Origin of the sequence: Glaciihabitans sp. UYNi722, assembly GCF_040549465.1 — a bacterium.
GTDB lineage: Bacteria > Actinomycetota > Actinomycetes > Actinomycetales > Microbacteriaceae > Lacisediminihabitans.
This window is the reverse complement of the sequence record NZ_JBEPTL010000015.1, coordinates 1-57,108: the sequence shown is the minus strand read 5'-3', so window position 1 is coordinate 57,108 and position 57,108 is coordinate 1. Positions and strand designations below refer to the sequence as shown.

Here is a 57,108-nt window from a genome sequence, read left to right as displayed (position 1 = left end):
ACCGTCGAGGCCAAGTCGGTCGCCTGCTCGGGGGTGAGCACCTGCGATGTGAGGTCGGTGCCGATGTTGTTCAAGCCATCCGTCAGCACATACAGGTGCAGCTCGTACCCGTCGCCAAGCTGAGCGGCGTACTCGCCAGCCAGCCGATAGACAGAGGTGATGTCCGAGCCTCCGCCGGGCAACGCCGCAATAGCATCGCTGTACTTGGCGGTGATCTCGGCCATGACCTTCTCCACGAGAGCGTCAACGCGGCGCAGCCGCGCATTGTCTGTCGCACCGGGGAGGGCCAGCTCGCCGTCGTAGATGGTGACCGTCGCACCGCTAGAGGCGGAGAAGGCGCGAACCAGCAGGTGGCCACCACAGACGGCTGTGCGGCGCACCACGTCTGCAGTGATTGCCAGCCGCTTGGTCGCGATGGTGTCGCCTGCGCTTGAGCCGCTGCCATCGATCTCGACATCGGCAGCGACTTGCTTGTCGGCCGTGCAGGCAGCGAGGATCGTCTGGTCCGTGGACGAGCTGGCGTTCAGGGATGAGCACGCGGTGAGCGCGAGTGCGGCGCTGAGGGCGCAGACAGCCGCGCTGGTGCGCAGTACGGTGAGGGTGGTCAATGGGTTCTCTCTTTTCTTCTTTCACAGGGACAGGGATGGGGATTGATTCGGCCAGGGAGCGATGCAATTGACGTTGCATCGCTCCCGCTCCGCTGTATGAAGTTGTTGACTCCAGTCTGATTCGCGTCGCAGTCTGCGTCACTGACACGAAACTGACACGATGTTGGCGTGGAGATACTCGACCCGCTGCAACGCGACATCCGTGATGAACTGCGTCAGCTCAGGAGATCTCCTACCCCGTTCGATGTAGCCGAAGTCAGCACATGCGTGACGTTGGTCACATACCTCGGAATGGGGAGTGCCGCTCAGGCCTTCTCCACGCTGCTCGCAATTGGCCAAAAGTACGGGAAGGAAGTCGAAGGAGACGTACGGGCGTTCTTCGAAACCAGCGGCCACGAGATGGCAGGCGACACGCTGGATAGCCGACTGGCCAATTATGCTCAGGCGCACTCAGTTGATCCACGCACTGGCCTTCGAAGGAGTAACCGTGGGATCGATCAACTCGGAGCACTCATTCGCGACGGTCTGCCATTCGAGCGGCCATGGGGAAACGTCATCGTCACTCAGGCGGGCTCACTCGTTGAAGGCCAGATTCGAATCAACGTTGAACGCGGGACAACTGTCAGCCGACCTCGCGTTTGGGTGAACGACCTCGAGATAGAGAGCCTGTCATTCTCATTTCGAGAGGCTGCCTACAGCGAGAAAATGCTGTTCGCGACTGAACTCATTCCACCCACTTATCTCGATGCCGACGTTCGAGGAGATGCCGCACTGTTCGCGCTTCGGGTCGTTTGGAACATGCCAGTCTGGCCCCAGTGGTACGTTGGCGCGCAACTCGCAGACCCGCGCCTAATGTCAGTCCTTTCTACAAATCGGAACTTTGAGACCGACATCCGGATCAACTGGGCATATCCCGCCGACGACTATCGCCGCGTCGACTCACGGTTTGCATTGGCCCCAGGTATCGAAAGTCCCACGTTTGACAAAAAGACGAACGTGAAATCAGACATCGCTTGATTCTCCGACCTGGCTGGCAACGTTGCAGGTAGTAAGTATGCGGAGATTTGAAGAGCATTGGGTCGCGGTTTTGAGGGGCATCGAGTCGGCGGCCGAGAAAGCGAGCCGCCCAGTAGTCGAATATGATTCGCAGCGTGACATCACATGAGCCGACCCATGGCGCTCCAAGGAGCGTGGAACGCGAACGCAGATTCCTAATTCCCGACGTTGAGATAGTCAACGGCTTGGCCGTCTATCTCGTGACGCAAGCGTATTTCACCTACATTGACGGTTACGCCTATCGATTGCGTGTGACTGCGCGCACGAATGAGGAGAATGTCACTACTGAAAGTGTTGACGTGGCGATGAAGGGCCCACGCCGTAACGGTGAGCGCCTCGAAGACGAGAAGCCGCTGAGCGATGTCGCACTCGCAAAAGAAATCATCGATCGCTGGCCCTACGTCGTCATCAAACATCGTTACTGGGGGGCCATAGACGGCGAAGCATGGGTCATCGATGTTTTCCACGGAGACAATGAAGGGCTCGTCATCGCGGAACTCGAGGGCACCGACATCTGGGGCATGGGGAGGCCAGCATGGGCGGGTCGCGAAATTACCCGCGATCCGCAGTACAACAATGAAATTCTGGCCCGTTTTCCAATGAGGAAGCGCTATCGGGACGCTGAGTTCGCGAACTGGAGCGCAACTGTCGCCGCTGAAATCGAAGATCCGACCGAGCGCGATGATCCCGACTACTAGTCAGATGCTTGCGACGCGCGCATTGGGCGGTTGTCCGCCGTTTCGGATTTGATTGCGCATGTTGAGTGCCTGGCCATCGGTAAGTGAGCAAATAAAATCTACGGTCGCGCGTGCGAGGCGCTGAGGGGAGCTGTCATAGCCGTCCACGCTCGAGGATCGCAGCGCAAGATCGCAGTAGTCCGCGAATCGTGCTGGGAGAGGTACCGACTTACGTCCCAGTTTAGAAGCCTGCGCCATATCCCAAAGGTCCCAGAACAGTTCGCGCACAACTGCCCTCTGCCCCTTCTGGGAAAAATACAAGTCAGGCTGCTCGATCACAAAGTAGCGTGTGAGTTTTTTGAGTAACTCGACGCGAGTTCTCTGTTCAATTGATATCTCGAGATCACCGTTGCTGTTGATAGCGATGCCCCGCAACAACGCTCGGATCGAGTCGCTGCCAAACAGATGCAGATCCTCTCGGGATTCGAAGTCTCCCAAGTAGGGGCGGCGGGGGAGACGGTCTCGGACAGCCACGGAAACCGCATCAAAGATCGTCTTGTTGAATGCCCAGTCCTGAACCCGTCGCGCCCGTATTGAGTCGCTTGCGTAGGTCAGGAAGCCATCCCAGAGCGTGTCGTTCGTGCGCAACGCGTCAAGTGGGATGAGGCCGGCACGGAAGAAGTCCTCTGTATCGTGGACAGCGTAGGAGACGTCGTCGGCCCAGTCCATGATGTCCGCCTCGACTGAGCGGTGAGTTCCCATTACACCGGTGGCTGCCGCAATTTCGAGGGCCAACTTCAATTCGACGGACTCGGAGTGGTAAGCCCCCCATTTTCGATTCTCGAGCCCCGAGTATTCTGCCGGTTGTTGGCCTCGCTGCCAGGGATACTTCAAGATCGCGGCGAGTGTTCGGTATCTCAGATTCAGGCCGTGGTCGCGTTCTTCCCACTTTCGCGCCGCCGTCCGAGCCACAATTCGAAACGACTGAGCGTTACCCTCGAATGAATCGGGAAGTATCGCCGATATCTTCTCAGCTGAAATCGGTGCACCGAAGCGATCAATGCGGCCGTCGAGTATGCCCATGAGCTCATCCTCCGCCGCATGACCGAACGGTGGATGGCCGATGTCATGAGCGAGCGCCGCCGCGTGAACTACATCCACGTCAACGCGCTCCCCCAACGACTTCGCGAGGGCTTGCGATACCTGCGCAACTTTCAGGCTGTGTGTAAGTCGGTCATGGTGGACGTAAGCATCAGTCGGACTGATGACTTGGGTCACTCCACTTAGTCGCCGAAGAGCCGAGGTATAAAGCAGCCGATCGGCGTCTCGCTCATATTCTGAACGGAGATCATCGTCCGCGTCCCGGTCCGACTCTTTTGGTCTCGAGTCGACTGGTGTCACTCTTGAGGGCGGAGCGCGACGGCACCAAGATTGGTGACACGTACCTGGCGACCGCGCATCGAATCGATGGCCTGGGACGCGAGGTGGTCGGGGATTCCAAGATCGCTGAGGCGGTCAACGAGTACACCAAAAGTCAGCCCGTCGGGGTTACCGGCCCCGGCTTCTGTCTCGAGCTGAGTGATCACTGCCTTCTTGGCTCGCTCGTAATTGTCTAGATCAACCTGAAATCGTGCGGATGCTTCAGCCTCGGGGGTTAAACGGGGCAGTTCCGCTGTATCTGATGCTGACATGTGATCTTCAATCTCGTTAGGTGGCGGCAGATTCTGTCGCTCGTTATCCTCGTGTGAGTGGTGGTCTTCATTCTCCATGCTGTGACATTGTGAGCCAACATCATTTTCTTGTCAAGGAGTATCGCCAGCATAGCGAGATGGTCAGACATCCGACGCCTGAGCGCGCGAAGTTCGATGAAAGCCGTGCACAAAATGCCAATAGAAGTTGAACGCAAGTTCCTCACCAAAAGTGCGTCGTGGCGCCTTGAGGTGGTCAGCGAGTCGCGAATCGTTCAGGGGTATCTGCGGGCAGATGCACAGGGCTCGGTGCGGACACGCGTGGCGGACGAGGGCGCGTGGCTGACGATAAAAGGCCCCTCGAGTGGGATGGCCCGTCTCGAATTTGAGTACGCCATACCGCCAGATGAGGCGTCGCAGATGATCGAGTTACTCGCGTCGGGAATTGTTGAAAAGGTACGTTACAGATTGTCAAATGCTCCCGGCATTTGGACGGTAGACGTGTTCGGTGGCGCCAACCAGGGCTTAGTGCTGCTAGAGATCGAAGGCGAGTTGGTCGGCAACATAGCGAACCTTCCTGATTGGGTGGGTGAAGAGGTGACGACCGATCCTCGTTACTACAACTCGGAATTGAGCAACCGACCGTTTAGCACGTGGGTGGCTTGACGCCGTCGCGCCTTCTGATCGCGACTGGGTAGCGTTCAGGCGTGCCCTGGGTGCTTGCGGCGGTTCGTGACGGGCGTGGTCGTTTTGGAAGTTAGAGGTCATCTCAACCGCATCGCGCCTTGATCCTGGTTTAGACAAAAGATGTGCTTTTGGCTTGTGTGGCCGCAGTTGAAGCCCCACCTCTTTCGAGATGGGGCATGAGTTCAGGTAGCCGGGACCACCCTCACGTCGCTGGGTGGGCTCCAAGCTTCCATCAGCCGGAGTGCACGGATGGTGGCTTCGAAGAAGTCATCGACTGGATCACCGATCGGCACCCAGCTATTGAACTTCTTGCTCAGTCGCACCTGGACTTGGTAGAGAGTCGATTCAAGCAGCAGGCTGACGAGCCGCGCGGGTGCGTCGGACATTTCGCCTTGCTCAGACGGGCCGACTATCGCAACGTCGCCAACGAGCGTGTCGCCGCCAAGTCCGCTCGGGTTCAGCAGCCACCAGAGGCAGGTCGCTCGCCGATTGGCTGGCAGCCGCATCACCTTGCCTTCCTCGTTCGCGACGATCACTAGCGGGTGACCATCGAGATGGATCGTCTCGATGTAGCCGCCGACGGCGGCCTGGTAACTGGCGAGATCGCTGAACACGTGGGTAAAGATCTTTAGCCGAGTTTCGTGCGGGATGACAATGCCTATGACCATGATGATCACGTTCCTTTCGTGGGGGATGACTCCAGCCGGATGGCTGGAGATTGCTCCCCGCGAAAGAAATGGCAAGTCTGTGGGTTCGACGAGAGCCCTGGTGGCGAAGCTGTGAAAGCCTCCAGCCGACCAGGGTCTCGTCCTTCGCTCAGCTGCCCGGAGCCTTGTCCTTGGCAGCCTCGCGGCTCGGGGGAGTCGCCTTCTTGGCGGGCTCCTTAGCGAAGATCGCCTCGATAGCGTTGCGCTTGGTTTGGGCCTCGCGCTCAATGTCCGCCCGGACCGTCTCGGCACGCTTGAGCACTTGCGGATCGGACTTGCTGCGTTCGCAGGTCATCCGTGATGCGAACCGCAAGTGTTCGCATCTGACTTGTGGCTCCCGCGTACTGCGGGAATCCGGATGTCTCACTCATGTGAGCCACCTCCTCATTCTTGATGCGGCCGACGAACCGGGTGGTTCCTCTGCAAGCCGCACGGCAATGAGGAGCGGACCTCGAATTATGTTCCGATGCCTAGGGAGTTCAATCTTCCGATCGGTGTCAAGTGATGTGAAATCGACATCATGCCCGATGGGCTTGCGTCGAAACGAAAGCGAATCGTCGTTGGGGAAGTCTTCGGTTGAAGGCCGAATCGACCTCTAGTCGAACGTCGCTTTGGCGGCAATCAGTGCGCTCGCCAGCAGCATCATCTCTACGATCGAGGGAGCGTAGATGCAGAGCAAGTCGCTCCGGGCACTGTCGCCTTCTAGCCCGCAACCGCTGGCCTCGATGAAGGGTTGCAGTTTTTGGGTATGCATCTCATCGGCAGCGAACATGACGACGGGATACTCGGACCAAGAACTCATGCCGTCGTAATGAGAACGACAGCTTGCGGCAGGGAAGAATCCACAAGCGGCCAAGGCGTAAACAAGCCCGGCCACGCCGAGTTCGAGACTCTCCAACCCACCCCAGCCCGAGTCCGCCATGAACGCCTGTGCATCGTCGCCTAGCGAGTCCGGGTACTCGTCTTCGATGGCCTTTGCAAGGTCCTCAAACTCTCGCTCATCAGTTGAACCAGAATCGGCGAAGGCGACCGCGACGCGCTCTGCATCAATGACCTCGGACGCCTCGTTCTCGCTAACGTCGAGAATCGGCCACACGTCCTGAAAGAAGCCAAACCCCTCATCACCGATGTCGTCCGGCACTGGCGTCCAGAAGGTCGCTCCTGCGGGGATATCGCTTTCGATCTCAATGTCGACGCGAGGGATCATGTGTCAACTGTGGACCGCTGATGCCTGTGACAGCTGCCGGTCTACGGCGTGTTAGCGACTGACCAGGGACAGGTGTGCTGCCGCAGCCGCTCGGGATAGTCCAATCAGGCCATGAGCTTGGGCTGCAAAGATGCCATGCTCGCTGTCTTTAGTGCTTCGATGACTTCTTGCACGTGTCGTCGAGAGTCTTCTGGGTCTTCGTGTTCCCAGAATTCGACGACCTCATATCCCTCGGCTTTCCATGCTGCGCGAGAAGCGTCATCACGCGCTCTATTTAGCTTGATCTTGTCTGCCCACCATTTGGTGCTGGACTTGGTCAGGCGAGAGTGCTTCTCGCAACCATGCAGGAAGCATCCACTGACCATCACGACAATCCGCGAATCGACGATGACGATCTCTTTGTTCGGTCGAGCGCTCTTTTCAGGGCGCTCCTTTAGGACGTAGTTGATGCCTGCAGCGTTCAGAGCGTCACGCACGCCTCGCTCTGACGCTGTGTCTTGGTTCGCCTCACGCTTTGCTTTCGCCTTTGCTACATTATCAATAGCTTCGGCAGTTCGAGATGCCGCGCCGCGTTTCATGATCGCTGGTCGCGGGTGCACCTCTTCTGCTCGAGTTCCCCACACTTGAGTCGCGACTTCGTGCGCCAAGACGGAAGCGAGAAGAGGCGGAACGGCGTTGCCAATCTGACGGCAGCGAGAAGCAACCGACCCAACGAACTCGTACTTGTCAGGGAACGTCTGCAGCCTGGCACCCTCACGCACTGACAGTGAGCGATTCTCTGTGGGGTGTGTAAAGCACCCAGTCGTCACGTTGTTGAACTGAGTGGTAATTGTGTAAGACGGTAGGTTCCAATCGAGCCGGCCAAGCAGGTTAGTGCTGTCGGTACGACGCATGCCCCGGTACCGGTCTGGGAGGAGGTGCGGCGGGACGTCTCGCCATGTGCCCCCACTCGGAACGTGAGCGATGAGCGCTGCGGTATCCGTTGCAAGTGCCTGAACATCATGGTCGCGGATCACGCGGCCACTACCCCGCATCAGTTGTGCGAACGGGGTCGCCTTGTCCTTCGGTACCAGGTAACGGGTGGACGAAATCATGTGAGATTCCAACGGAGGGAGGTCGCCAAGAGCGTCCTCAACCGTCAGGTGCGGTAAGAGTCCTTTCTCCTGCCGCTTCTTCTCCCACATCTCCAAAGAGTCGCGACGCCAGCCGCCCATGTGGGTTGGCTCGGGAAAGGTGAACTCCCGGTCGCCGAGAATGCCAACGATGAAGAGTCGGCGTCGTCTCTGCGGTACGCCCCAGTCCGCAGCGAGAAGAATCTCTTTACGCACGGTGTATCCGATGTCAGTGAAGCGCTTGAGGATCATGTCCCCAAATGCTCCCTCTTTCCAGTAGACCATTCCGGGGACGTTCTCCATGACAAAGGCCTTGGGCTTGATGTGCTCCACGACCTTAAACATGTGTTCCCAGAGGTCGTTACGTTCGTCTCCGTCGGCGACCCATCCCGATCTCCTGCCAGCCGTGCTAAAGGACTGGCAACTCGGTCCGCCGAGTACTACGTCGATCCGTCCGCCCGCGAGCTTCTTGATCTGAGCAGGAGAGAAGTCTGTGATGGACGCGCACTCGACGTGGGTCTCGGGATGATTCTTCTCGTAGGTCGCGCACGAATCGGCGTCGAAGTCGAGCGCGAACGGCACCTCGTAACCAGCGTCACGGAAACCTTGGCTAAGTCCGCCTGCTCCAGAGAACAAGTCGATGGCTCGAAGCGGGAACCTGGGGCGCTTTGGGGAGCGGCCGGACGACGGGGTTTTTACCTCGACGATCGCTGATTCTGGGGATATCGAGGGGCGAGTCACACCCCAACTTTAGATGAGATTACCCCGTTCGTCGAGTGCTGCCGTCGGCTCGTCGAAAGAGTGACGACGGCGAGGTTGGGGTGGAGAGGTGCAATGTGAACTGGGCCGTTAACGAGCCCGCCGACCGCCCAGGCGCGACGTAGTTCGTCCCCCCACTGGGTACTTTCGTGCGGGTTAACGGCGAGGCTCATAATCACGGTCCAGCCCGCATCATGCCAGGTTCTGGCCGCCCGGACGTAGCCTACGAGCCGCCTCAATGTGGCTTGGTTTCCTGGTGATTCGGTCGACTTCGCGTCCCCTAAGCCAAGTGTCCGACTCGCGGGCGAGGCCCGAGCGACGTCGGGCCGGAGCCACCACTGCAGATGAGCCTCATGCGATAACCCGGCAAGGGTAAAGACCTCCTCAAGCTCAACGACCCGAGCTTCGTGAAGCGGGCTCGGTGCGCCCCCGCTCATTTCGAGCTATCAAGTGCATCAAGACTGGCGAGCAGTTCATCGAGCATCATGCCGCGTGTAAGTGCCTGCGGACTCGGATCTCCGAGGAGGTCCGCCTGCATCGCGGCCTTGTGGTGGAGTCGTTCGTACTCGTCCCACTCGATCGTTCCCGCTGAGAGCAACGCGACATATTCCACTGCACGGTCTTGTCCTCGTCGGTGCGTTCGATCCAGCGATTGAAGGTAGTGAGCAGCTTGGTTTGACATTGACTCGTAGACCGAGACTGCGGCAGAGTGCAGGGTGATGCCCGCTCCTGCGGCCGCGGGATTGCCCAGAAAAATGCGTGTATCCGGCGAGGTCTGGAACGCTTTGACTGCTGCTCGTCGGTCGCTCACGTCCGTGACGGATCCGTCAATGCGCACGAGTCCATAGTGCGAGTACCTGCCCTCAAGGGCTTCCAGCGTTGCACGGTAAAAGGACCAAATGACAACCTTCTCGCCCTGCGCTATCCATCGGTCGAGAAGCCCATCCAGTGCCAACAGCTTCGCCGATGGGGACGTGATCTGTGGATTGACCGCACCGGGGTCCGAGCAAAGACGGAGGAGTGCTGCCCGTCGAGCAAGGTAGTTCGCATAGGACTCCGCAAACTCCTTATCAGTGACACCTTCGAGGTCCGAAACGAGCTCGCCCGCGATGGTCTCGTATAAGGCCTTCTGGTCGGCAGACAGTTCGACGCTGACTTCGGTAAACGTTCGACCGGGGAGATCAGGCAATACAACCAGCTTGAGGTTGCGGCTGTAGACCACGCTCGACTCGATGACATCGCGGATCTCGTCACGCTGACGATCAGGATCAATTGAGAGATGGATACCTTGGAACGCTCGACCCATGTCTACGAGGGATACCTGCGCAATGATGTCTGCTGCATCGTTCGGAGCTGGCGTCCCACACAACGCGAACGCTCGGACACACCATTCCCGAGCGCTTGAGAGTGCTGCCGTCCGACTTGCATTCGGGTTCTTCACGTTGAACGACTCGTCGGCAGCCAGCACCACTCGCGTCCGTTGACACAGAAGACGAATGTCATCGGGGATGGCGATAAGGGTTTCGTAGTTGCAGACGAACACGTCGGCTCCGGAGCGGAGCGACGCGGCCCGTTGCGCTTTTGACCCATCCAACGTCTCGACCTTGTAACCGTCATTGGTGAAGCGCGCAATTTCGGCGCCCCACTCACCGACCATGGACTTCGGCGCGACAACGAGCAAGACGTCCGCATCGTTGCGCTCAACGAGGAGGTCAAAGGCTGCCACGACTGAGATGGTCTTTCCAGTCCCTTGTTCATCGAAGATGCAGGCCCCTGGCGAGTTGGGGATAGTCATGAGCGCGACATTTCGAATCTGGTGCTCATCGAGCATTGGCAGCAATCGACAACCGAGAATGCGGTCCGCTATCTCGTCTGCCGAAGCAGCCTTGATCTCCTTGCTCGTAGCGACGTCCTCCCCAGCAACAGAGGACGTCCGATTGCTGATGTAGCGATGTACGTCATGTCCCCAGTTGACGTCGACGAAACCAGTCCTGATCAGCTCTGCTGCCTGCTCGAAATCGATGCGGACCGTCCCGTTCACAAGGCGGACGCCCTGAGACGAAGACAGGGCGGCACGCACGGTGTTCGCCAGCGACTGGAGCGAAACCGTGTTCGGTACGAGATCCACGCTCTGCGCTGAACCCGCCGACCGAGCAGTGGCGATCGACATGAGTTAGTCGCTCTCCAAGCTACCGGCGCGGACGGAGAGCTCGCCTTCGACTGCACCTAGCGTTGCGATCAGGGTGCGGCGCAGGTTCTTGAGCAAATCGACATCCAGCGTCGCCCACGCGTTCGCGGGAGTATCGCCAAGCCGCTTGATGATGCCGAGAGCGTACTGGTCGAGCGCGACGGCTTTACCCGCCCGAACCCGCTCGCGGGCGCCATTAATCGCGTCAACGATCAGTTCCTTCGCTTCGGCCTTCTGCGTCTCACGAATCTGGTGAGCACGCACGACCTGCTGATATGCCTCGTCATCGTTCGCGACCTGATACATCGCCCGAACCTGGGCCCCGCTCTCGAATGTGGAGTCGAACATAAGGTCGTAGATCATTGCGCGCAGGTCGGGGTCCTTCTCAAACCGCTCGGTGACCTTTGAGCCAGTGGGACCGGCGTCCAGCTCATAGAACCATTGGAAGCCCTTGTTCGTCCGGTAGGACACTTCCGCCTCGGTTTTGCCAGATTCGACGTGGTAGTCAGTGAAGTCTTCCGCCCACTGCACCATGCGCAAGTAACGGGTTACGTCCTGCGGCTTGATAGCAAACTTGGCAGCGACCTCGCTGCGAATGACGCGCTCGCGGGCTGCCGTGGGGAGCTTCAACTCCGTCTCCAGACGGGTCCGGAACTCTTCGGCCACGAGTTTCGCCTTGACATACTCGGGCCACTCGACCTTGTGGTCTTCCTCGAAGTTGAGTGCAAGGACCATAGCGTTCAACTGATCGTCGGTCACGCCGGGGCGGGTCTGCCACACGCGGATCCACCGGGCACGTTCCTTCTGCTCAGCGGTGAACTCATCGCTCTGAAGGACGAAGCGTGACGCGGCGATCCGTCGATTGCCGTCGTGCGGGGTGCCAGTGTGCGTAATGATGGGCGGTCGTTCGACTCCCTTCCGGGCGATGCTAGAGGCAAGGGGGCGAAGCTTGAACGGATCTTCCTCGCCTGCCTGAAGGCGAATGGAGCCTTGAAGAATTCCCACCAATTCAGCGCTATCTGGCTGCCGACCATACTGGGCGACAAAGTCTTCGACGTGCAGAATCACGCGATGGTTCTGGTCCCACGGGTCGAGGGTCAGGACGTCTACATAGCCCTCCATCATCGGAACGATGACACCGTTGAACTGGGGCGTGGGAGCGACCTCTCGCACCTCGAGTCCGTTGCGGTCAACCAACGTGACCTGTGCTTTCGAGCCAGGCGTTGGACGGTCAATCGAAGTCGCGAGCGCGGCAGCCTCACGACGGATGTTCTCGACCGCCTCCGCGCGCTGCTCGGCATTGGTTTCGTTGGTTCCGAGATTCGAGACGATCGTCAGAACACGGGCATAGAGCCGTTCGGCGCTCTCCCTGTCAAGGGGCAGTTTGGCCGCTTCGCGAACCTCGTTTTCGATTTCGGATCCATAGGCGGCGGCGACGCCGATGGCCCGGTCCAGGATCGCTCGGATGGCGTCTACCGTCTGGGGGGTGGTGCTGATGGTCATTTGGTCCCACTCTCTATTGCTTTTGGTCACACGAACAGTTCACGAAGTCGCGCAAGTCCGCGGCTTTTCCACATGGAGGCACTTGCCGCCGATACTTCTTCGCCGAGGATGGCGCTCGCCTCGTCGGCGAGATCCTCTGCGGTCATCCAGTCGTAGTCATCAAGGAAGGTGTGATCCAGAACGAGATTTGTGACGACTCGAATGTTGTCGTTCCAGCCGACCGTGGCCTTCTTTAGAAGACGGAGGAGATCAGCCCCCTCCAAGGCGTCGGGAACTTCGTAGTCCTTCGGGTCGTATTCATCGATATCGAGCTCAGGTATGACGCCGCGCAGCGTCTTTCGAACGTGGTTGTCGGCCACTTGATATAGGTACGCACCGACGCTTCTGATTTCAGTAGTGGCGATCTGCTCGAGAATTTTCACCACTGCGTGGCATGCCGCATCCTCGGCGAGCTGCTGGTGGCCCGGGTACTTTGCGTTGAGGCGGCGGATGAGTCCATCGAAACGTCGATCAGCCAGCATGGAGCTGATCTCTCCCTCGACGGTCAGCCGTCGCGATGCTTCGGTGGTTTCTGCGGTCACGGTATATAGAGTGCCGTGCGGAGCACTTCATATCACTACTGGCCCGTTTTCTTTCGCGAGATCAAGTGGGAATCGGTCCAGGGGGAAATGGGGCGATAGAGATGTGCGCGATTTGCACCGCCTTCGGAACGACAGTGATGAGGCGTACGACACCGACCGCTGAGTTCAAGTCTTCATAACTCGGGCAACATCGCGTCCCGTGGCCCTTGGGGGATATCAGGAAGACGGGCAATCTCGTCCGGCTACCGGTCGATGCTTGCTAGCTCGATCGCGAGTCGGTGATCAAGTGTCGCTAGCGGCACAGGCTGCGACTGGAGGCTGTCACCTACCGTGCAGCAGACAACGATGATGTCACGGGCTTCTGTCGCCCTCGCAAGTTGCGCGAGAAGAGCCAGACCAATCAGAGGGATCGCGGGCGCCGCCGCGAGCAGAAGCAGGCTTGCGCCAGACTGGAGCCGAGCGTCATGTTTTTCAGGGACTTCGCGCTGCTGATTGGAGGACACATTGCCAAATGCACGCAGCCTGAGTCAGCTGCTCGCAGATACTAAGTCGCCGCTTCGGACATATATCTCAACGATCTCCCCTCGGCTCGAATCCACGCGAGGCGGAACACTCGGAGCACGTGGAGGCGCTCAGGTTATGGGATTCGCGGAGATCGCCGCCTCACAACTAGTAGCCCCGCGCGCGCACGAATTCGATCCAAAACTCGCCGGCACCTCAGGGACCGCATTCGACTACTTGACCCGAATGTTGCTCCCTGGCTTTGACATCGACTCGACGGTGGCAACGCTCGGCCTGGACTGGCTCAGACTCCACGCAGCCGAAGTTCAGGAGGGTGCCGATTGGGCCGGACTCGCCGAGAGATGGTTCGACGAAGCAAGAAGAATCATCGATACGAGCGGCGACTTCGACAGGGCATCCGTTCTGCTTGCCTGGTGCGAACAGCCCTACCGAGCCGGATGGAAAGCGATGCGCGGCGCGATCGGCCAAGGTGAGCGACAACTGTTGGCCGACATCGCCGGGATGCGAATCGCGGCTATGCGACAGATTGAGCGCTGGACGCGGGAGATCGAATCTGGGAAGCGCTACGTGCCGAACCCCGAAATGGCCGGAATCCCCGACGTCGTAGTCGGCGACGGCGACTGGATCATCGGAGACACGCTGATCGACTGCAAGACCGGGGTCGGGCTGGGCGTCTCCAAGTTGAGGGACTATCTCTACCAACTCATCGGCTACGTGCTCATGGACGGGGACGACGAGCTGAAGATTCGGAGCGTCGCGATTTGGCTGCCCCGCTACGGGCTTCTTCCAACGTGGCGCCTCACCGATCTGTTCAGCGCCGACGCCGAGACGGAACTGCCAAAGCTGCGCGCCGGATTCCGCGATGCAATGCACGGGACATCGGTCTCTGTCTACGAGCCGCTCACGCCCAAACGTTCGGGTGAAGTGTTAGCGGACAACTTGCTCACGCCGGTCGGCGGTCTCGACGTGCTGGCGGATCACGAAGAAGTGTCCGTCCGTCGCAAGACGGCGAGGAATCCGAACACCGATCCGACAACGCTCGCGTCCCTCGCCACCGATCCGACTTGGTCCGTGAGGGCGATTGTTGCCGCGAATGTGAGGACGCCCCCGTGGATGCTGACGGAGCTGGCATGGGATCGAAGTGCCGTGGTCCGCGCCGCAGCGGCCGGAAACCCAAATACACCTGGTCTGGCGCTCGGCACGCTCCAGGGCGATCCGAATAGGCAGGTGCAGTGGGCGCTCTCCGAGCGGGATCAGGAACTCGAGAGCGGTGCCGGCGCCGCAGAGGCGCGCGCAGCGCTTACTGACCACGAGTCGCGAGCAATTGAAACCCGTGAGCCGGATCTGCCCCGAGGACGTTTTCACTCCGTCATCCACTCCACAAAGGGGCGCAGCGATGATGAGTTCCGGCTGCGTTCCCTGCTTCGGATCGTGCTCTTGCCGGACGCGACTCGTGGGGACTTCCTTCTGAATCTGCGACCCAGTTACGCGGCGAGATGGGAGACATGGCCTGAGGGTTTGGCCGCGGGGAGGCATCTTTTTCGGCATGAGTGGCAAAACCCCCAGATGGTAGAAGATGCAAAGGCCCTCCAACGCATTCGCAACGATCTTGCGGTCCTTGCCATCGACCCAGAACCTTGGGTGAGAGCCCATGTGGCCGAGTTCTACGAACCGGATCCAGACACGCTTGCGCGCCTCGCGGCGGATCCCGACGACAACGTGCGTTACCTCGCGGTGCGGCGGGTGATTCTGTCTGGCGACGTATTGGCGTTGACCCAGTTCGCGCTCGACACCGATTCGAGCGTGCGGGCATTCGTCGCATCGCAGATTCATACACCGGTGGAGGTGTTGATCCGACTTGCATCCGATCACGACCGGCATGTCCGTCTAAAGGTCGCAGGGAATCCAAGTACTCCGGCCAGCTACCTAGACGCACTCAGCAAGACAAAGCCTGAGCCCTATTCATTCCGGGGCTTCCAGTGGGCCGTGGCTGGAAATCCGAGTGCGTCGCCGGCCACCCTTGCGCGCCTAGCTAGGGGAAGGGGCGACGACGTGCTGACCGCAGTCGCCGCAAACCCAAGAACGCCCAAAAAGGTGCTCAACGATTTAATTTAGCTGTCGTGAAGGGCAAGCCGGAGATCCGCGCCGGAGTCGGGAGGAATCCCTCGACCGCCGAGGCGATCTTGCTCCGGCTGGCAAAGGACAGTCATCCCTACGTTCGTGATGCCGTCGCGGTGAACCCCAACACACCGACCCGGGTGGCGGACCGTCTCCTTGCGGTACTCGAGAGGCGTGAACAGTCGGAGTTCACGGAGGTCGAGCTGCCCCTTTTGCCGACCATTGCCGAGCAGCTTGAGCGGTACGACCGTGTCGCGGAACGTGCGGACGTCAACGAGCGCCGCCGCAGCGCGCTGAACGCCACCGACAGGGAGGCAATGGTCAAGGCTGTCTCCGACAAGCGGCGAGAAGTCCGATTGAGCGTTGCCTTGAATCCCGACGCTCCTCCGGAAGTGCTCGCGGTCCTCGTCGGAGACCGAAGCGTCGAGGTCCGCCGTGCCGCGGCTAGCAATCCAAGGATCCCACCGGTGCTCGTCGACTTCCTCGCGAACGACATGGACGACGACGTTCGCCGCGGCATCGCCTACAACCCAGTGACCGATCAAGGGACCCTCTACCGACTTGCGCGGGACGAGGCGACACTTGTGCGCGCCTCTGTCGCTATGAACAGCAATACCCCGCGACGCATTCTGGAGGCATTTGCCGCCAGCGACGACCTCCTCATCGCTCGACTCGCCAGCATGTTCCTAGACGACTCAATCGATGGAGAGTGATGTCGACAGTGGCTCGTAAGAAGTATGTCTCGGCACTTTCTTCTTGCGGTCATCTGTAGACCGAACGCCCATCGGTGGGTGCGCTGGTCTCCGGGCTCCGGTTCATCCTTTGCCACGGATCACTTGTGCTTGACTGCGTCGGTGTTCATACGTTGTCGTCGTCCGACTCTTCGATGAGCAGCGCGAATGGAGGCGCGTCAAAGTTGTCGTCGTCGTCTGTGATCTGCTCGCGCGGGACGCCACGAAACCGCGTGATGTAGGAAGGAAGCTCTGCCGCCCGCCGGGGCTCGCTATCGTCTCCGCGGAGCTGACTAAGTCGGGCCTCAAGCGCGTCGAAGTCGCGATCAGTGAAATCAATAGGACGTAGCGGAGTGTCACCGCTCGCGGGCAATTCCTCGCCGCCTGGCCCGCCGCCGCGAACTTGCGCATCTCCATCTGAACCACTGTCACCGCCATCTGCATCGGCGGGCACGTCCGGGATGAGGAAGAGCTCTGACCATGGGATTGACACTTTGAGATACGGGGCCGCACGATTCACCCCCTTGCGGTAACCGATTCCGGTTCGAACTCTTCGCACGACCGGGGTCATGATGGCAGCGCATCCATACAGCTCCGCAGACTTGCCACGGGGAGTTGGCGGCGCCTTTGAATCCGATGTGTCCCACCCATTAAAGAAAACGTGAACAGGCTGGGCACCACGCCGCGCGGCATGAGCTTCGAGTAGCTTCATCTGCGCGCCGTTCTTGTTGCCGTGGCCCAGCGAGCTGTATTCGTACTTTCCGTCATGGACGTAGATGATCTTCGCCTGCACAGCGAATCCCAGCACGCGGCCAGACCGCAGCTTCACCCAGATCTCGAAGTCAGTCCCAGTTGTCTTCTCGTCGCTGCGCGTCGCAATCAGTTCGACGTTGACGCCAGTTCGATCGATGAGTCTCGCGATGGCTAGAAGGTTGACTTCGGTAATCGTGACCTCGCCCATGCGCATGTTCAGTCGGCGAGCGGCGGTCAGGTTGAACCACGTCTGGTGAGACAACTCATCCATCAGGTTCGTCAGATCGTTGAGGCGCATGGCATCAGCGTGGCAGTGATCTCGACTGGGCGCGACAATGTCGGGGCTCGCTTGAACATTGAACCGCGTCTCCCCGGCGAGGCGACGCCCCAGGTCTGAAGTGGAAGCACTGCGCCAAGAAGCGTTGGGAATCTCGGATGCACTCCGCGAAAGTGACGCCGCCCCTCGATAGCGGGACTCCCTCAACGTCACCGATCGAAAGTAATCTTCAAGCATGAAGCGCTACGAACCGATCGTTCCCGATGGCCAGCACCTGGGGACATCCCACGACGTCGACGGTGCGGTCACCGGGCATCTGTTTTCGGATAGCGAAAACAAGCTTCAGGGTCACGCAGCCTGGCGCGAAGTCGAGGACCCCGAGGACAACTACTCGTCCAGCTATGAATACGAGCCGCCTCGGCAGCTCACACAGGAGGAGATCGAGCGTGCAGCCGAGCTCGCGGCGCTGATGATCCTCAGCATCATCAAGGGCGTGCAGTGGGCGTCGCCGCGGGTGAAGCGATGGTGGGACGAGAGGGCTGCGCCGAAGCTCAAATCGACGTGGCAGAAGTTGCGCGGGCGGAACAAGAATGAATCTGAAGCCCTCGACCTTGGACACGTCACTCCCAGCCGCGCCACTTTCGTCGCTTCACGTGCTGGCGTTGAGATTGCGGTGACCCAATCAAAGATTCGTATGAGCAGTGCTGAGTGGGAGCAACGCCTCCACGCGATGCTTGCAGCGGGAGCATTTCAAGAGGAGCAGCGCCGTATTCTCGCGAACGCACAAATCGAGGAAGACGAACACGTTCTTGAACCTGCCTCGTCCGACCAGGAGCTGACGCCGAAGCAGTTCGCCGAGCGCGTTCAAGCGATGCTCGAAGCAAACCCGTCGTTGCTGAGCGACACAAGCTCAGCGGAGATCATCCGGGTACTGAAGCGGCCCGGACCCGACGACGACAGCAATCTTGCTCTCCGGTCGTAGCACCTAAGGAATTGGACAGTGAGCGAAGATCCTTGGTACTCCGAACGCCGCGCTCGTTGGAAGCCTGAGCACGTTCGGCTCCTGTTGATCGCGGAAAGCGCGCCCGCCGATGGAGGCGACATCACGAATCGCCGTTTCTTCTACGACGACTACCTCACGGGCAAGGATGGACTCTTCCGTGAGGTCGTCCGTGCGCTGTTCGACAGCCCGGCGTTGGTGAGTGGCCCGGTAGCCAAGCGGCCCTGGCTTGAGAAGCTCAGGGACGAGGGCATCTTCCTCATCGACCTGGCACCAATGCCCGTCAACTACCACTCGCCTCCGGAGCGCGCAGCAGCACTGCGAGGCAACATCGAGGCGACCGTTTCTCTCGCTACCGAACACCAGCCGGACGGCGTCGTCTTGGTGAAGCAGAACGTCTTCGATCTGTTGGAGCGACCCATCCGTTCGGCTGGCCTTCCACTCCTCCATGACGCCATGATTCCGTTCCCCGGCAGCGGGCAACAGAAGCGATTCCGCGAGCGGTTCGCCAACGCGCTGGCTCGCCTCGGCAGCGCAGAATAGGGGTGATCCGTTTCTCCGGGGCTGATCGTGACGGACCGCAAGAGAAGGTGACCATCGGATGGCTTTGACGCTTGCGCCTCTCCTGCTCGACGCCGGAATCGATCCCGCATCTGCCTTGGTGATCCGTCATGCATATGTGCGAGAACATGAAGACAGTGGCCTGCCGGGCATCCACTCGGATTCCACAGATGCAGAGATCATCGCCTACACGCACAACCAGTCCTCGGACACAAAACGTTTCCCAGCGGTTCCCGCTCGCTATTGGGTCGTGTTCATAAAGGAGGGAGGCGACCAGGCACGGCTCTGGTCGGTGGTGGAGAACCGCGGCGAGATCTCGAATGACGGCATCCGACGGGTCTTCGATGTAGCCCAGTCCGAGCACATGGCCGACCTGCGGAACCGATTGGTTATCGGGTGGCGGTCACCGCGCACTTGGTGGATGAACGCCACTACCGCCGCGACGTACCCCGTCTTCGGTATCGCAGACGCCGAGCCGATCCCTTTTCCAGGCTTCGACAGCTTGGTGCTGAGCCACGTGCAGCTGCAGGCGGTGATGCGCGAGCATCGTTATGCCTCATGGCGTACTACGCTCTCCTCGGTCGTGGGCATCTACCTCATCACCGACAATCGGGACGGACGTCAATACGTTGGCAAGGCCGACGGCGCCGAAAGCATCCGTCAGCGCTGGACCGCCTATGCAACGAACGGCCATGGCGGAAACGTTGAACTGCGCGGCCTCGACCCGACCAGCTTCCAGTTCTCGCTGCTTCGCGTCTTTGATCCAGCGACACCTACGCGCGAGATCGATGCGGCAGAGAGCCACTTCAAAGACGCTCTCGGAACGCGTCGTCACGGGCTGAACCGAAACTAGCGCCCCGCGAGAACTGGCCGCCCCTGGTACATTCATCCCGACGGCGGTCCAAAGGCGAACCGCACGATCTGGCCACTGCAGTGCAGGCCCCAACCCATATCTGGAAGGGATGCACTGCTATGTCTGCCTGCACCAAGAAGTCTTACGCAACCCCCGGCGAGGCGCTTCGAGCGCTGTCGATCTTGCTCCGTCGTGGCTGTACGAACCTCACCGGCGTTCACCCCTGTTCGGAGTGTCACGCCTGGCACGTCACTTCGAAGCGGCATCCAACGATGACGTTGAAGTAGCCTGTCCCGCCAGGCGCTAGGGCTCTGTCGCGTGCTCAGTCCGGTCATTCCGGACATCCGTTAGAAGTGACGGCGCAGTATCTGACCGACGGTGGGAGCGGGTGAGCCCTTGCGGATCGCGCATCCAGGTGCCACGTTCCCTCAACGCGTTATGCACGGGATTGTCCGTGACGCCGAACTGCAACGCGAGCTTGTGGATTGAAAGGCCAGCTTCGTACAAACTTGCGATCTGGGCTTTGTCGCTCTCGCTCAGTTTTGCCTGGTTGCCTAGTCGGATAGGAATGTCAGCTCGGCGCAGGTGATCCTTTACGGTTCCACGATGAATGCCGAACCGGGCAGCAAGGCTAGTCAACGATTCCCCTTGATGGTTTAATGACAAAAGGTCAGTAATCTGTTCTGGAGTCAGTTTTCGCACTCGAACAGGGATTACCCGAGTAGTTGACCTCACGGTCGGGGACGAAGAAGCCGCAAGAATTAGCAGCTCATCTATTAGACGAGTTGCCAAACTGCGATTGCAGTAATTTCGCAGTACCCCCACCAGTGTGTGAAAGCCCCGGTCTTTATGGCCGGGGCTTTTGTGTTGCGACTACCGAGTCGCTATCAGCCGACGACAGTGGAGACGGGCTTGAGGTTGGCCCGCGCCCAGCTCGTGAGCTCTGTGAGCGCCGGCATGAGGGCGGAGCCTGAGTCGGTGAGTGTGTAGCTGACGGCGATGGGCGGACCGTCGTCGACGGTGCGGCGCACCAGGCCGGTCGTGGCGAGTTCGGTGAGGCGCTCGGAGAGAACCGAGTCGCTGATTCCCTCGACGGCGCGGCGAAGCTCGGAGAACGACGCTGCACCATCCATCAGGGTTCCGAGGATGACGCCGTTCCAGCGCTTTCCGAGGAACCCGAAGGCGTGCGCGAGTGCTTTGTCGCAGGTGGGCGCGCTGTGCAATGTGTGCGTGCGGGGCTCGGGATTCACCTCCACATTCTAGTTGGACTAGTCTGAAACGTGCAGCTAGTTTTATCAAAGTAACTTCTGGAAGGAAAGTGCATGACATCCGTGCTCGAGAACCACCCCGCCGTCGCCCCGCAGCGACTGAGCGAAGAGAGTCTCCACACCCTCTTCTCACGCGCGGCGACAGCGAATAGCTTCGCGCCGACACCGGTGACGGATGACGAGCTGAGGTCGATCTGGGACCTCGCCAAATGGCCACCGACTGCTGCGAACTTCCAGCCGATGCGGGTGCTCTTCGTGCAGTCAACCGAAGGTCGCGCGAAGCTGGGCGAATTCATGAACGACAACAACCGGGAGAAGACGCTCGCAGCTCCCGCGGTGGCCGTTCTCGCCTTTGACCGCACGTGGCACGAGAACATCGCGACGACGACCCCTCACCTGGCGCATATGACTGACTACTTTGCCGAGAACGAAGACCCCCGGCTCGACGCAGCGCGAAACAATTCGTGGCTGCAGGCCGGCTACTTCATCCTCGCCATTCGAGCGCTCGGACTCGCCGCAGGACCGATGCTCGGCTTCACGGCAGACGCTATCGATGCCGAGTTTTTCGACGATGGCAGATGGGGAACCTTCCTCGTCATCAACATCGGTCACCCCACCGAGGGTTCGTATCGTGCTCGGCTGCCGCGCCTCGACGCGGAACACACAGTTCACTTCGCGTAGGGACCAACTGTTACCGATCCTGGTCGTCGCCCACGTGCTTGGCGACCAGATCGGCCAGCAGTAGTTCGCAGTGCGCCTGAGAATGCCTGACTAGGGAGTCGCGCGGTAGCGCAAATAGACCACGCCATTGCCGAAGCGGCGCTCCTCCCGCAGTTCGAGCGGGAGACGGACGCCGTCGGGAAGATACCGTGTGCCACCACCGATGACGACCGGATTGATGAACAGGTGGTATTCATCGACCAGGCCGGCCGCGATCGCCTGCGCTGCGAGATGTGGACCGCCCACGCTGATGTCTCGCTCCGCCGTTGCTTTCAGCTGCCGGATCGCGTCGGGGTCGAAGGCTGTCTCGAGACGTGTCCTGGCGCTGGACATCGTCTCCAGCGTGGTCGAGTAGACGACCTTGTCGGCCGACTGCCAGACGCTTGCGAAGTCCTGCATCACGGGGCTCTCGTTCGCGAAGCTGTCCGCGTTCTCCCAGAAGACCATGATCTCGTACATGCGTCGCCCGAGGAGGTAGGTGCCGATGGATCGCTCCAGGTCGTTCACGAAGGCGTGCACCTCTTCGTCGGGTGCGCTCCAGTTGAAGTCACCGTGTTCATCCGCGATGTAGCCGTCGAGGGACATGATGCCGGAATAGATCAGTCTGGCCATGAGTACCTTCAGTGTTTGTGTTTCGCCCGTTTGGCTTTCACCACGGACTGGATCTGTTTCCACAGCTGTCCGTAGGCGAGCGAGACCTCGGCGCTGGGCGCGTAGGTGGCGACCGGGGCGCGCTCTGTTCCCATCCGTTCGATGATGACCGTCGACGGGATGACGATGTCGATCACCTCCCGGCGATCCGTGTGCAGACGTTCGACGGCATCCCGATGGACGGTCTTGCGACGGTCGACCATCGAGAGGAAGCCGAGGATGGGCGCGGGCCTGGCGGATTCGGCCACGATGCCGGTGACCTGGTCGAGCGACCGAAGCGACAGCGGCGAGGGCACAAGTGGCACGACGACCAGGTCGGCGGCGCGCATCGCGTTCTCGGCGACCAGGGAGGCCCCCGGCGGGCAGTCGAGAATTACCAGGTCGTAGTCGTCCGCAATGGTATCCAGTACTTTCTCGATGCGCTGGGTGGACTTCTTCGCGGCGTCGAAGACGAGGTCCAGTTCGCGATAGCTGTCGTCAGCGGGAAGTACGTCGAGTTGCGGATAGGTCGTCGAGCGCACCACCGAGGTCGCCGTCGTCTTGCCGCTGACCAGCGAATCGACGCCGCCCTTGAGCTTCGGTTTCACCTCGAGCAGGTAGGTCGCGGCGCCCTGGGGATCCAGATCCCAGAGCAGCACCCGCAGGTTCTGTGACGCTTCCCAGGCCAGGTTGACGGCGGTGGTCGTCTTCCCGACCCCGCCCTTGATGCTGTAGACCGCGACGACCTTCATGCCCCACATACTAAGAGATCCCGGTAACGGCTGTGCCAAATGAAGGGGATCTGCGCCTCTGAACCGATCCGTGCCCCGAAGATACGGGAGGGGCTACCCGAGAGTGCCTTCATTTGGCACGACGGAGGGCGAGCTGGGTGGCGAGATCCACACCTGCACCCGAGCTGTCATCCATTGGGTGCGCCGTATAGCGTGATGACCATGCCCACCCTGCTTCATCTCGACTCGTCTGCCGACCCGGAGCGCTCGCGGTCGCGCGCCATCACCCGCACCTTCGCCGACGAGTGGCGCAGCCACGGTAACGATTTCACCGTCGTCTACCGTGATCTGCACCTCAACCCGATTCCGCACATCCCGGATGCCGCCCTGCACTGGCCACCACGACTGCGTCCGGAGGGGGCCAAGCCGCCAGCGGATGCCGAGACGCTGCAGCAGGAGTTGATCCTCGAACTCGTCGCCGCCGATGTGCTGCTCGTCGGTGCGCCGATGTACAACTACTCGCTGCCATCGGCGCTGAAGGCGTGGGTCGACTACATCCATGTGCCAGGAGTCACCGCGCCCTTCGACGTAGAGACCCAGCCGCTCGCCGGACGCCCAGCCGTGATTGTGACCAGCAGGGGAGGTTCCTACGAGACAGGGAGTGCGACGGAGGGCTGGGACCACGCGGTTCCGGTGCTCGAACTCATTCTCGGAACGGCGCTCGGGATGACCACATCGGTCATTGCCACGAGCCTGACGCTGGCCGAGAGCATCCCGACGATGGCGGACAGGATCGACCAGAGTCACGCCGAGCTCGAGCAGGCGCACCTCGACGCTGCCGCCATCGCTAAGCGCCTCGCGGAGGCCTGAGCCATGGCATCCGTGGTGCGTGGCATCCGCGAGCCGTGGCATCCGCGAGCCGTGGCATCCGCGGGGCGTGGCTGCGGCCTGTCCGTGTCCATTCTCCGAGCTCTGGGAGAACGCTGGATACCTGAGCCGATCTTCGTCGCGCGGGTAATGTGTGGCGAATCCGAGTAACGAAGAGGCAGGTGCACTGTGCCCGATCCCAACGTAACCCAGCAGAATAGCTCGCAGGATGACGGGGTTCCCGCCCTGTCCATCCGGGGCCTCCGCAAGCGATTCGGTGACAAGGTCGCCGTCGACGGCATCGACCTGGATGTTCCGGCCGGCTCGTTCTACGGACTGGTCGGCCCGAACGGCGCGGGCAAGACCACCACCCTGTCGATGGCCACGGGCCTTCTCAGGCCGGACGCCGGCGAGATCTCGATCCACGGGGTGGATGTCTGGCGCAACCTCATCGAGGCGAAGCGGCTGGTGGGCGTTCTCTCGGACGGGGTTCGGCTCTTCGACAGGCTGACCGGTGAGCAGCTGGTCACCTACTCCGGTCTGCTGTCGGGCATGAGCCGTGACACCGTCTCGGAGCGCGTCGCCGACCTGCTCAGACTCCTCGACCTCGACAGCGCCGCAGGAACCCTTGTCGTCGACTACTCGGCTGGCATGACCAAGAAGATCGCGCTGGCCTGCGCCCTGGTGCATGCTCCACGGTTGCTCGCGCTCGACGAGCCGTTCGAATCGGTCGATCCGGTTTCGGCGGCGAACATCCGCGACATCCTGCAGGGCTATGTACGCTCCGGTGGCACCGTGATCGTGTCGAGTCACGCCATGGACCTCGTGCAGCGGATGTGCGACCACGTCGCTGTGATCGCCGCCGGTCGCGTGCTCGCCGCCGGCACCATCGACGAGGTGCGCGGCGGTTCGACTCTCGAGGATCGTTTCGTCGAGTTGGTCGGCGGACGCCACCACGCGGAGGGGCCGGAATGGTTGCGCATCTCCTAAGGCTTCGCCTGCTCGTTCTCAAGAACTCGCTGTTGAGGAGCCCATGGCAACTCGTCGCGGTGATCATCGGCGGACTCTATGGCCTCGGCCTGCTGCTGTTCGCGGTCATCGGACTGTTCACGCTGAGCGGTGCGCCCATCGAGCTCTCCCGTACCATCGTGATCCTCGCCGGATCGGCCGCGGTGCTCGGCTGGATCATCATCCCGCTCATCGCTTCCGGTGTGGACCAGACGCTCGATCCGGCCCGCCTGGTGACCTTCCCGATCCCCTTCAACCAGCTGCTGCTCGGGCTCGCAGTGTCGGGCGTGCTCGGCGTGCCGGGCATCGTGACCCTGCTGGCGGCCCTCGCCACGGCGGGAACCTGGTGGCGGCATCCCGTCATCGCTCTCGTGGCCATGCTCTGCGGCGTGATCGGCACACTCACCTGCGTGATCGGTGCGCGGATGGTCACCACGCTGAGCTCCAGCTTCTCGTCTGGTCGACGATTCCGGGAGATCGGCAGCATCATCCTCTTCATTCCGCTGGTGTTGCTCGGACCGATCATCATCTCCGTCACCTCAGGTATCAGAAACGTCGCCGATGCTCTGCCCGGATTCGCCGGCGCGCTGTCCTGGACACCACTCGGCGCAATCTGGGCAGTGCCGTCGGAGATCGCACGTGGCTCCTACGGGCCTGCGGCGATCAAGTTCCTCATCGGGATCGTCGTGCTGCTGGCGGTCGCGCTGCTGTGGCGCCGAAGCCTCGCCATCGCACTGGTCAAGCCGGCCCACACCGCCTCCAAGCAGAGAGCGCGAGGTAAACTCGGGTTGCTCGGCCTCGTTCCGGATAGGCCGTGGGGCGCCGTCGCCGCGCGGTCCCTGACCTACTGGGTGCGCGACCCGCGTTATGCGCGCCAACTGCTCATCGTGCCCGTCGTGCCCGTCCTGATGTACTTCTACAGTCACAACGAACAGTCCCTCGGCGTGCTGGTCGCGATGGCTCCGATTGTGGCGCTGTTCCTGTCGCTGTCGATCTTCACCGACCTCTCCTACGACGGAACTGCCTTCGCGACTCACGTGGCCTCTGGCATCCGTGGTGCGGATGACAGGATCGGCCGCGTCGTCGCCCTTGCGACCTTCTCGCTGCCGATCGTCGTCATTTTCTCCATCGCGTCGGTGTGGGCTGCTGACCTGTGGCGACTTCTCCCGGCGCTTCTCGGACTCTCCCTGGGAACGCTGCTCACCGGGTTCGGTATTTCGAGCTTCTCCTCGGCGATCGTCGCGGTTCCGGTGCCGGCACCCGGAGACAATCCATTCAAGTCACCGCCGGGGGCCGGGTTCACGACCACGCTGACCACCTTCGCGACCTGGGGCATCCTCGCGGTGCTCGTCATTCCAGAGGTCGTGCTGCTCATCGTCACGGCGGCAACGCAGCAGGCGCTGATCGGATGGATCGGCCTGGTCGTCGGCGTCGTTCTCGGCTCAGTGCTGATGGTCGTCGGCATCCGTCTCGGTGGCAGGCGACTCGACCTTGGCTCGTCGGAGATGCTCGTACGGTTGCAGCGCCAGCGTTAGCTACTGTCGTTTCTGCGGGCAATCGACGACGTGGTCGTCGATCAGGCCCGTCGCCTCGAGCATGGCGTAGACGATCGTGGAGCCGACGAAGGCGAATCCTCGGCGTTTGAGGTCCTTGCTCAGGCGGTCGGAGAGTTCGGTGGTCGGCGGGAGCTCGCCGAGGGATTTCGGACGGTGCACAATGGTTGCGTCATCCACCCACCCCCACAGATAATCGGCGAATGTTCCACACTCCTGCTGCACGCGGAGGAAGGCCTGCGCGTTCGTGCGAGTGCCATAGATCTTGAGACGGTTGCGGATGATTCCCTCATCGTCGCGCAGCTTCTCGAGCGTCGCATCGGTGAATTGCGCGACCTTCACCGGATCGAAGCCGGCGAAGGCCGCGCGATAGCCCTGACGTCGGTTCAGCACCGTCGACCATGACAGGCCAGCCTGCGCTCCCTCGAGCACCAGCATCTCGAAGAGATAGCGGTCATCGTGGGAGGGGACACCCCACTCCGTGTCGTGATACTGCTGCATGGCGGGCGAACTCTCCGCCCACGGACACCGCCGACCGGGATCATCGCTCATGGGCTCAGGTTAGCGAGATCGACCGACAACTCATTCACGTCGTCTGATCCGTTGCCCGGGTGCTCGCGGGCGGCGGTGATACGATTTGCCACAATCAAGCTCGTTGCCGTTGCCGGGCTGTCAGTCGTGGGCCGGGGTGAGACGAGTAGTGACCAGAGTCGGTTACCTGTGGGTCGGGCCCCTCGAGCACAACGCCGAATTCCAGCGCGACCTGCTCACGAAGCGTGGCGTCGACACGATCTTCGAAGACATCAGCGCGCACGTCGCCACCCCGATACGCACAGAGCTGACAGCGGCGCTCGACCACATCGGCGATGGTGACACCCTGGTCGTCTGGCGGCTCGACCGTCTCGGAAGTACCTCGCCGAATGTGCTCTCGCTGCTCGAACTCCTCGGTCGGAGGGGCGTCGGCGTGACGTCCATCGCCGAGGAGATGGACACCTCGGGCGACGAGGGCAACGCGCTGCTCACAATCATCTCGGCTTTCAATGAACTCGAGCGCTGCCTCATCCGCGAACGGACGATGGTGGGCGTCTACGCCGCACGGGCCCGGGGCAGGGTGGCCGGACGCCCGCGCGCGCTGTCGCCGACGAACGTCGAGCGGGTGCTCATGCTCAAGGAGCAGGGTGCGACGGTGCGTGAGATCTCGCAGGAGCTCGGAACCTCGCGGGCGACCGTTTACCGTGCACTCGAGACCGCGAGCCTCGATCCGGATGGCGCACTCGCCGACAGTGACGAACGAACCTCGCTGACCGTGCGGTTCGCCACCCCGTCGCTCGGCGACTCCGACCCCCTCGCTATGGGTGAACGCTAGAACCGCACAACGCACGAAAAAGATCACAACTGATCACAAAAGCACGTCCTGTGTCTAGCATGGGCTGGTGATCGCCGCCCAACGCCGCAATTTGATCCTCGATTCGCTTCGAGCCGATGGTGCTGTCTCGATCACCTCGCTCGCCGCCGTGCTCGAGTCCTCTGCCGTGACCATCCGGCGGGACCTGGACTATCTCGACTCCGTTGGCAAGCTGACGAGAACACACGGCGGCGCGGTGGCGGGAGAGTCGCCGGTCGAGTCGCCCTATGCCGAGAAGATCGTGCAGGCGATCCCCGAGAAGGAAGCCATCGGACGGCTCGCGGCATCCCTCGTTCACGACGGCGAGGTGCTCATCATCTGGCCGGGAACCACAACGGAGGCGCTCGCCAAACAGCTGCGTCAGCGAACAGGGCTGACGATCATCACCAACTCGCTTCCGGTGGCCCAGGCCTTCGTCGATTCCCCCGGAAACCAAGTGATCATGACCGGGGGAACCCTGCGCGCATCGATCCTCGCGCTGGTCGGCGATGCGAAGAATCGCACCCTGCGCGGCATCCACGCAGACACCACTTTCCTCTCGGGCAACGGCCTGGTCGCCGACTTCGGGCTCTCGACGCCGAACATGGCGGTGGCGGATGCCGACCGGGCGATGGCCGCGTCCGGTAACCAGGTGGTGGTGCTCGCCGACCACACCAAGCTCGGCCTGCGCACCGCCATCCAGACGCTGCCGACCGACTCCATCAGCCAACTGGTCACGGATGCCGGGTCGCCGGCGCACGAGATCGAGAGCCTGTCGCACAAAGGGGTCACCGTGCATATTGCAACAATTGCCTCTGGACTTTCGGACACGTTTTAGCAACAATCCAATGGGGAACGGTTTCGCTTCTGAAACCTATTGCTATGTTTTGAGCGATTCGACTCAAGTCGGAACACTCTGCAACCACATCTAACAAGGAAGTTGGACACCATGATCACGAAACGTAAGGTGCAATCCCTTGCCGGCACGGTCGCGTTCGTCGCGGCTCTCGGACTCGCCCTCGCCGGATGCACCAACACGGGAACGACCGGCGGAAGTTCCTCCGCACCGAAGACCCAGCAGACCGTCAAGCCCTCGGACGGCCCGACCTGTTCGCTCGCCGACTACAAGGGCAAGAAGATCGACCTCAAGAATGCTGTGGTCGGCTTCTCCCAGTCGGAGAAGGAAGACAACCCCTTCCGCATCGCGGAGACCCAGTCGATCACCGACGAGGCTGCGAAGATCGGTGTCAAGAAGTTCATCAAGACCAACGCGCAGTCGACGCTCTCCAAGCAGATCTCCGACATCCAGGACCTGATTTCCCAGGGCGCGAACGTGCTGATCGTCGCCCCGCTGAACTCCGATGGCCTTGAACCGGCGCTCAAGGCTGCCCGTGACAAGAACATCCCGGTGCTTACCGTGGACCGCAAGCTCAACGCCACCGCCTGCACCGACTACGTCTCGTTCCTCGGGTCGAACTTCGTCGAGCAGGGCAAGCGCGCAGCCGACCAGCTGATCAAGGGCACCGGCGGCAAGGGCAATGTCGCGATCCTCCTCGGCTCCTCCGGCAACGGTGTGACCACCGACCGCACTAAGGGTTTCGTCGACCAGCTCACTGCTAAGGCGCCCGACATCAAGATCGTCGCCCAGCAGACCGGTGACTTCGCTCGTGACAAGGGCCAGTCGGTGACCGAGCAGCTGCTGCAGTCGCATCCGGAGATCACCGCGGTCTATGCGGAGAACGACGAGATGGGGCTCGGCGCCCAGGCGGCCATCCTCGCGGCTGGTAAGACCGCAGGCAAAGACATCCAGATTTACTCGATCGACGGAACCAAGAACGCTGTGCAGCAGATCGTGGCCGGTTCGTACAACGGTGTCATCGAGTCGAACCCGCGGTTCGGTCCGCTCGCCTTCGCGACCCTGAAGACCTTCCTCTCCGGAAGCCCTGTCGGCCAGGACATCGTGATCCAGGACTCGGAGTACGATCCTTCCAACGCTGCCAACAAGGTGGATTCCGCCTTCTAAGGCACCTCGGCCAGCGCACCGACGGCATCGCCGCCGGTGCGCTGGCCACGCGAGGTAGCCGTATCAATGACGATCGCAAGGAGGCATGGTCATGACCGACGAGTCCGCCGACCATACAGCCACACCGGTGCTGGAAGCACGAGGGGTGACGAAGAAATTCGCCGGCGTCACCGCCCTCGACTCCGTCGACTTCGCCGTTCGCCCCGGCGAGAGTCTCGCCCTCATGGGGGAGAACGGCGCGGGGAAGTCCACGCTCATCAAGGTGCTCACCGGTGTCTACCAACCGGACGATGGCCAGTTACTGCTCGGTGGAAGTGCCGCAAAATTCGCCCGGCCGCTCGACGCCCAGCGCGCGGGAGTCAGCACGATCTACCAGGAGGTGAACCTGATCCCGCTGATGTCGGTGGCGCAGAACATCTTCCTCGGTCGCGAACCACGAAACCGTTTCGGTCTCATCGACTTCACGCGGATGTACGCGGATGCCCGTGCCCTTCTCGACACCTACGGCATCAATGTCGACGTGCGCAAGCCACTTCGAAGCCTCGCCCTCGGCGTCCAGCAGATGGTCGCACTCGCCCGATCCGTGAGCATCAACGCTCGCGTCGTGATCATGGACGAGCCGACCTCGTCGCTCGAAGCTCGTGAGGTAGAGACGCTGTTTTCGGTGGTCTCGCTGCTCAGGGAGCAGGGTATCGCCATCGTCTACGTCAGCCACCGGATGGACGAGATCTATCGGGTCGCCGAACGCGTAACGGTGCTGCGCGATGGCAGGGTGGTGCACACCGGTGCGCTCAGCGCGCTGCCACGCGTAGAACTCATCTCACTGATGCTCGGACGATCCGTCGAGAAGGTGAAACGCGGCGGGATGACGGCGTTCAGTTCCGTGCACTCCAGCGATGCGCCGCCGGTGCTGGTGGCGAAAGACCTCAGCCGCAAGCATCAGATCGAGGGCATCGGCCTGCATATTCGACCGGGGGAGGTCGTCGGTCTCGGCGGGTTGCTCGGTTCCGGTCGCTCGGAGACTCTCAAAGCTCTCGCCGGCGTGATGCAGCTGGATCGCGGCTCGGTCAGCATCGACGGCAAGGCGGTGCGCAGCGGTTCCGTTCCCGCCGCCATCCGCGCCGGCATCGTGATGCTGCCGGAGGACCGCAAGGTTGAGGGCATCGTGCCGAACCTTTCGGTGCGCGACAACATCGTGCTCGCCGCCCTTCCGCGACTCTCCCGCGGCGGATTCTCCTCCAGGAGCAACCAGGATGCCGTGGTCGACGTCTTCATGAAGCGGCTGCACATCAAGGCATCGAGCCCCGACCAGATCGTGTCGGAGCTCTCCGGCGGAAACCAGCAGAAGGTGATGATCGCCCGCTGGCTGGCCATGAGTCCCAAGGTGCTACTGCTCGACGAGCCGACCAGGGGTATCGACGTCGGCGCCAAGGCGGAGGTGCAGGCACTCATCGACGAGCTGGCCGGTGAGGGGCTCGCGATCGTGCTGGTTTCCTCCGAGGTCGAAGAGGTCGTGGAAGGATCGGCCCGCGTCATCGTGCTACGCGACGGCGAGATCGAAGCAGAGCTCGATGGCGACGACGTCGACGAAGAACACCTCCTCGCCGCGCTCGCCGGCGACGAGGACCAGGCGGGAGACAGCGAATGACCCAGGGATCCGTCACCATCTCGCTGCCGCGCGCCGCGGCAGCACTCAGCATCCTGCAGCGCTACGGCGTCTACATCGCCATCGTCTTCCTGCTGCTCTATAACCTCGTGTTCACGCCCAACTTCTTCCAGCTCGACAACTTCCGCACCCAGTTTGTGCAGGTCGTTCCCGTGCTCATCGTCGCCCTCGGCATGGCCCTGGTGATCGGTACAGAGGGTATCGACCTCTCGGTCGGCGGGGTCATGGCGCTCGCCGCGGCGGTCATCCCGCTCTACATCGGATACGGCCTCATCCCGGTCGTGATCATCGCCATCGTGGTCGGTGCTGTCGTCGGTCTGATCAACGGATCTCTGGTGGCCTTCATTGGGGTGCAACCGATCGTCGCGACCCTCTCGCTCATGGTCGCCGGTCGCGGTATCGCCCTGCTCATCGCGAACGAGCAGCTCAAGTCGGTGATCGATCCGAACCTCCTCGCGATCGGACGTGGATCTATCGTCGGCATCCCTTACAGCGTGATCATCGCCGTCGTGCTGGTTCTCGCCATCGCCCTGCTGGTGAACCGCACCACCTTCGGTAAACAGCTGATAGCGATTGGTGGCAGTCGCCGGGCGGCGGAGCTCTCCGGCCTGCCGGTGAAACGGATACTGCTCTTCACCTATATCCTCTGCGCCGGACTCGCCTCGGTCGCTGGCGTCATCGGCACGGCGCGGCTTGGCGCATCGGTACCTTCGACCCTGGGCAACCTCATCGAGCTGTCGGCGATCACCGCCGTCGTGGTCGGTGGAACACCGCTTACCGGAGGGCAGGTCAAGGTCGCGGGTACCGTCGCAGGCGCGCTGCTGCTGCAGTTCATCAGTGCCACCCTGATCAAACACAATGTGCCGGATGCCTTCTCGCAGATCACGCAGGCGGTCATCATTCTCTTCGCGGTATATCTCCAGCGCGGAAGGGCGTCAGCACGATGAGCGTCGCCATCGAACCCAGCGCGGGACCGACTACCGGCGACCAGGCCCGCCGCGAGCGTATCGCCGGCGTGCTCCAGGGCTACGGTGCAGCGATCGTGCTCGCCCTGCTCGTGATCGTCGCCAGCTTCTCGTTCCCCACCTTTCTCACGCTGAGCAACATCTCGAATATCGCGACGCAATCGTCGTTCCCGCTGATCGTGGCGATCGGCATGACCTTCGTGATTCTCACCGGCGGCATCGACCTCTCGGTGGGCTCGGTCTTCGCTCTCGGTGGAGTGCTCGCCGCCTACGGATCGAGTTTCGGCATCATCGGCGGGCTCGCCCTGCCTCTGCTGGTCTGCGGAGCGATCGGTCTCGCCCAGGGTTTTCTCGTGGCCTACGGCAAGATGGCTCCGTTCATCGTGACGCTGGCCGGACTGCTCGCCGTGCGTGGCCTGGTTCTCGCGGTGACCAACGGCGGGTCGACCACACCGCTCATCAAAGACAAGGCACTCGTCGCCCTCGGGCAGGGTGGCGTGTTCGGCATCCACTGGACGGTGGTGATCGCCGTGATCGGCATTGTGCTCGGAACGGTGCTGCTCACCCGGTCGCGCGGAGGCCAGGCCGTGCTCGCGGTCGGCGGTTCGGAGAGCGCATCCACGTTCATGGGCCTCCCCGTCGCTCGCGTGAAGTTCGGTGTGTACGTGCTCAGCGGCCTCTGCGCGGGACTCGCAGGGGCGCTCAACGCGGCCTATTCGTCATCCGGTGTCCCGACCGTCGGCGTCGGTCTCGAGCTGAGCGCGATCTCTGCGGTGGTGATCGGCGGCACGCTGCTGGTCGGCGGGCGAGGCAGCCTGATTGGGACGCTCGCCGGGGTGCTGCTGTTGGCGGTGATCCAGAACATGATCAACCAGGTCGGGTCACTCAGCTCGTCGGTGCAGTCGGTCGTATCGGGTGTCTTCCTGGCGATCGTGGTGATCATCCAGACGGTGCTGTCGAGAACTCAGCGGCTGTAAGGCGCTCCGTAACCGCCAGTCATTAGCGCTGTTGTTTCGGCGGTCCGTCGCTGTTTCGACAGCAGCGGACCGCCGAAACAACAGCGGATGGATGACGGGAGGGTCGCTCGGTGTTCATCCCCTGCGGCTCACCGCCAGGGCGTCGAGCGCCGGCAACTGCCCCTTCACGATCTTCGTACGCGCCTCGTCAAGGGTGAGCCACCGCGCGTCGTCGATCTCGGGAAAATGCTGGATGCGACCGGAGCGCGGCGGCCACTCGAGATCGAAACTGTTGCTGGTCACCGATTCGACAAAGAAATCGCTCTCAGCGGCGAAGACGGTCACGACCTTGCCTGATGACTGCCGGAAGTCGCCGAGGCGGACGTAGTCGATGTCGGGTGCGGGTGTTCCGATCTCCTCCGCGAACTCGCGCAGGGCGGCGGCGAGGTCGGCCTCGCCCTCGAGCGGCTCGCCCTTCGGGATCGACCAGGCCGCGGCATCCTTCTTCGCCCAGAACGGGCCGCCCATGTGACCGAGCCAGACCTCCACGACGCCGACAGTACTCCGATAAAGCAGGATGCCGCAGCTGCGCACCACGGTCATGCGCCGAAGATCGTGCGATCCAGGTAGGGGTTGCGGAACTTGCCGTTCGGGTCGAGCCGCCCGGCCAGTTCGCGGAACTCCGGGAGTTTCGGATACAGCTCCAAGAGACGCGCAGCGTTCGTCGTGAAGAGCTTTCCCCAGTGCGGGCGGGCGTCGAAAGGAGCCAGTGCGTCCTCCATCAGTGGCAGCAGCTCCTGCACCGCATCATCCTGTTTCCAGGTGAAGTGCAGGCCGACGGTGTCGCGACCGTAGGCGGGACTGAGCCAGAGGTCGTCAGCCCTCATGGTGCGGATCTCGGCGACCATGAGATGCGGTGCCAGCCGGGGCTGAAGGGCGCGCATGGCCTCGATCGCGTCGATGGCGTGCTCGCGCCCGAACAGGTACTCTGACTGCAGTTCCTGCCCGTCACTCGGCGTGAACTCGAGTGTGAAGTGGGCCAGGCGGTTCCACCACGGTCCGGGCACGCCGCCCTGCTCAGTACTGTTGGCACTCGGTCCGTCGGGAAGCGGGTGCATTGCATGGGTGGCCCGTGTCGCGCCGAACAGTTCCTGCTGCTGCGAAGCTGCGGTGCCGACATCCACTCTGCTCTTCAGCCAGACCTGGTTCGCGCCCTGTTCGCCCCAGTCCGTGAACATGCTCACGCTGTAGGCGCTCGAGGTGAGTTCGTTGAAGTGATCGCGCAGCGCAGGCCAGCCGAGGTTCACGAACACATCCTGGCGTACATCGAATGTCGGCTCGATGTCGAGGGTCACGCGCGTGACGATTCCGAGGGCGCCGACGGCCACGACGGTTCCCTCGAAACTGGGATCGCCGCGCTTCACACTCAGCGTGAGGCCGTCGGCGGTGATTAGTTCGAGTCCCGCGACGACAGCCGCGAGGTTGAGGTTGCCGTCGCCCGACCCGTGCGTTCCCGTCGAGATCGCACCGGCCACCGAGATGTGCGGAAGGGAGGCGAGATTGTGGATGGCCCAGCCCGCGTCATTCAGTCGCTCGACGAATTCGCCGTAGCGAGCGCCGGCGTTGACAGTGACAGTGTGTGCCGCCTCGTCGATCGTGAGCTCGGCTGGCAGGTTCTCGAGCGAGACCTGGATGCCGGGGGAGTCGGCCACATCGTTGAAGGAATGCCTGCTGCCGAGAGCCTTCACCTGCTTCGCGCCAGCAATGACATCCTGCAGTTCCTCCACAGAACGCGGCTTCACCAGGCTTTCGGCGCGATAGGTGTAGTTGCCAGCCCAGTTCACTGAAGTCATGACATCAGTTTAGGAAGGATCGGCAGCGGATCAGGGCGCGGCGGTCGGACCTGCGGCGGTGAGTTCCGCAGACTTCCGGCGATTGCGCCGCAGGACCAGGAGCAGCACGATCGCGATCACTCCGAGGAGCGCCAGCCAGGGCAGAAGTACGCCGAGCACAACGATCAGGCCGGAGAAGAAGGCGACGAAGGAGTTCCACCCGGTCAGCAGCCCGGAGAGGAAGGTGTCGGGCAGGTGGGCCGGCGCGGTGGCCGTCGAGCCGAGAGTGAGAGTGATGGTGGAGAGGTCGACCTGGTCGTCGATGGACCGCTTCTCCGACTCGAGGCTCTCCAGGTTGGCTTGGCGATCGGAGAGGGCCGACTCGATGGTGATGAGGTCCGCGGTCGTCGCGGCCTTCGACATCAGGTCGACCAGCCGGTCGACGGAGGCGTGCAGTGCGGTGATCCGTGCCGCGAGGTCCTTGGCGTGCGCGGTCACATCCTGCTTCGAGATCGACAGGTCTTCGACTGTTCCGACCTTCTTGAGCGCGTCGAGTGTCGTCGTGAGTTTCGCCGAAGGGATGCGAACCGTGAGCTGCGCGCTGCCGCGGTCGCCGTCGACCGGTGCTTTCTCGGTGCGGCCGTCCACGCGGCCGCCCGCGTTCTCGACGATCGTCACCGCCTCGTCCGCGGCGGCTGCGGGCCTGTCGACGGTGATCGTCACGGAGCCGGTGGTGATCACCTGTCGGCTGTCGGCATTCTGCGCCGTTGAGGCGGCGCCCTCAGCGGTGTCGACCTTCGATGGACCGGCGGGAGCGACCGCGGATGACCCGCCGCTCGAGCTGCTCGATCCAGCCGAGGACGTGCAGCCCGCCAGCGCGAGCGCGCAGAGTGCCAGTGCCGTAGGAACCAGTAATCGCCTCATGCCCTCACGGTAATGACCGCGTGAACCGCACCGCTACCCAACGTTTCTCACGATTCGCGCGTCACGATTGGCCCATCGCGTCTGGGAGAACTCTGGAAGTCGATCGGCAGGGGTGGCGCGGGGCGAGAAGGGGACTACCGTTCGTTTCAACGATTGAAGGAGGAATCATGGGTTTGCTTGATGATGCCAAGGATGCCGCAGAAGCGACAGGCAAGAAGGTCGGCGACTGGGTAGAGGACACCAAAGATCGCGCCAGCGACAAGGCGGACGAAGCCAAGGCCGAATCAGATGTGAAGAGCGCCGAGCGTGAGCGCGATGCCACGAAGGCCAAGAACGAGTACAAGGAGAACCTGCGCGACTGAGTGGTTCCGACGGGAGGGGTGAGCGGATTCAGATCCGCTCACCCCTCCTTCGTCTTCGGCTCCCCATAGGCTGGGCCGATGAAAACTCGCACCCTCGGCCGTACCGGTCGCACAGTCTCCGTCATCGGCCTCGGCACCTGGCAACTCGGTGCCGACTGGGGTGAGGTGAGCGAACAGGATGCGAGGGCGGTCCTCGACGCGTCCGCAGCGGCGGGCGTCACTCTCTTCGACACTGCCGATGTCTACGGCGACGGTCGCAGCGAGAAGATCATTGGCGGGTACCTCGCCGACAACACCGGCCACTCCATCACCGTCGCCACCAAGATGGGGCGGCGGGATGATCAGGATGCGGCGAACTTCACTCTCGCCAAATTCCGCGAATGGACCGACCGCTCACGCAGCAACCTGCGCGTCGACACGCTGGACCTCGTGCAACTGCACTGCCCGCCGACATCCGTCTTCTCCTCGGATGCCGTCTATGACGCACTCGACACCCTGGTCTCTGACGGGGCGATCGCCAATTACGGCGTGAGTGTGGAGACGGCGGATGAGGCTCTCACCGCGATCGGGCGGCCCGGCGTCGCGACGGTGCAGCTCATCCTGAACGCCTTCCGTCTGAAGCCGCTCGACGCCGTACTGCCCGCCGCCCTCGATGCGGGAGTGGGCATCATCGCCAGGGTGCCGCTGGCATCCGGACTCCTCAGCGGTCGCTACACCGCGGACACCACCTTCCCCGCCGACGACCACCGCACCTACAACCGCGACGGCTCCTCCTTCGATGTGGGCGAGACTTTCTCTGGCGTCGACTTCGGGCAGGGCGTGCGTGCGGCCCAGGAGTTCGCGGCGCTGCTCGCCGACGAACCTGCCACAGCCGGGCTCAGTACCGCGCAGGCCGCCCTCGCCTGGGTCGCGCAGCTCGACGGGGTGAGCGCGGTGATTCCCGGCGCGCGCAACGTCGGGCAGGCCGAGAGCAACGCGGGCGCCGGATCCGTTCCTCAGTTGAGCCCCGCTTTCAGCCTGGCGGTGAACGACATCTACGACCGCTACTTTCGCCAGGCGGTGCACCCACGATGGTGAAACAGGGACGTTTCGGAGACTTCGGGTGGCCGCGATGGGCGTCGGAGAGGCGCAGGATGGGGGAGGGTGGTTCGTGCCACTTCCCCATTACGAGGAATGAAGGTGCTGGCAGGCCCGTTGCACCCGAAGTCGATACATTTGCATAGAGGAGAACCATGTCAAGGATCATGATCGTCGTCGGAAGCGTGCGCCCGGGGCGCATCGGCCTTCCCATCGCCCAGTGGGTTCAGACCGCCGCCGAAGAACACGGCGGTTTCGATATCGATTTTGTCGATCTCGCGGAGCTCAATCTGCCTTTCATGGACGAACCCAACCACCCGCGGCTGCGCCAGTACACCCAGCAGCACACCCTGGATTGGAGCGCGAGAGTGGATTCCGCCGACGGCTTCATCTTCGTGACGCCGGAGTACAACCACAGTTTCTCCCCGGCTCTCAAGAATGCCATCGACTTTCTCTCGCAGGAGTGGTGGCGCAAACCCGTCGGCTTCGTAAGCTACGGCGGCGTCTCCGCCGGAACGCGTGGCGTCATCGCGCTAGAGCCGGCCCTCATCGCCGTCGGACTGGTGCGGGTCGGTGCGGAGGTCGAATTGCCCTTCGCCGGTGGACAGGTCTCCAGCGGTGTTTTCACGCCGGGCGAGAAGGAGTCCGCGATCCTCGGCAAGCTCTTCGAAGAGTTTGCGACCATGGCCGAGGTGCTCAAGCCGCTGCGCTGAGCCGGCGCGAGGTACTCAGGAGGGCTGCACCGGCACCGGCTCGGTATCGGGGATCGGGCTGGCGTCACGACCGCGCAGGTCAGGGTGCGCTCGCCGGAAGATGGTGGGGATGAGGAATCCGAGGGCCGCGAAGCCCGCCGCGATCCAGAAGGCACCAGGCGCGTCGAACCTGTCGATGAGGAACCCGGCGACGGCCGAGCCGATAGCCGCACCGATGAGCTGACCTGTGCCGACCCATCCGTAGGCCTCCGCGGTCTCGCTGAAGCGAACACTTGATGAGACGATCGCGAACATCACGGCGAGGGATGGCGCGATGCCGATGCCCGCAATCAGCAGTGTGACCGCAAGCCACCAGAAGTTGAGCGAGAACGCGGCGAGAGCCATGCCGACGAAGACGGCGAACAGTCGCCGGGCGAGCGCCCATGGCCCGATCGGCAGGTGGCCGAGTGACAGGCCACCGATGAGGGAGCCGACAGCGAACAGCGCGAGAACGATGCCGGACTCCGGACCGCTGTCGCCGAAGGTGGCGACGACGCCGGCTTCGATGGCTGCGCAGGCTCCGACCAGGAGAAAGCCGGTCACCGTCGCCAGCAGCACGGCGGGCTTCGCCAGCACCACGCCGAGGTTGCGCTTGCTGCGCGGGATGCGCACCCGCCCGACCTCCGGCGAGGCCACGAACCAGAGCCCTCCCCCGATAAGGAAGGCCAGCGCGACGAGAATCGCGAGAACCGTGCTGATCTGGGTGGCGATGAGCGTGGTGATGACCGGCCCGACCACCCAGATGACCTCCTGGGCTGAGGCGTCGAGCGAGAACAGCGGCGTGAGCTGGCGCGAGTTGACCATCTTGGGGTAGATGGTGCGCACGGCCGGTTGGATCGGTGGTGTGCTCAGTCCGCCGATGAAACCGATCACCATGTAGAGCGGAATCGGCAGGGAAGGGGCAAGGGCTATGGTGCCGACAGCTGTCGCGCAGACGATCGTCGTGAGGATGAGCACTTTGCGCATGCCCCAGACGCCCATCCAGCGACTGGTGAGCGGACCGGCGATGGCCTGGCCGATACTCGTCGCCGCCAGCACGAGGCCAGCCGCGCCATACGAATGCGAGATGCGTTCGATGTGCAGAAGGTAGGCGAGCGACAGCATTCCGTTGGGAAAGCGGGCCACCAGTTGGGCTCCCATGATGCGCGCCACACCGCGCGTTTTCAGAAGGCTCAGGTAGGTGCTCACGAGGATGCAAGCCTATCGGGCGGTGCCCTATTCCCGACGGCTGGGTCAGCGCTGGCACCGCCGGCTTTCCGGCCGTGCGCGGTTCACCGCGTCTACCCAGTCGTCCTCGCATAGAGTGCATGTGGAACCAGGTGAGGAGAACTCTGGCATATGACGATGCGTGAAAGGTCTCGCGACGCTCGGCGTCCGCATGCCGTGCCACTGCGCCACGGCAGGCTGACGAAGAGTCATCCTCTGCTCGGGCTCCTCAGGATCCTCGGCATCTCCGCTGCCGTTGTCGCCGTAGCCGCAGCCTCTGTAGGGGGGATCGCGGTCTGGGATGTCGCCTCGAGCATCAAGCCGGGCATCCATCTCGCCGCCCTGCCAGGACAGACGGAAGCACCACCACAGATCGGAGCCATCGAGGGTGGGGTCAACCTCCTGCTCGCCGGCACCGACACCCGCACCGGCCAGGGCGGGGCCTTCTCGTCCAAGTCCGAACTGGCCAGCAGCTCCGGCGCCGGTAACAATGACGTGACGATGCTGCTGCACATCGCGGCAGACCACAAGAGCGCCACGGTCGTCAGTTTTCCGCGCGACCTCATGGTGCCGGTGCCCAGTTGCCCCCGCCCCGGAGGCGGCAGCTACGGCGCCACCAGCGGCGCCATGTTTAACTCGACTCTGGCTCGCGGCGGACTCTCCTGCGTCGTACTCACCGTCGAGAAGATGACAGGGTTGCAGATCCCCTACGCGGCCATGGTGAGCTTTGACGGCGTCACCGGCATGTCGGATGCCATCGGCGGTGTGGACGTGTGTGTTGCGACCGCGATCAAGGATCCCTATACAGGCCTCAACCTTCCGGCGGGAACCCAGAACATCGTCGGCTCAACCGCCCTCGCGTTCCTGCGCACCAGGCACGGCGTGGCCGATGGCAGCGACCTCGGACGCATCAGCAACCAACAGGTCTTCATGTCGGCCCTGGCGCGTAAGGTGACGTCGGGTGGCGTGCTCTCCAACCCGATCCAGCTGTATTCTCTCGCCAAGGCGGCGGTGAAGAACATGCAGCTCTCCGACACGCTGACGAACCCGACCACGATGGTGGAGATCGGTCTCGCGATCAAGACCATCGGCCTCGGCAACATGGTGTTCCTGCAGTATCCGACCGGGTCGGATCCGTCGAACCCCAACCGTGTGGTGCCGATCAGCTCTGCCGCAAAGGTCCTGAACGCGGCACTGGTGGCCGACCAGCCGATCCAGCTGAGCGGCAAGGTCGGACGTGCGGCCGTCGAGGATCCGAACGCGGTCGTGCCCCCCGTGCCGTCGCCGACGGGGAGCCCGACCGAGACCCCCGGCGCCACCGATACCGCGGTGCCTCCGGCCAACGCCGCCGTCGTGCTGCCATCGAGCATCACCGGCCAGACCGCGGCGCAGCAGACCTGCACGAAGGGCAACCGCTAGCTGTACCGTGCGGTTTCTTCGTGGAACACCAGAGTCGCAGAAACTCTCCACAGGCTGTGCAAAACTCCGACAACTTATGCACAGCTGTGGATGACACGCCCACTACATATGGGGTTACCGCGTTGTCAGTGCCCCGCTATATAGTGATGGGACTGCGGAACAGCAACTCCTGGACTTCCTCTCGCGGCGGCCCAGCCTGATGCATTCAACAGCTAATTTCGGACTTTCATCGGAAGTCGTCAGGGGAGAGAAAACCGCCGGTCGGGGTCGGTTTTCGGCAGAGGCGTTTGTAGACGCATAAGGAGCACCACGTGGCAATCACGGTAGTCAAGCGCGATGGACAGCGCGAGCAGTACGACGCCAACAAGATCAACCTCGCGATCGAGCACGCTAGCGCAGGACTCGACGAGAACATCACCTGGGTCACCCAGATTGCGAGCGAACTCGAACTGACCCTCTTCGACGGCATCACGACGCAGCAGCTGGATGAGGCCGTCATCCAGGTCGCGCTCCAGAACGTCAAAGACGACCCGGCTTTCGATACCGTCGCCGCCCGCCTCTACCTCAAGACCATCTACAAGCGCGTGCTCGGCGACTACGAGACGCCTGAGCAGCTCACCGAGCTGCACCGCGCCCACTTCGTGGCGAACATCACCCGCGGCGTCGACGAGAAGCTGCTCGACTCGCGGCTCACCCAGCTCTTCGACCTCGACCTGCTGGCGAACACCCTCGAGCCCGCACACGACGAGCTGCTCAAGTACATCGGCGTGGTCACCCTCAACAATCGCTACGGCATCAAGGGCCGCAACGGCGACGCCCTCGAGGTTCCGCAGTACTTCTGGATGCGCATCGCCATGGGCCTCTCGCTGAACGAAGCGAACCCCACCGAGCACGCCATCCGGTTCTACGAGAAGATGTCGAAGCTCGAGTACATCGCCGCAGGATCCACTCTCGTCAACGCGGGTACCATCTACCCGCAGCTCGCCAACTGCTTCGTGATGGAGATGCAGGATGACATGGAGCACATCGCGAAGACGACCCGCGACGTGATGTGGCTCACCAAGGGCACCGGCGGAATCGGGCTCTCGGTAACGAAGCTGCGCGCCCAGGGCTCACCCATTCGCTCCAACAACACGACCTCGACGGGCCCGATCCCGTTCATGCACACCATCGACTCGATTCTTCGCGCTGTCAGCCGCGGCGGCAAGAAGTTCGGTGCGCTCGCCTTCTACATGGAGAACTGGCACCTCGACTTCCCTGAGTTTCTCGACCTGCGCCAGAACTCCGGCGACCCCTACCGCCGTACCCGTACCGCCAACACCGCCGTGTGGATCAGCGACGAGTTCATGAAGCGCGTGCAGAACGACGACGACTGGTACCTCTTCGACCCGCTCGAGGTCACCGACCTCAATGAGCTCCACGGCAAGGCGTTCTCCATTCGCTACGCCGAATACGTGGCGAAGGCCGAGGCTGGCGAGTTGCGCATGTTCAAGAAGATCGGAGCGCGCGAGCAGTTCAAATCGATCCTCATCTCACTGCAGACCACGGCGCACCCGTGGCTGTGCTGGAAAGACACCGTCAACAACCGCGCGCTCAACAACAACACCGGAACGATCCACCTCTCCAACCTGTGCACCGAGATCACGCTGCCGCAAGACGTCGACAACGTCGCGGTCTGCAACCTCGTGTCGATCAACCTCTCCCGTCACCTGATCGACTCATCTACAGGCTCAGGGCAGGCGCCGAAGCTCGACTTCGGCAAGATCGAAGAGAGCGCGCGTCTCGCCGTTCGTCAGCTCGACAACCTCATCGACATCACGCGCTCGTCGGTCGAGGAAGCCGACTTCTCCAACCACGAGAACCGCGCCGTGGGGCTCGGAGTGATGGGGTTCACCGACATCGTGGAACGGCTCGGCCACAGCTACGAGAGCGAAGAGGCCTACGACCTGATCGACGAGATCATGGAGCACGTCTCGTACGCCGCGATCGACGAGAGCGCGAATCTCGCCGTCGAGCGGGGCATCTACCCCAACTTCGAGGGTTCCGGCTGGTCGAAGGGCCTGGTGCCGCTCGACTCGATCGCGCTCACCGAAGCCGACCGCGGAGTGCCGATCACGGTCAACCGCACAACGCGTCTCGACTGGGACGCCCTGCGCGTGAAGGTGAGGGGTGGAATGCGCAACGCGACGTTGATGGCGATCGCGCCCACAGCATCCATCGGTCTCGTCGCGGGCACCACGCCCGGTCTCGACCCGCAGTTCTCGCAGATCTTCAGCCGCGCCACCTCGAACGGCAAGTTCCTCGAGGTCAACCGCAACCTGGTGAACGACCTGCAGGAGCTCGGAATCTGGGACTCGACCAAGGAACTCATCCTGCGCAGCCAGGGCGATATCCAGAACGTCGCGGCCATCCCTGACGCGGTGAAGGCGGTCTACAAGACGAGCTTCCAGCTCTCGCCCTACGCCTTCCTCGAGGTGGCGGCGCGTGCCCAGAAGTGGATCGACCAGTCGATCAGCCGCAATATGTACCTCGAGACGCGGGACCTCGGCGACATGATGGACATTTACTTCGGCGCGTGGGAGCGCGGCGTGAAGACGACCTACTACCTGCACATGAAGCCGCGCCACACGGCAGAGCAGTCCACGGTGAAGGTCAACAAGTCGGAGGAGATCGGAACCGGTGTTCGCAAGGGCTTCGGTGCCGCATCGCCGGCCGTTCCTGTCGAGGCGGCTGCAGAGACCGCTCCCGCTTCCGCCGCGCCACGCAGGGGCTTCGGCTTCGGCGGCCTCGCACCCAAGTCGGGAGAGCAGACATGAACCCCGACGAGTACTACGTCCCGGTCGATCCGATGGACGAACTGCAGTGCGACAGCTGCCAGTAGACGAGAGAAGAAACAACTAATGGGAATTCTCGGAACCGGCCTCCAGGAGGGGCTGCTCCTCAAACCGATCAAGTATCAGTGGGCGATGGACCTCTACGACCAGGCGGTCGCCAACACCTGGTTCCCCAATGAGATCCAGCTCGGTGAAGACATCGCCGACTTCAAGAAGATGACCGACGAAGAGCGTCACGCCGTCACCTTCCTGATGAGCTATTTCAACCCGAACGAACTGCTGGTGAACAAGGCCCTCGCCTTCGGCGTCTACCCCTACGTCAGCGCGGCGGAGTGCAGCATCTACCTCGCCAAGCAGATGTGGGAGGAGGCCAATCACTGCATGTCGTTCGAGTACGTGCTCGAAACCTTCCCGATCGATCGTGAGGCGGCCTACAACTCGCACGTCGACATCCCGTCGATGGCGAAGAAGGAGGAGTTCGAGCTTCGCTACATCAAGCGGATGACCGAGCAGACTCTCGACATCACCACAACCGAGGGCAAGAAGGACTTCGTCCGCAACCTCGTGGCCTACAACGTGATCCTTGAGGGCGTCTGGTTCTACTCGGGCTTCATGGTGGCGCTGAGCTTCCGCCAGCGCAACCTGCTGCGCAACTTCGGTTCCCTGATGGACTGGGTGGTGCGTGACGAGTCGCTGCACCTCAAGTTCGGCATCAACCTCATCCTCACGGTGCTGGAAGAGAACCCCGACCTGCAGACCGAGGAGTTCGCCGCAGAGATCAAGCAGATGATCCTGGATGCCGTGGAGATGGAAGAGGAATACAACCGCGACCTGCTCCCCGGCGGCATCCTCGGCCTCAACTCCACCTACATCAACCAGTATGTGAAGTACCTTGCCGACCGCCGCCTGGAGGAGCTCGGCTTCGGTGCGCACTACAACGTCTCCAACCCGGCGAAGTGGATGGCTGCGGCGAACGACACGCTGCAGCTGGTCAACTTCTTCGAGTCGACCAACACCTCCTACGAGTCGAACGCTTCGGCGACGGTGGGCAGCAAGTCGTAGGCGAGCCGCTCAGCAGGCACTTCCGCAGCAAGGAGCAGAGGGTGGATTACCCTCTGCTCCTCACTATTTGCGCCACTGGGTCTCGGTCCTTCGGTGCGATCCCCCCCCCGTTTCTCCGGAGAAATCGGCCCACCAGTTCGCGAATCATCCGGTTATGGAGGGTTCGCATTGAAACCTCCGGAGAAACGACTGGATGCGGCATCCGCCATCGGGCTTCGAGTGGCTTCGCCCGGCGCCGTGGTGAACGGTCTGCTATCGACCGAGGTGTAGGCTCCGAAGACGGTCACGACGACGATGTCGCGGCTGCGTTTCACTACCCGAGGATGTCATCGCAATGACCATCGTGACGCAATCCGTGGGCTGTTCCCGCCCGCTGCGCACCACTCCTCGGTTTCTCCGACATCCGCCCGAAATACTCCGCCGCTACTGTCGTCTCATCGGCAGCGTTTCCGCGCCACCAGCAATAACAGCAGCACTACCTCACCAGGAAACAGATAGGAAACAGCAATGCGTCTCAGATACGGAATTCCCGTGCTCGCCGTCGTTGCAGCGCTCGCGCTCAGCGGCTGCGTAGACAACTCGGCCCCCAGCGGGTCGTCATCCGGCGGTTCGTCGGCGAAAAAGGACGATGCGGCCGCGGCCCTCCTCCCCGACAAGATCGCCAAAGCGGGCAAGCTCGTCATCGGCATCGACCCCACCTACCCGCCGAACGAGTCGAAGGACGCGAACGGCAACCCCAAGGGCTGGGAGGTGGAGTTGATGGATGCTGTCGCGGGCAAGCTCGGCGTGAAGACCAGCTATCAGGTCTCCAAGTTCGACAGCATCATCCCGAGCATCACCGGTGGCAAGTACGACATGGGCCTTTCCTCCTTCACCGACAACGTCGAACGCGAGAAGGTCGTCGACTTCGTCAACTACTACACTGCAGGCATCCAGTGGGCATCCGCCAAGGGCAAGAACGTCGATCCCGACAACGCCTGTGGCCTCAAGGTGGCCGTGCAGGCGACCACCTATGAAGACACCGACGAGGTACCGGCGAAGTCAAAGGCGTGCACGGATGCCGGAAAGCCGGCCATCCAGATCCTGAAGTTCGACGCGCAGGACCAGGCGACCAACGCTCTCGCGCTCGGTCAGGCCGACGCGCTCAGCGCCGACTCGCCTGTCACCCTCTACGCGATTTCCAAGCAGAAAGACAAGCTGCAACTCGCAGGCAAGTCATTCGAACAGGCGCCGTACGGCCTCGCGGTCGACAAGGGAAGCAAGCTCGCCAAGGCGCTGCAGGCCGCCTTCCAGAGCATCGTCGACGACGGCACCTACAAGAAGGTGCTCGACAAGTGGGGAGTCGCCGACGGCGGCGTCGACTCGATCACGCTCAACGCCGGCGCAAACGGCTAAGAGCGTGACCCCCCAGGCAGAAAACGGTTCGGTGGCACGCGCAGACGTGCCACCGACCGGTGCCGAGGCGCCCATCACAGCGGTGCGCCTGCGTCATCCGATCCGCAACATCTTCGCTGCGATCATCCTGATCTTCGTCGCCGCGTTCGTCTACGACGCAGCGCTGCGTCCGGCGTTCGGCTGGCCGACGGTTGCCAAGTACATCTTCGACCGCCGAATCTCCGAGGCCGCGGTCAACACGATCCAGCTCACCGTCTACTCGATGGTGATCGCGATCATCCTCGGCGTGATCCTCGCCGTGATGAGGCTCTCGCCGAACCCCGTGTTCAAGAGCCTCTCCTGGTTCTACCTCTGGATCTTCCGCGGCACCCCGGTCTACGTGCAGCTGACCTTCTGGGGACTGCTCTCGGTGATCTATCCGGTGATCAACATCGGGTTGCCGTTCATCCACCCCTTCATCACGCTGCCGACTGGTGACACGCTCAATGTGTTCCAACTCGCGATCATCGGCCTCGCGCTCAACGAGGCCGCCTATGTCGCGGAGATCGTGCGCGCCGGCATCCTCTCGGTCGATCGCGGTCAGGAGGAGGCCTCCACCGCTCTCGGTATGAGCTGGTTCCAGTCGATGTGGCGGGTCATCATCCCGCAGTCGATGCGCGTGATCATCCCGCCGATCGGTAACGAGGTGATCTCGATGCTCAAGACGACGTCGCTGGTCACCGCCGTGCCGTACAGCTTCGACCTGTTCACCAGGTCCCGAGACATCTCGGCCGAGACCTTCACTCCGATCCCGCTGTTCCTGGTGGCATCGCTCTGGTATCTGCTCTTCACCTCGATCCTGATGATCGGCCAGTACTTTCTCGAGAAGCGCTTCGCCAGAGGGGTCGGCGATGCCCGGCCCGACAAGAAGGACGGCACGGCGACGGGAGTCATCCTCGTGGTCGACCCTGTCGGCGGGCCGGTCTTGCCGCCAACAGATCATTCCGACGGAGGGTCACGATGAGCGAAACCCTGATGGTCGACGCCGACCGCGTATCCAAAAGCTTCGGCTCGAACGAGGTGCTCAAGAGCATCACCCTCACCGTGAAGCGCGGAGAGGTCATGTGCCTCGTCGGTCCGAGCGGTTCTGGCAAGTCCACCTTCCTGCGCTGCATCAATCACCTGGAACGGGTGGATGCCGGCCGGCTGCGGGTCGACGGCGTACTCGTCGGTTACCAGGAGAAAGGCGACAAGCTCCACGAATTGAAGCCGCAGGATGCCGCGCTGCAGCGCCGCGACATCGGAATGGTGTTCCAGCGCTTCAACCTCTTCCCGCATATGACGGCTTTGGAGAATATCATCGAGGCCCCGATCCGCGTGAAGCGGGTGCCGAAGTCCCAGGCGGTAACCCGCGCACGCGAGTTGCTCGCCAGCGTCGGTCTCGCCGACAAAGCCGACTCGTACCCCGCGCACCTCAGCGGCGGGCAGCAGCAGAGGGTCGCCATCGCCCGTGCCCTGGCCATGGACCCCAAGCTCATGCTGTTCGACGAGCCGACCTCCGCCCTCGACCCGGAGCTCGTCGGCGACGTGCTCGACGTGATGAAGAAGCTGGCGCTCGACGGTATGACGATGATCGTCGTGACCCACGAGATGGGATTTGCGCGGGAGGTCGCCGACTCACTCGTTTTCATGGATGGCGGGGTCGTCGTCGAAGCCGGAAACCCTCGAGAGGTGCTCGCGAACCCGCAGCACGAACGCACCAAAGCGTTCCTGTCGAAGGTTCTGTAAAAACCCAGCAATACGGCGTAGCTTCGAGAAAAACACAGTCAATGATGACGAGGAAACCATGACCGACCCGACATACTCCACCCTCTCCGCTGCGGCGATTCTCAAGGAGTCCGCCGACCGTCTGCCCGACAAGACTGCCGTTGTCGTCGGTGACAAGCAGTTCACCTACTCCGAGCTCTGGGACCAGGCGCGCGGCTATGCGGGGGCGCTCCGGGCGCAGGGCGTGAAGCCGGGTGATCCGGTGGCGATCCTCATCCCCAACGTGACCGATTTTCCGCGGGCCTACTACGGCATCCTGAGCCTTGGTGGCATTGTCGTGCCGATCCACGCACTGCTCAAGGCCGACGAAATCGAGTACGTGCTGCGCGATTCAGGCGCAACGCTTCTCATCTGTGCCGCTCCGCTGCTCGCCGAAGGGGCGAAGGGTGGCGCCCAGGCCGGCATTCCGGTGCTGTCGGTGCTCGCTCCGGAGCAGGTCGGCGACATCCTCCAGCTCGAGAAGCTCGCCGCTGAGGCCGACCCGATCGACACCTACGTTCCGCGCCAGCCCGACGACACCGCGACGATCCTCTACACCAGCGGAACCACCGGCAAGCCGAAGGGCGCCGAGGGTACCCACTTCGCCCTGATCGAGCAGACCAACACCCTGCTGCTCAACACCTTCGACCTGCGCAGCGACGACGTGATCCTCGGATGCCTCCCGCTCTTCCACACCTTCGGCCAGACCTGCACGCTGAACACCGGGTTCCGGGTCGGCGCGAAGATCGTGATGCTGCCGAAGTTCGATGGCGAGAGCGCACTGCGCTCCCTGATCGACAACGAGTGCACCATCATGATGGGCGTACCGACGATGTACATCGCGCTGCTCGAAGCGGCCAAGAAGACCAGTGACCGCCCGAAGCTGCGGTACGCGATCTCCGGCGGATCGTCGCTGCCTCTCGCCGTGATCGAGCGCTTCCGCGCCGAGTTCGGCGTCGAGATCTACGAGGGCTATGGTCTCACCGAGACCTCTCCTGTCGCGAGCTTCAACCACGTGGGCCGTCCGCCGCGCGCGGGAAGCATCGGCCAGGCCATCTGGGGTGTCGACGTCGAGATCGCGAGGGCGGATGTCGAGGACGCGATCGAATTGCAGCCGGTGGGCGAGCTCGGCGAGATCGTCATCCGCGGCCACAACCTCATGAAGGGGTACCTCAACCTGCCGGACGAGTCGGCCAAAGCCGTGGTTGACGGCTGGTTTCGCACCGGAGACCTCGGTACCAAAGACGAGGACGGCTTCCTCTGGATCGTCGACCGCAAGAAAGACATGATTCTGCGCAACGGATACAACATCTACCCGCGTGAGGTGGAGGAGGTGCTGATCGGTCATCCGTCGGTCTCCAGCGCCGCTGTCTTCGGCGTCGCCCATGAGACGCACGGGCAGGAGATCATGGCCTGCATCGTGCTCAGTCCGGGTGTGGAGGTCGACGGCGCGACGCTCGCCGACTACGCCAAGGAGAAGCTCGCCGCCTACAAATACCCGCGTCGCGTCGAGATCGTCGAAATCCTCCCGCTCGGGCCGAGTGGCAAGGTGCTGAAGCGCGAGCTCGTGGCGATCTACGAGGCCGAGCCAACCCCGTAGGCGGTAACTCAAGGCAACACTGGCGCGGGATAACCGCCCAAGTATTAGCGTCGAACAGGTGACCAAACTCAATGTTGTCGCGGTGTCGGGGAGTCTTCAGGCGCCGTCCAAGACCATCGCCCTCGTCGAGGAGATCCTTGTCGTGCTCGGTGAGCACCTGCCGATCGACGCTCATCTGATCAAGCTCAACGAGCTCGGCCCGTCTTTCGCCGGATCACTGAATCGCGCGGGACTGCCGGAGAATGTGGAGCGTGAGCTGCAGCGGATCGAGACCGCCGACCTGCTCGTCGTCGCATCCCCGGTTTACCGTGCGTCCTACACCGGGCTGTTCAAGCACCTCTTCGACTTCGTGGACCAGTACGCCCTCGTCGACACGCCCATCCTGCTCGCGGCCACTGGCGGTTCTGAGCGTCACGCCCTCATCATCGAGCACCAGTTCCGGCCGCTGTTCTCCTTCTTCCAGGCGCTGACCCTCCCGCTCGGCATCTACGCGCACGACTCCGATTTCACCGATTACCGGGTCAGCAGCGACTTTCTGCGCGACCGCATCCGCAAGGTCGTCGACCGCTCGCTCCCGCTGATCACGTCGAACATCGCCGAGAAGCAGGAGATCGTGAAGACGCTGGACGGCGAGTTGCCGTCAAAGCCGGAACCGGCCGCTCCGGTCGCGGTTCGACTGATCAGCTAGCAGCCCGAGCCGCACCAGCCATCAGCGCGGGGTTTTGTTATCCGCGCGGCGGTTACAGCCTGCGCGCTGATAACAAAACACCGCGCTGATGGGGTGGCGCCCCTCAGATCCGCTCGATGATCGTGGCGTTCGCCATGCCTGCGCCCTCGCACATGGTCTGCAGTCCGTAGCGACCGCCGGTCTGCTCGAGAGTGTTGACGAGGGTGGCGAGCAGCCTGGTGCCTGAGGCGCCGAGCGGATGTCCGAGGGCGATGGCCCCGCCACGAGGGTTGAGCTTCTCCGGGTCGGCGTCGAACTCGCGCGTCCAGGCCAGCGGTACGGGGGCGAAAGCCTCGTTCACCTCATAGCTGTCGAAGTCGTCGATGGACAGCCCGGACCGATCGAGGATCCGTCGGGTCGCCGGAATCACGCCGGTGAGCATTTCGATCGGGTCGGACCCGACCACGGTGTTGTGCAGAATGCGGGCGCGCGGTGTCAAGCCGAGTTGCGCCGCCTTCTCCTCACTCATGATGAGCGCTGCAGAGGCCCCATCGGTGAGGGGGGATGCGTTGCCGGGGGTGATCCTCCACTGGATCTCCGGGAACCGTGTCACGTACTGCTCCTCCCTGAACGCAGGGGAGAGCCCGGCGAGCCCCTCGACGGTGGTGGAAGGGCGCACGGTCTCGTCGGTGAGCGCGCCGTCATCCACCGCCACCAGTTCGTTCGAGAAGTCGGATGCCGCAGCCAGCCGGTGCGAGCGTGCCGAGAACTCGTCCAGCTCCTCGCGCGAGAGGTTCCAGCGTGCCGCGATGAGTTCGGCGGAGATGCCCTGGCCGACGAGACCGTCGGGGTAACGCTCGTGCACGCGTGTGCCCCACGGATCTTCGCCGAGCGTGGCGAAGTTGATCGGGTTGCGGCTCATCTGTTCGATACCGCAGGCGATGACGATGTCGTAGGCGCCGGCGATCACCCCCTGGGCCGCGAAAGCCACCGCCTGCTGGCTGGAGCCGCACTGCCGGTCGATGGTGGTGCCGGGCACCGAGTCGGGGAAGCCGGCGCCGAGCAGGGCGTTGCGCGTGATGTTGACTGACTGCTGTCCGGCCTGGCTGACGCATCCACCGATCACGTCGTCGACGAGTGCGGGGTCGAGGTCGCTGCGTTCGATGAGGCTGCGGAGCACGGATGCGAGGAGGTCGACAGGGTGCATGGCCGACAGGCGGCCCCCTGGCTTTCCCCGGCCGGAGATACTGCGGACAACGTCGACGATGACTGCCTGAGACATGATTCGAGACTACGCCGGAGCGAGCACCTTGGCGATGCGCTGGAGCGAGACTGCTTCTGCGGCGCCGAGGTGCTGGGCGAACAGGCTGAGCCGCAACTCTTCGAGCAGCCAGCGAGCGCGCACGATATGCGCCGGGGAGTCCGGTGCGAGCGGCAGAGTGCCACCGGCGGCCTCGTATCGCGCCGTCGCGGACTGCACCTCGGTCATCCAGACCCTGTCGCGGCCGAGGTTCTCGGCCAGTTTGCCGATGCGATGAGTGATGCCGGTGAGGTAAACCGGAAGGCGGCGCAGCTGCGTGATTCCGGTAGCCGAGACGAAACCCGGATAGATGAGGGCACTGAGCTGCTCGCGGGAATCGGCCAGCGGACTCAGCAGCGCGACACTCGAGGCCGCCTTGATCGCCTTCTCGGCTCCCCTGGCCGCTGCGAGCACCCTGCTCAGCACCGACACGGCCTGGAACATGGCATCCATGATCGTGGCCGACACATCGTCGCGTGCCCTCTCGAACTCGGCCAGCGTCCAGATCTCGCGTCCGCGCAGCACGTCGTCGATGCAGGCCGTCATGCAGTCCGCGAAGAGCTCGGCGGTGGTGCGGTACGGGCTTTGCGCCAGCGTCAGTTTTTCGGCATGGGTGAGGTGCTCCTGCACGTAGGACACGGGGGAGGGGATGGCGAGCTGCAGCATCCGTCGCACCCCGCCTCGCATCGCGCGGGCCTGGTCGTCGGGGGTACTCATGAGACGGATGGCGACGCTGGCGCCGTTGTCGACCAGCGCCGGATAGGCGCGGATAGTGTTGGCGCCCTGCTTCGTGTCGAGGGTCTTCGGCAGCGAGTCGAAATCCCAGGTGGTGAGGCCGGCTCGCTCGATCGCGTTCGTCGGAGTCACGGATGCCCGCGCAACGCTCTCCCGTACCGTCGACTTGAGCTGCTGCTGTAACGCGCGCAGGTCTTTGCCGCTCGCCACCTGCCGCGAACGTTCGTCCACCACGGAGAAGGTCATCCGCAGGTGGGACGGGATGCGGTCGTTCTCGAAGTCGTCCGCTGTGACCGGCACGTAGGTGAGTCGCTTGATCGCGGCCGCGAGGGTGGCCTCGAGCGATTCGGGCCCGGGATCCGCGGGCAGCTCGGCGAGAAGCTTGCGAGCCCAGTCCGCCGCCGGCACGACGTTGCGGCGGATGTTCTTCGGCAGCGCTTTGATGAGCGCGGTGACCAGTTCTTCGCGAAATCCGGAGACCTGCCAGTCGAAACCGTCGGGCGTGAGACGCGCGAGCAGGGCGATCGGCACCTGCACGGTCACGCCGTCATCCTCCGCTCCCGGTTCGAACCTGTAGCTCAGGGCGAGCTGCTGGTCGCCCTGTTGCCAGTTCCTCGGATAGCTGGCTTCGACGAGCTCGGCGACCGCCTCGGTCTCGGGCTCGTCGACCAGGTTCTCCGGCGTCATCGTCAGGAGATCGGGCGTCTCGACCTTCGCCTTCTTCCACCAGCCCTCGAAAGAGCGCTGGCTGGTGATGTCGGCGGGAATCCGTCGATGATAGAACTCGAAGACGGCTTCGTCGTCATAAAGGATGTCGCGACGGCGGGTGCGTTCCTCAATTTCCGCGAGCTCTTTCCGAAGCTTCCTGTTGGCGCGGTCGAAAGCCTGCTGACTCTCCCAGTCACCTTCGACGAGTGCGTGGCGGATGAACAGCTCGCGGGCATAGGCCGGGTCGACCCGGGAGAACTGGGCGCGACGCCGCGCCACGATCGGTACCCCGTAGAGGGTGACGCGCTCCCACGCCACGGCTGCACCCTGCTTCTTCTCCCAGTGCGGCTCGCTGTAGCTGCGCTTGACCAGGTCGCCCGCGATCGGCTCTGCCCACGAGAGGTCGACGGCGGCGTTGGTGCGGGCGAACAGTCGACTGGTTTCGACAAGTTCCGCACTCATCACCTCGGCCGGCTGCTTCTTGGCCAGCGCAGAACCGGGGAAGATGCTGAAGCGCACCTGGCGGGCACCGATGTAGTCCTTCTTGGAAGCGTCGCGGATGCCGAGCTGGCTCAGTAGTCCGGCCAGCAGGGAGCGGTGGATGCCGTTCGGGTTCGTGCTCCGGCCGGTGACGACCAGGCCGAGCGGCTTCGCCATCCGCTCGAGTTGGCGGTAGACATCCTTCCACTCACGCACGCGCAGGTAGTTGAGGTACTCGGATTTGCAGAGACGCCGGAACTGGTTGCCGCTGAGCTCTTTCTGCTTTTCTTCGAGATAGTTCCAGAGGTTGAGCAGCGTGAGGAAGTCGCTGGTCGGGTCGACGAAACGGGCGTGCTGCTGGTCGGCCTGCGGGCGGCGGTCGAGGGGGCGCTCGCGTGGATCCTGGATGCTGAGGGCCGCGACGATGGCCATCACCTCACGCGTGACACCGTGCTGCTTCGACTCGACCACCATGCGGGCTAGTCGCGGATCGATGGGCAGTTGCGTGAGCTGCTTGCCGATGCGAGTGATTTCCGGCTCGTTCGCTGAGCCTGTCGAAGCGACCGCACCGAGTTCCCGCAGCAGGTCGAGCCCGTCTTTGATACCGCGCGAGTCGGGCGGCTGCAGAAACGGGAAGTTCGCGATGTCGCCGAGCCCGAGGGAGATCATCTGCAGGATAACGGCCGCCAGGTTGGTGCGCAGGATCTCCGGCTCGGTATATTCAGGCCGCCGCAGGTAGTCCTCTTCAGAGTACAGACGGATGGCGATACCGTCGCTGGTGCGACCGCTCCGGCCGGAACGCTGGTTGGCACTGGCCTGGCTGATCGCCTCGATCGGCAGCCGCTGTACCTTGGAGCGGACGCTGTAGCGACTGATCCTGGCGGTGCCGGCGTCGATCACGTATTTGATGCCGGGCACGGTCAGGCTGGTCTCGGCGACGTTGGTGGCCAGCACGACACGACGACGGATGCTCGCCGTCCGCTTCGTCTCGAAGACCCGGTGCTGCTCGGCGGAACTGAGGCGTCCGTAGAGCGGAAGCACTTCGGTGCCCTCGCTGATCGAGCCTGTCGAAATCCGGCCCCTGATCGACTCTTCGGCATCCCGGATCTCGTTCTCGCCGCTGAGGAAGACCAGCACATCGCCGTTGCCCTCACGGGCCAGTTCGTCCAGGGCGGCGTTGATACCCTCCATGGGATCGAGGTCGGCGAGGCTCTCTGACTCGTCTTCGTCCTCCTCGACCGGCGCTTCAGCAACCAGTGGCCGGTAGCGGACTTCGACCGGATAGGTGCGCCCGCTCACCTCCACGATCGGTGCGTCACCGAAGTGTTGGGAGAAGCTCGCCGGATCGATGGTGGCGGAGGTGATGACGATCGTGAGGTCCGGGCGGCGCGGCATCAGTTGCTTGAGGTAGCCGAGGAGGAAGTCGATGGTGAGGCTGCGCTCGTGGGCCTCGTCGATGATGATGGCGTCGTACTTGGTGAGCAGGCGGTCGCGGTGGATTTCGTTGAGCAGGATGCCGTCGGTCATCAGCTTGACGCGGGTGTCTTTGCCCACGGTGTCGGTGAAGCGCACCTGGTAGCCGACGAGTCCGCCGAGCGGGGTGCCGAGTTCGTCGGAGATGCGCTCGGCGATAGTGCGTGCGGCGATGCGGCGCGGCTGGGTGTGGCCGATGCTCTTCTTGCCGAGCTCGAGCAGGATCTTCGGGAGCTGCGTCGTTTTGCCCGATCCGGTCTCACCGGCGACGATCACGACCTGGTTGTCACGGATGGCTGCGGCGATGTCGTCACGCCGCTGGCTGACCGGCAGGTCCTCAGGGTAGGTGATCGCGGGCACTGCTTCTGACGCTGACATGGGCACCCCAGTTTACGGCGTGGGCTCTTCTCCTCCCGAGCCGTTCGCTGGGGGCGTGGTCCTCTTTCGCGATGTCAGTTCGCAGTGGGGAGCTACAGATCCTTGCGGAACTCGTGGAACATGATGGTCTCCGCGTCCAGTGTCGGGTCGAACAGTGGGGTGTATCCGGTCGCGAGGTAGAGACTCACCGCTTCCGGCTGTCGGGGGCCGGTGCTCAGCACGATCTGGCTGAAACCGCGCCTGGCGGCCTCCGCCTCCAACTCGGCCAGCACGCGACGGGCCAGTCCCTGCCCGCGATAGGAGGCATCCGTCCACACCCGTTTGATCTCGGCAGTCTTCCCGTCGATCGTCATGAAGGCGCCTGCCGCAATGGCCTCGCCCCCGCGCAGGAGCAGCAAGAAGGTGCCACCGGGAGCGGTGAAGGCCTCAGGCGGGTAGCGATAGATCTCCGTGGATGCCGGCTGGCCGAACATGTTGCCGTAGCGGCTGTCGTACTCGCGCTCAAGGTCGTGAAGCACCGGTTGAGCCAGAGGGTCAAGCGGCGTCGTGTGGGTGAAGGAATCGCCAGGTTGCAGCTCGGGGGCGGGGCGTGGTGCGTGTGTCGACACGCCACCAATTCTACGAACTCAACGCGGCGCCATCCTGATTGCTCCGTCGAGGCGGATCGTCTCGCCGTTGAGGTAGGGGTTCTCTACGATGTGCCGCACCAACGAGGCATACTCCGACGGCCTGCCGAGCCTCGCCGGATGCGGAACCTGCTCGCCGAGCGAGGCCTGGGCTTTGTCGCTCAGGCCGGCCATCATCGGGGTCTCGAAGATGCCGGGAGCGATCGTTACCACCCGCACGAGCGAGGAGGCCAGCTCGCGGGCGATCGGCAGCGTCATCGCGGCCACAGCACCCTTGGATGCCGCATAGGAGGCCTGGCCAATCTGGCCGTCGAATGCGGCCACCGAGGCCGTGTTCACGATCACGCCGCGCTCGTCGTCAATCGGGTCATTGCCGACCATGCGCTCCGCCACAAGCCGCAGAACGTTGAAGGTTCCGAACAGGTTGATGCGGATGCCGCGCTCGAAGTCCTCGAGGGGGAGTGTGCCATTGCGCCCGAGCACCTTAGCCGCCGGGGCGACGCCGGCGCAGTTCACCAGAATGCGCAGCGAACCGAGCGAGGTGGCGAGCCCGACTGCTGCCGCGACATCCTTCTCGCTGGTGACGTCAGCGGCTACGAAGGTCGTACCCGCTACCTGCGCGGCTTCGGCTGCAGCCCGCTGGCCCTCGAGGTCGAGCACTACGACGCGAGCTCCCGCCGCAGTGAGGTTCCTGGCGGTGGCAAGGCCCAATCCTGAGGCTCCGCCCGTGACGATGGCGACCGAATCGGCGATGTTCAAGCCGTACTCCTTCTGGTGGTCAGCATTGACGTTTCCTCTACGAATACTGCGTTACTGGCACCAGTTGCACAACCTCGTTCTCAATAGCAGAGCCGAATGCATGGCTGGCCTGTCTGCTGATCTCGAACTCGGGGTTCTCTGCCTCTGCGCATTCTTGCTCTAGGTGGTCTCCTCTGTGGGTCTTCTCCTCTGGTGGTCCTCTCCTCCACAATCGCGCGGAAAAAACTTATCCACAGATTGCTGACCAACCTTCGAATATGTGTTCTGCATGTCTGCTTGGGTGCAGTTAGATTTCGTAGAGATCGGTCAGGGTTATGGGGTCGGTGTTGACGGCTTGTTGCAGCAGTCGGTAGAACAGTATGCCGCGGGTTTTTG

At 62.7% G+C, this 57,108-nt stretch carries 54 protein-coding genes (1 of these 54 only partly in view); 30 read left to right on the top strand and 24 right to left on the bottom strand.

Annotated features, from left to right (window positions below; genetic code table 11):
- A protein-coding gene (locus ABIB56_RS11945) for a vWA domain-containing protein (RefSeq protein WP_354569439.1) crosses the window boundary here: on the bottom strand, positions 1 to 608 show its 5' portion. Its footprint begins 175 nt before the window's first position; the window shows 608 of its 783 coding nt (coding positions 1-608); it begins with the start codon at positions 606 to 608; its stop codon lies beyond the left edge, outside the window.
- Positions 609 to 776: 168 nt separating this feature from the next.
- On the opposite strand from ABIB56_RS11945, the gene ABIB56_RS11940 reads away from it, so the two are divergent.
- Both ABIB56_RS11940 and ABIB56_RS11935 read left to right on the top strand, forming a co-directional pair.
- A complete protein-coding gene (locus ABIB56_RS11940) occupies positions 777 to 1,625 on the top strand; it encodes a hypothetical protein (protein ID WP_354569438.1) in 849 nt (282 codons plus the stop codon).
- Between the two features lie 173 nt (positions 1,626 to 1,798).
- The gene (locus ABIB56_RS11935) at positions 1,799 to 2,362 is read left to right on the top strand and encodes a CYTH domain-containing protein (RefSeq protein ID WP_354569437.1); all 564 of its coding nucleotides are present in this window, start codon (positions 1,799 to 1,801) and stop codon (positions 2,360 to 2,362) included.
- On the opposite strand, the gene ABIB56_RS11930 is transcribed toward ABIB56_RS11935, so the two are convergent.
- Together ABIB56_RS11930 and ABIB56_RS11925 are read right to left on the bottom strand one after the other, a co-directional pair.
- On the bottom strand, positions 2,363 to 3,742 hold the full coding sequence (locus ABIB56_RS11930) for a deoxyguanosinetriphosphate triphosphohydrolase family protein (RefSeq protein WP_354569436.1): 1,380 nt from the start codon (positions 3,740 to 3,742) through the stop codon (positions 2,363 to 2,365). It abuts the gene before it with no gap.
- Positions 3,739 to 4,110, bottom strand: a complete 372-nt coding sequence (locus ABIB56_RS11925) for a hypothetical protein (RefSeq protein ID WP_354569435.1) — start codon at positions 4,108 to 4,110, stop codon at positions 3,739 to 3,741. The genes ABIB56_RS11930 and ABIB56_RS11925 overlap by 4 nt, the downstream gene beginning before the upstream one ends.
- 96 nt (positions 4,111 to 4,206) lie before the next feature.
- Between ABIB56_RS11925 and ABIB56_RS11920 the strand changes: the two genes are divergently transcribed.
- The gene (locus ABIB56_RS11920) at positions 4,207 to 4,695 is read left to right on the top strand and encodes a CYTH domain-containing protein (RefSeq protein ID WP_354569434.1); all 489 of its coding nucleotides are present in this window, start codon (positions 4,207 to 4,209) and stop codon (positions 4,693 to 4,695) included.
- A 203-nt stretch (positions 4,696 to 4,898) separates the two neighbouring features.
- On the opposite strand, the gene ABIB56_RS11915 is transcribed toward ABIB56_RS11920, so the two are convergent.
- The 7 genes from ABIB56_RS11915 to ABIB56_RS11885 form a co-directional block, all read right to left on the bottom strand.
- Positions 4,899 to 5,384: a DUF3846 domain-containing protein gene (locus ABIB56_RS11915; RefSeq protein WP_354569433.1), complete on the bottom strand. Its 486-nt coding sequence runs from the start codon at positions 5,382 to 5,384 to the stop codon at positions 4,899 to 4,901.
- Between the two features lie 148 nt (positions 5,385 to 5,532).
- Positions 5,533 to 5,718 carry a hypothetical protein gene (locus ABIB56_RS11910; protein ID WP_354569432.1) on the bottom strand — a complete coding sequence of 62 codons (186 nt, stop codon included), beginning with the start codon at positions 5,716 to 5,718 and terminating at the stop codon, positions 5,533 to 5,535.
- A gap of 300 nt (positions 5,719 to 6,018) precedes the next feature.
- Positions 6,019 to 6,630, bottom strand: a complete 612-nt coding sequence (locus ABIB56_RS11905) for a hypothetical protein (RefSeq protein ID WP_354569431.1) — start codon at positions 6,628 to 6,630, stop codon at positions 6,019 to 6,021.
- A gap of 104 nt (positions 6,631 to 6,734) precedes the next feature.
- Entirely contained in the window at positions 6,735 to 8,483 is a 1,749-nt protein-coding gene (dcm, locus tag ABIB56_RS11900; RefSeq protein ID WP_354569430.1) for a DNA (cytosine-5-)-methyltransferase, read from the bottom strand.
- Positions 8,484 to 8,934: 451 nt separating this feature from the next.
- Positions 8,935 to 10,671, bottom strand: a complete 1,737-nt coding sequence (locus ABIB56_RS11895) for a DEAD/DEAH box helicase (protein ID WP_354569429.1) — start codon at positions 10,669 to 10,671, stop codon at positions 8,935 to 8,937.
- Between the two features lie 3 nt (positions 10,672 to 10,674).
- Positions 10,675 to 12,192 carry a hypothetical protein gene (locus ABIB56_RS11890; protein ID WP_354569428.1) on the bottom strand — a complete coding sequence of 506 codons (1,518 nt, stop codon included), beginning with the start codon at positions 12,190 to 12,192 and terminating at the stop codon, positions 10,675 to 10,677.
- A gap of 26 nt (positions 12,193 to 12,218) precedes the next feature.
- Positions 12,219 to 12,773, bottom strand: coding sequence for an RNA polymerase sigma factor (locus ABIB56_RS11885; protein WP_354569427.1), 555 nt, complete (start codon positions 12,771 to 12,773; stop codon positions 12,219 to 12,221).
- Positions 12,774 to 13,412: 639 nt separating this feature from the next.
- Here ABIB56_RS11885 and ABIB56_RS11880 point away from each other — a divergent pair.
- Both ABIB56_RS11880 and ABIB56_RS11875 read left to right on the top strand, forming a co-directional pair.
- Positions 13,413 to 15,410: a HEAT repeat domain-containing protein gene (locus ABIB56_RS11880; RefSeq protein WP_354569426.1), complete on the top strand. Its 1,998-nt coding sequence runs from the start codon at positions 13,413 to 13,415 to the stop codon at positions 15,408 to 15,410.
- Between the two features lie 5 nt (positions 15,411 to 15,415).
- Positions 15,416 to 16,126 (top strand): hypothetical protein, encoded by a 711-nt coding sequence (locus tag ABIB56_RS11875; protein ID WP_354569425.1) that lies wholly within the window; start codon positions 15,416 to 15,418, stop codon positions 16,124 to 16,126.
- 145 nt (positions 16,127 to 16,271) lie between these two features.
- On the opposite strand, the gene ABIB56_RS11870 is transcribed toward ABIB56_RS11875, so the two are convergent.
- Positions 16,272 to 17,195: a DUF6615 family protein gene (locus ABIB56_RS11870; RefSeq protein ID WP_354569424.1), complete on the bottom strand. Its 924-nt coding sequence runs from the start codon at positions 17,193 to 17,195 to the stop codon at positions 16,272 to 16,274.
- 214 nt (positions 17,196 to 17,409) lie between these two features.
- Here ABIB56_RS11870 and ABIB56_RS11865 point away from each other — a divergent pair, with 214 nt between their 5' ends.
- The 3 genes from ABIB56_RS11865 to ABIB56_RS11855 are packed head-to-tail and all read left to right on the top strand — an operon-like array spanning position 17,410 to position 19,588.
- Positions 17,410 to 18,156, top strand: a complete 747-nt coding sequence (locus ABIB56_RS11865) for a hypothetical protein (protein ID WP_354569423.1) — start codon at positions 17,410 to 17,412, stop codon at positions 18,154 to 18,156.
- 18 nt (positions 18,157 to 18,174) lie between these two features.
- Entirely contained in the window at positions 18,175 to 18,717 is a 543-nt protein-coding gene (locus tag ABIB56_RS11860) for a hypothetical protein (RefSeq protein ID WP_354569422.1), read from the top strand.
- A gap of 58 nt (positions 18,718 to 18,775) precedes the next feature.
- Entirely contained in the window at positions 18,776 to 19,588 is an 813-nt protein-coding gene (locus ABIB56_RS11855; RefSeq protein WP_354569421.1) for a GIY-YIG nuclease family protein, read from the top strand.
- An 887-nt stretch (positions 19,589 to 20,475) separates the two neighbouring features.
- Here the strand turns inward: ABIB56_RS11855 and ABIB56_RS11850 are convergent.
- On the bottom strand, positions 20,476 to 20,838 hold the full coding sequence (locus tag ABIB56_RS11850; protein WP_354569420.1) for a winged helix-turn-helix transcriptional regulator: 363 nt from the start codon (positions 20,836 to 20,838) through the stop codon (positions 20,476 to 20,478).
- A gap of 72 nt (positions 20,839 to 20,910) precedes the next feature.
- Here ABIB56_RS11850 and ABIB56_RS11845 point away from each other — a divergent pair, with 72 nt between their 5' ends.
- Positions 20,911 to 21,537: a malonic semialdehyde reductase gene (locus ABIB56_RS11845; RefSeq protein ID WP_354569419.1), complete on the top strand. Its 627-nt coding sequence runs from the start codon at positions 20,911 to 20,913 to the stop codon at positions 21,535 to 21,537.
- Between the two features lie 90 nt (positions 21,538 to 21,627).
- Here ABIB56_RS11845 and ABIB56_RS11840 read toward each other — a convergent pair whose 3' ends face one another.
- Both ABIB56_RS11840 and ABIB56_RS11835 read right to left on the bottom strand, forming a co-directional pair.
- Entirely contained in the window at positions 21,628 to 22,188 is a 561-nt protein-coding gene (locus tag ABIB56_RS11840; protein WP_354569418.1) for a dihydrofolate reductase family protein, read from the bottom strand.
- 8 nt (positions 22,189 to 22,196) lie between these two features.
- Positions 22,197 to 22,958 carry a ParA family protein gene (locus ABIB56_RS11835; protein ID WP_354569417.1) on the bottom strand — a complete coding sequence of 254 codons (762 nt, stop codon included), beginning with the start codon at positions 22,956 to 22,958 and terminating at the stop codon, positions 22,197 to 22,199.
- A 201-nt stretch (positions 22,959 to 23,159) separates the two neighbouring features.
- On the opposite strand from ABIB56_RS11835, the gene ABIB56_RS11830 reads away from it, so the two are divergent.
- The 4 genes from ABIB56_RS11830 to ABIB56_RS11815 are packed head-to-tail and all read left to right on the top strand — an operon-like array spanning position 23,160 to position 26,347.
- Positions 23,160 to 23,807 carry an FMN-dependent NADH-azoreductase gene (locus ABIB56_RS11830; RefSeq protein ID WP_354569416.1) on the top strand — a complete coding sequence of 216 codons (648 nt, stop codon included), beginning with the start codon at positions 23,160 to 23,162 and terminating at the stop codon, positions 23,805 to 23,807.
- A gap of 3 nt (positions 23,808 to 23,810) precedes the next feature.
- On the top strand, positions 23,811 to 23,975 hold the full coding sequence (locus tag ABIB56_RS11825) for a hypothetical protein (RefSeq protein WP_354569415.1): 165 nt from the start codon (positions 23,811 to 23,813) through the stop codon (positions 23,973 to 23,975).
- Positions 23,976 to 23,993: 18 nt separating this feature from the next.
- Entirely contained in the window at positions 23,994 to 24,794 is an 801-nt protein-coding gene (locus ABIB56_RS11820) for an ABC transporter ATP-binding protein (protein WP_354569414.1), read from the top strand.
- Positions 24,776 to 26,347, top strand: a complete 1,572-nt coding sequence (locus ABIB56_RS11815; RefSeq protein WP_354569413.1) for a transporter — start codon at positions 24,776 to 24,778, stop codon at positions 26,345 to 26,347. Before ABIB56_RS11820 ends, ABIB56_RS11815 begins: the two co-directional genes overlap by 19 nt.
- Here the strand turns inward: ABIB56_RS11815 and ABIB56_RS11810 are convergent, their stop codons facing one another.
- Positions 26,348 to 26,917: a DNA-3-methyladenine glycosylase I gene (locus ABIB56_RS11810; protein ID WP_354569412.1), complete on the bottom strand. Its 570-nt coding sequence runs from the start codon at positions 26,915 to 26,917 to the stop codon at positions 26,348 to 26,350. It lies immediately after the preceding gene.
- Between the two features lie 148 nt (positions 26,918 to 27,065).
- Between ABIB56_RS11810 and ABIB56_RS11805 the strand changes: the two genes are divergently transcribed.
- The 6 genes from ABIB56_RS11805 (at position 27,066) to ABIB56_RS11780 (ending at position 33,380) form a co-directional block, all read left to right on the top strand.
- Entirely contained in the window at positions 27,066 to 27,731 is a 666-nt protein-coding gene (locus tag ABIB56_RS11805) for a recombinase family protein (protein ID WP_354569411.1), read from the top strand.
- Between the two features lie 67 nt (positions 27,732 to 27,798).
- Positions 27,799 to 28,587: a DeoR/GlpR family DNA-binding transcription regulator gene (locus ABIB56_RS11800; RefSeq protein ID WP_354569410.1), complete on the top strand. Its 789-nt coding sequence runs from the start codon at positions 27,799 to 27,801 to the stop codon at positions 28,585 to 28,587.
- A gap of 111 nt (positions 28,588 to 28,698) precedes the next feature.
- Positions 28,699 to 29,772, top strand: coding sequence for an ABC transporter substrate-binding protein (locus ABIB56_RS11795; protein ID WP_354569409.1), 1,074 nt, complete (start codon positions 28,699 to 28,701; stop codon positions 29,770 to 29,772).
- A gap of 91 nt (positions 29,773 to 29,863) precedes the next feature.
- Positions 29,864 to 31,420, top strand: coding sequence for a sugar ABC transporter ATP-binding protein (locus tag ABIB56_RS11790; protein WP_354569408.1), 1,557 nt, complete (start codon positions 29,864 to 29,866; stop codon positions 31,418 to 31,420).
- Positions 31,417 to 32,385 (top strand): ABC transporter permease, encoded by a 969-nt coding sequence (locus tag ABIB56_RS11785; protein ID WP_354569407.1) that lies wholly within the window; start codon positions 31,417 to 31,419, stop codon positions 32,383 to 32,385. Before ABIB56_RS11790 ends, ABIB56_RS11785 begins: the two co-directional genes overlap by 4 nt.
- Positions 32,382 to 33,380, top strand: coding sequence for an ABC transporter permease (locus tag ABIB56_RS11780; RefSeq protein ID WP_354569406.1), 999 nt, complete (start codon positions 32,382 to 32,384; stop codon positions 33,378 to 33,380). The genes ABIB56_RS11785 and ABIB56_RS11780 overlap by 4 nt, the downstream gene beginning before the upstream one ends.
- A gap of 114 nt (positions 33,381 to 33,494) precedes the next feature.
- On the opposite strand, the gene ABIB56_RS11775 is transcribed toward ABIB56_RS11780, so the two are convergent.
- Genes ABIB56_RS11775 through ABIB56_RS11765 form a run of 3 tightly spaced genes read right to left on the bottom strand, consistent with a single transcriptional unit; the run spans position 33,495 to position 36,115 of the window.
- On the bottom strand, positions 33,495 to 33,962 hold the full coding sequence (locus ABIB56_RS11775) for an NUDIX hydrolase (RefSeq protein WP_354569405.1): 468 nt from the start codon (positions 33,960 to 33,962) through the stop codon (positions 33,495 to 33,497).
- Positions 33,959 to 35,212: a D-arabinono-1,4-lactone oxidase gene (locus tag ABIB56_RS11770; protein WP_354569404.1), complete on the bottom strand. Its 1,254-nt coding sequence runs from the start codon at positions 35,210 to 35,212 to the stop codon at positions 33,959 to 33,961. Before ABIB56_RS11770 ends, ABIB56_RS11775 begins: the two co-directional genes overlap by 4 nt.
- 30 nt (positions 35,213 to 35,242) lie before the next feature.
- Positions 35,243 to 36,115, bottom strand: coding sequence for a DUF4349 domain-containing protein (locus tag ABIB56_RS11765; protein WP_354569403.1), 873 nt, complete (start codon positions 36,113 to 36,115; stop codon positions 35,243 to 35,245).
- A gap of 167 nt (positions 36,116 to 36,282) precedes the next feature.
- Between ABIB56_RS11765 and ABIB56_RS11760 the strand changes: the two genes are divergently transcribed.
- The 3 genes from ABIB56_RS11760 to ABIB56_RS11750 all read left to right on the top strand — a co-directional run bounded on the left by ABIB56_RS11760 (position 36,283) and on the right by ABIB56_RS11750 (position 38,267).
- Positions 36,283 to 36,477, top strand: a complete 195-nt coding sequence (locus ABIB56_RS11760; RefSeq protein ID WP_354569402.1) for a hypothetical protein — start codon at positions 36,283 to 36,285, stop codon at positions 36,475 to 36,477.
- Positions 36,478 to 36,555: 78 nt separating this feature from the next.
- On the top strand, positions 36,556 to 37,554 hold the full coding sequence (locus tag ABIB56_RS11755) for an aldo/keto reductase (protein WP_354569401.1): 999 nt from the start codon (positions 36,556 to 36,558) through the stop codon (positions 37,552 to 37,554).
- A gap of 155 nt (positions 37,555 to 37,709) precedes the next feature.
- Positions 37,710 to 38,267, top strand: coding sequence for an NADPH-dependent FMN reductase (locus ABIB56_RS11750; RefSeq protein ID WP_354569400.1), 558 nt, complete (start codon positions 37,710 to 37,712; stop codon positions 38,265 to 38,267).
- A gap of 15 nt (positions 38,268 to 38,282) precedes the next feature.
- Here ABIB56_RS11750 and ABIB56_RS11745 read toward each other — a convergent pair whose 3' ends face one another.
- A complete protein-coding gene (locus tag ABIB56_RS11745) occupies positions 38,283 to 39,494 on the bottom strand; it encodes an MFS transporter (protein ID WP_354569399.1) in 1,212 nt (403 codons plus the stop codon).
- 150 nt (positions 39,495 to 39,644) lie between these two features.
- Here ABIB56_RS11745 and ABIB56_RS11740 point away from each other — a divergent pair, with 150 nt between their 5' ends.
- From ABIB56_RS11740 to ABIB56_RS11730, 3 genes are all read left to right on the top strand, one after another.
- A complete protein-coding gene (locus tag ABIB56_RS11740; protein ID WP_354569398.1) occupies positions 39,645 to 40,931 on the top strand; it encodes an LCP family protein in 1,287 nt (428 codons plus the stop codon).
- A 311-nt stretch (positions 40,932 to 41,242) separates the two neighbouring features.
- Positions 41,243 to 43,747 (top strand): ribonucleoside-diphosphate reductase subunit alpha, encoded by a 2,505-nt coding sequence (locus tag ABIB56_RS11735; RefSeq protein WP_354569397.1) that lies wholly within the window; start codon positions 41,243 to 41,245, stop codon positions 43,745 to 43,747.
- Positions 43,748 to 43,831: 84 nt separating this feature from the next.
- Entirely contained in the window at positions 43,832 to 44,827 is a 996-nt protein-coding gene (locus tag ABIB56_RS11730; RefSeq protein ID WP_354569396.1) for a ribonucleotide-diphosphate reductase subunit beta, read from the top strand.
- Positions 44,828 to 44,979: 152 nt separating this feature from the next.
- Here the strand turns inward: ABIB56_RS11730 and ABIB56_RS11725 are convergent, their stop codons facing one another.
- Positions 44,980 to 45,141, bottom strand: coding sequence for a hypothetical protein (locus ABIB56_RS11725; RefSeq protein WP_354569395.1), 162 nt, complete (start codon positions 45,139 to 45,141; stop codon positions 44,980 to 44,982).
- A 193-nt stretch (positions 45,142 to 45,334) separates the two neighbouring features.
- On the opposite strand from ABIB56_RS11725, the gene ABIB56_RS11720 reads away from it, so the two are divergent.
- From ABIB56_RS11720 to msuE, 5 genes are read left to right on the top strand one after another with little or no spacing between them, the layout of a single operon-like run.
- Positions 45,335 to 46,222: an ABC transporter substrate-binding protein gene (locus ABIB56_RS11720; RefSeq protein WP_354569394.1), complete on the top strand. Its 888-nt coding sequence runs from the start codon at positions 45,335 to 45,337 to the stop codon at positions 46,220 to 46,222.
- A gap of 4 nt (positions 46,223 to 46,226) precedes the next feature.
- Positions 46,227 to 47,225 carry an amino acid ABC transporter permease gene (locus tag ABIB56_RS11715; protein WP_354569393.1) on the top strand — a complete coding sequence of 333 codons (999 nt, stop codon included), beginning with the start codon at positions 46,227 to 46,229 and terminating at the stop codon, positions 47,223 to 47,225.
- A complete protein-coding gene (locus ABIB56_RS11710; RefSeq protein ID WP_354569392.1) occupies positions 47,222 to 47,989 on the top strand; it encodes an amino acid ABC transporter ATP-binding protein in 768 nt (255 codons plus the stop codon). The genes ABIB56_RS11715 and ABIB56_RS11710 overlap by 4 nt, the downstream gene beginning before the upstream one ends.
- Positions 47,990 to 48,047: 58 nt before the next feature.
- Entirely contained in the window at positions 48,048 to 49,607 is a 1,560-nt protein-coding gene (locus ABIB56_RS11705) for a long-chain-fatty-acid--CoA ligase (RefSeq protein ID WP_354569391.1), read from the top strand.
- A 58-nt stretch (positions 49,608 to 49,665) separates the two neighbouring features.
- Positions 49,666 to 50,295 (top strand): FMN reductase, encoded by a 630-nt coding sequence (msuE, locus tag ABIB56_RS11700; RefSeq protein ID WP_354569390.1) that lies wholly within the window; start codon positions 49,666 to 49,668, stop codon positions 50,293 to 50,295.
- Positions 50,296 to 50,398: 103 nt separating this feature from the next.
- Here msuE and ABIB56_RS11695 read toward each other — a convergent pair whose 3' ends face one another.
- From ABIB56_RS11695 to ABIB56_RS11680, 4 genes are all read right to left on the bottom strand, one after another.
- A complete protein-coding gene (locus ABIB56_RS11695; protein WP_354569389.1) occupies positions 50,399 to 51,556 on the bottom strand; it encodes a thiolase family protein in 1,158 nt (385 codons plus the stop codon).
- 9 nt (positions 51,557 to 51,565) lie between these two features.
- On the bottom strand, positions 51,566 to 55,348 hold the full coding sequence (gene hrpA / locus ABIB56_RS11690) for an ATP-dependent RNA helicase HrpA (protein ID WP_354569388.1): 3,783 nt from the start codon (positions 55,346 to 55,348) through the stop codon (positions 51,566 to 51,568).
- 92 nt (positions 55,349 to 55,440) lie between these two features.
- On the bottom strand, positions 55,441 to 55,956 hold the full coding sequence (locus ABIB56_RS11685) for a GNAT family N-acetyltransferase (protein WP_354569387.1): 516 nt from the start codon (positions 55,954 to 55,956) through the stop codon (positions 55,441 to 55,443).
- An 18-nt stretch (positions 55,957 to 55,974) separates the two neighbouring features.
- Positions 55,975 to 56,733, bottom strand: coding sequence for an SDR family NAD(P)-dependent oxidoreductase (locus ABIB56_RS11680; protein ID WP_354569386.1), 759 nt, complete (start codon positions 56,731 to 56,733; stop codon positions 55,975 to 55,977).
- Positions 56,734 to 57,108: the final 375 nt, after the last annotated feature.

Coding starts and splice junctions, on each gene's coding strand:
- ABIB56_RS11730 (WP_354569396.1), top strand. CDS start 43,832: ATGGGAATTCTCGGAACCGGCCTCCAGGAGGGGCTGCTCCTCAAACCG.
- ABIB56_RS11705 (WP_354569391.1), top strand. CDS start 48,048: ATGACCGACCCGACATACTCCACCCTCTCCGCTGCGGCGATTCTCAAG.
- ABIB56_RS11855 (WP_354569421.1), top strand. CDS start 18,776: ATGGCTTTGACGCTTGCGCCTCTCCTGCTCGACGCCGGAATCGATCCC.
- ABIB56_RS11905 (WP_354569431.1), bottom strand. CDS start 6,630: ATGATCCCTCGCGTCGACATTGAGATCGAAAGCGATATCCCCGCAGGA.
- hrpA (WP_354569388.1), bottom strand. CDS start 55,348: ATGTCAGCGTCAGAAGCAGTGCCCGCGATCACCTACCCTGAGGACCTG.
- ABIB56_RS11865 (WP_354569423.1), top strand. CDS start 17,410: ATGAAGCGCTACGAACCGATCGTTCCCGATGGCCAGCACCTGGGGACA.
- ABIB56_RS11810 (WP_354569412.1), bottom strand. CDS start 26,917: ATGAGCGATGATCCCGGTCGGCGGTGTCCGTGGGCGGAGAGTTCGCCC.
- ABIB56_RS11765 (WP_354569403.1), bottom strand. CDS start 36,115: ATGAGGCGATTACTGGTTCCTACGGCACTGGCACTCTGCGCGCTCGCG.
- ABIB56_RS11915 (WP_354569433.1), bottom strand. CDS start 5,384: ATGGTCATAGGCATTGTCATCCCGCACGAAACTCGGCTAAAGATCTTT.
- ABIB56_RS11895 (WP_354569429.1), bottom strand. CDS start 10,671: ATGTCGATCGCCACTGCTCGGTCGGCGGGTTCAGCGCAGAGCGTGGAT.
- ABIB56_RS11830 (WP_354569416.1), top strand. CDS start 23,160: ATGCCCACCCTGCTTCATCTCGACTCGTCTGCCGACCCGGAGCGCTCG.
- ABIB56_RS11890 (WP_354569428.1), bottom strand. CDS start 12,192: ATGACCATCAGCACCACCCCCCAGACGGTAGACGCCATCCGAGCGATC.
- ABIB56_RS11870 (WP_354569424.1), bottom strand. CDS start 17,195: ATGCGCCTCAACGATCTGACGAACCTGATGGATGAGTTGTCTCACCAG.
- ABIB56_RS11785 (WP_354569407.1), top strand. CDS start 31,417: ATGACCCAGGGATCCGTCACCATCTCGCTGCCGCGCGCCGCGGCAGCA.
- ABIB56_RS11720 (WP_354569394.1), top strand. CDS start 45,335: ATGCGTCTCAGATACGGAATTCCCGTGCTCGCCGTCGTTGCAGCGCTC.
- ABIB56_RS11840 (WP_354569418.1), bottom strand. CDS start 22,188: ATGGCCAGACTGATCTATTCCGGCATCATGTCCCTCGACGGCTACATC.
- ABIB56_RS11880 (WP_354569426.1), top strand. CDS start 13,413: ATGGGATTCGCGGAGATCGCCGCCTCACAACTAGTAGCCCCGCGCGCG.
- ABIB56_RS11775 (WP_354569405.1), bottom strand. CDS start 33,962: ATGACCGTGGTGCGCAGCTGCGGCATCCTGCTTTATCGGAGTACTGTC.
- ABIB56_RS11710 (WP_354569392.1), top strand. CDS start 47,222: ATGAGCGAAACCCTGATGGTCGACGCCGACCGCGTATCCAAAAGCTTC.
- ABIB56_RS11760 (WP_354569402.1), top strand. CDS start 36,283: ATGGGTTTGCTTGATGATGCCAAGGATGCCGCAGAAGCGACAGGCAAG.
- ABIB56_RS11755 (WP_354569401.1), top strand. CDS start 36,556: ATGAAAACTCGCACCCTCGGCCGTACCGGTCGCACAGTCTCCGTCATC.
- ABIB56_RS11925 (WP_354569435.1), bottom strand. CDS start 4,110: ATGGAGAATGAAGACCACCACTCACACGAGGATAACGAGCGACAGAAT.
- ABIB56_RS11910 (WP_354569432.1), bottom strand. CDS start 5,718: ATGACCTGCGAACGCAGCAAGTCCGATCCGCAAGTGCTCAAGCGTGCC.
- ABIB56_RS11695 (WP_354569389.1), bottom strand. CDS start 51,556: ATGTCTCAGGCAGTCATCGTCGACGTTGTCCGCAGTATCTCCGGCCGG.
- ABIB56_RS11750 (WP_354569400.1), top strand. CDS start 37,710: ATGTCAAGGATCATGATCGTCGTCGGAAGCGTGCGCCCGGGGCGCATC.
- ABIB56_RS11835 (WP_354569417.1), bottom strand. CDS start 22,958: ATGAAGGTCGTCGCGGTCTACAGCATCAAGGGCGGGGTCGGGAAGACG.
- ABIB56_RS11845 (WP_354569419.1), top strand. CDS start 20,911: ATGACATCCGTGCTCGAGAACCACCCCGCCGTCGCCCCGCAGCGACTG.
- ABIB56_RS11815 (WP_354569413.1), top strand. CDS start 24,776: ATGGTTGCGCATCTCCTAAGGCTTCGCCTGCTCGTTCTCAAGAACTCG.
- ABIB56_RS11740 (WP_354569398.1), top strand. CDS start 39,645: ATGACGATGCGTGAAAGGTCTCGCGACGCTCGGCGTCCGCATGCCGTG.
- ABIB56_RS11770 (WP_354569404.1), bottom strand. CDS start 35,212: ATGACTTCAGTGAACTGGGCTGGCAACTACACCTATCGCGCCGAAAGC.
- ABIB56_RS11780 (WP_354569406.1), top strand. CDS start 32,382: ATGAGCGTCGCCATCGAACCCAGCGCGGGACCGACTACCGGCGACCAG.
- ABIB56_RS11790 (WP_354569408.1), top strand. CDS start 29,864: ATGACCGACGAGTCCGCCGACCATACAGCCACACCGGTGCTGGAAGCA.
- ABIB56_RS11825 (WP_354569415.1), top strand. CDS start 23,811: ATGGCATCCGTGGTGCGTGGCATCCGCGAGCCGTGGCATCCGCGAGCC.
- ABIB56_RS11795 (WP_354569409.1), top strand. CDS start 28,699: ATGATCACGAAACGTAAGGTGCAATCCCTTGCCGGCACGGTCGCGTTC.
- ABIB56_RS11920 (WP_354569434.1), top strand. CDS start 4,207: ATGAAAGCCGTGCACAAAATGCCAATAGAAGTTGAACGCAAGTTCCTC.